We start from the raw sequence: 57,671 nt of genomic DNA on the forward strand, positions 1-57,671 counted from the left end.
GCCCGTTGGTCAAGCGGTTAAGACACCGCCCTTTCACGGCGGTAACACGGGTTCGAATCCCGTACGGGTCATCAAAAGAGCAGTTTGCATATGCAAACTGCTCTTTTATTTATGGTAGATAATTAACTGATTTTAATGGAATAAGGTATGGAGTTTTAATAGGAAAACTTTGAAATAATTGCAGATAATTTTTCTAATGTTGAACTTACTAACACTAGTAATCTAAAAATGAAACTAACATCCCGTGCTATAATAGATAAAAACTAAATACTAGGGGCAATGAATGATGGAAGAATTAAAACAAGGAGACCAAGATGCAGGTAAACTGTATGAGAAAGGGTTTAAGTGGATGCGTTTTGTAAGCTTTTTTATGGTTGTGAACCTCATTTTCACCGTAGCTTTAGTAGCAGTTGCCTTAGTAGCCCCTCAAATTCAAGAAACTTTTCGATGGGTAGCATTTGGTGTATATGGGCTTACAGTACTTTATCTTATCTTTATGCGTGAGGTAGCCTTCAGAAAGACATATGGATCTTTGGTAGTTTGGATGCGAACTGTATGGAATTTTAGCTTTATTGCTAGCGCGTTTGGGGCAGTCACTATGTTCGTAGTTAATACTCACTGGACTCTATTTTAAAGGGATAACTGTTTATGTTGAAAGTAAAAATAAAGGAGGAATACATATGAACCCATACGAACAATTTCAATTAAATAAAGAGGTAGAAGAGATGGCTAAACAACGAATTGAAATCCATAAAAAGAGAATACAACTATCTGAAGAGCTGGAAAACAGCTTGGGTAACGAAGAACTCCAAGATAGAATCATCGAATTGGAAGAAGAAAGCCAAAAACTCAAGAAGAAAATTGAAGCTTTACAGGCTAACTTTTGAGCATTGGTATGTTCCCAATATAGTGGACCAGTAAAAGAAAGAAACCTATTCCCACACAAAGGAATAGGTTCAATGAAGTAAGATGATATAGGTGTATATAACTATTTAACATCAAATGCATTTCTATTATAATCTATATTGGAAAATAAAGCACTTACATTTTATAAAGAGCGTAAAAAAAATCCGTAACCACGAAGGGTAACGGACTCGTTGGAAGTTGATTTTAAGAACCAATATGCATCTATTAGTTTACCATATTATTCATCTGAATGAAAGCGATTTCAAAGACTGATACACAATACAAAAAGGCATATAAAAGACACAGACTTATCTGCATAAGATTTTCAAAGGTACATTAATACCCAAAATTGCATCACATTAAAAAATATCATTGTCTTTTAGTAGATAGTTTAAGTGTGATAAAGCTGAATATTTAAAATAAAAGGCTACATCATTTTAAAATGATGTAGCCTTTTATTTTGAATATTAGATGAAATTTGTAAAAAAATAATCAGTTCCTCTACAAGTATATCACATTCATATGAATGATAAATGAATTTTTTGGGGGATGTGTGTATGTACAAACGTACCGTTTTTTATGCATTACGTATCTTTTAGATAAAGCTCATTTTTTAGTTATGCTTCGAAAAGAGTCTGCATCCTTTTTGGTGCAAACTCTTTTTATACTCATGATATAAAGTAAGGTACATAAGGCAATAGATTTGAATATCTTAGGGAATACAAGTTCCACTTAATTTGCATAATTGTTGATATATGTAATGTTTTGTAGATAATTATGTTGCTCCCACATCTTGAATATTTATCCTATATCAAGTACAATAAGTTGAATATAAGTTCAACTTAAAAAATGAGGTGTTTATAGATGAAAATTTCACGCTTTAATAAAGACTGCGGTAACTCTGTCGATATGAACATTATGGATGGATATCTATTTGATTTCCCAACGAATGTAGTCGAACTGCAAAAAGATGCTGCTGATTCGTTCTTTACAGATGCGGTGACAGCTCCAGAAGAATTTAAGAAGCGCATTTTACTTTCTACAACCATTGAGGGAGAAGAGAAAGAGCGTTATTTCTTAGTAGGTGACATTGCAGCTAGTCAATTGCTTGCCAACAATCACATTAATAAATTACATAATAAAATTACAAGTCATATTCCATACATCACTTTTTTAGCTGCGATTGCGTATTACCATGCGTTACATGCCAAAGATAAAAAAGACAATACAATTGAAATTGACTATTTTTCTACCATGTTACCAATCTGGCTCCTTAAGAAAGAAAGCACATTTGGCGCGGCTCAAAAAGCCATGGCCAATCGTTTCTTAGGCGATCATACGTTTACCGTGCATACGCCTGGTTTTGAGAAGACTTTAAAGGTAGTAGTAGAAGAAAGTGCATGCTTAAAAGAGGGAGAAAGTGCACGTTTTGCGTTAAAAAAAGACTTAACGCTTCAAGATCGTGAAGATGCGAATGAGTATGTAGAATGTGAAACAGTCATGGTGGACATAGGCGGTGGTTCCATTGATGTGGTTATTCTACCAGAAGGGTTGAAAGCTGCCAATAGTCGTGAATCGTTCCAAAGCATTGAAGGTATTCCTTATTTAGCTCATATTGATAAATTGCGTAAAGAGAAATTTCTAGAATTATTTACAGACTTACGTGCCTTTGATCAATTTATTCTCGATAACTACAGCAAGCAAAAGTTTGTATTAAAAAACGAGAATACAGGTGAATCTATTGATTTAACAAGTACAATCAAATCTTCACTACGAGAATATGTGGAGATTTTATTAGCTAAACTAAATGACGTCGCACCACCACCAGCGAATAAACTACGTAAGTATGTATATTGCGGCGGAGTAGCTCCCACTTTAGAAGTAGCTATCATGAATAGTATGCGTGAGAAAATTGGAGAAGAACGTACGGAGAAGTATCATAAGGTTCCCCAAGATAGCCGCCACTTAAATTTATTTGGCTTGGAGATTCGTAGTATTGGTTATGTTCAAAAGAAGCAAGCAGCAGAGAAGAAAACCGTTAAATCCTAATAACGTAGGTGATAGGGATGTCAGAGCGTCAAAACGCCTTTACGATTAAGACAAATCGATTGAGTGATGAAGTTTATAATAAACTAGCTAAACATGCTAAATCGCGTAAGTTAGGGGACTATATTTCATCTTTAATTCTACGTGATCTAGATGATTCATCTAATGGAAGAAAAGCAATAGAAGACAAAAAAACCTACGAAATGCTTGAACATATCAAGAATGAGTTAGCTGATTTAAAAACATTAGCAAAAACGACAAGTTTTGTAGGAAACGATTCCTTCCAAAAAGAAGAGCCTTCGAAGGTTCCACAACTGAAAGAAGGAAAGGTTGCAGATTTAGAAAATATATCTGGCTCATTAGACGATGACGACTTAGAAGAATATAACGATTTTTAAACAGTAAAACCACTAGAATCCATCCTAGTGGTTTTTTCTGTTTTACATATCACTACTTATAAGGTGGTGATTCATTCATCTTAGGTAGGTTGCTCAATTAAGATATAAACCATTTATATAAATATTTCTCTAGCTATGAAACATTTATATAGCAAAAGCAGGCTTAAACCTGCTACTACTTTGGCGAGTTCCTTTATTTATCATAGGATGTAGTATTTTCGTGTGATAAAGAGAATAAATTCTTTAAGTCAATGTTTTCTATGTCAGTCACATAAGCTACAATCAAAAAAATAAAAATAATCCAGTATATGATTTTTTTCAATCCCCCCAACTCCTTCACTAAAAACAGTATTATGAGAAACACTCAGAATTGCAATAAATAGACATTTAACCGCGATATAAAGGATATTTTTTCTGGTAGCTTTTTAGTAACAACATTTCAACACTTCTGCACCAGAATCCCCTAAACTGTGTATAGTTAATTTATGATTGAGGTTGTTCAATATAGATAGTTCGAAAAGGTACATCTATTTAGATGGTTGGAGGCAATAAAATTTTACGTGGCAAGCGAAGAATAGAGATACAATGATAAGGCTATTACAAGGAAGTAACGCCCTTATTCCTTTTCATTTTGTTGAACATGTTAGCAAAATAAGTGATATTTTTCGATTGAAATTGATTAACTACAGTTAATCAATTAAAGGTTAAAAGCCTTCTAAAAAAGCCACTCTTTTAGAGTGGCTTAACTGAATTTTTATAGAATGTGCAGAGGTACGGTTTCTTCAATGCAACGGGTATAATTTAATGTTATGTCATGGATATAACATCTCGTATTTTTGTTAGTTTTAAAAGATGGCGTACTGCATAGGCAAATCCATCTTCATCATTTGTTTTAGTTATTAAATCAGCTTTTTGTTGAATGTCTAGAGGAGCATTTCCCATAGCAACTGAAGTAGTTGCTACCTCGAATTGAGCAAGATCGTTGCCTCCATCTCCGAAAGCAAAAATTTCTTCAAAATTCAGATTCATCATCTGTTGGTAACGCAATATAGCCTTTCCTTTATGAGCTTCGTTTGAAGTGATTTCTACGTTATTAGGAAAAGAAGAAGCCATCGAAATATCAAATTGATCAGCTAATGCCCTTTTTACTTCTTCGACTTTTTCCAATTGCTCGTACTGTACCAAAGCAATTAGTTTATAGATTTTAAGGTTGTCTTTATTTAGAATTTCATCGTAATTGTATTCTTGAAAAAGAGTGGCGAGCTCTTCCTTGCTTTTATTATGTAATGGAGGCAAAGTTGAAGGAAAGCCACCATAATTAGTGTATACAAGAATCCCTACACCAATTTCATTTAGAATTGAAAATATTTTTTTATATGTAGAAACAGATATAGTTGCCTCATACAGCAATTCTCTTGTTTTTGAATATAAAACAGAACCATTAATACAAAAAATAGGAACTTCCATATTTTGTACCGCCTTTAGTTTAATTACGTCTGCATAGGCTCGGCCTGTATTCAAAATAATGCTATGTCCTTGTTCGTGCAATTCTTTTAAGGTTTTCACATTTTCTTCAGATATTTCATGTTGAGAGTTTAATAACGTACCATCTAAATCAATTGAAATACATTTCATTGTTTGATCTTAATTCCTTTCTTCTCTTTAGTCTTTTGTACGAACTAAAGTTACCTTATTTTTGTTATTACCTAGGATAGCTATATTAAATCATACCTTCTCTAATTATAAAAATTCGGTATGAAACGTTTAATCCCTGCTTCGGGATCTGCTACCAATGAATCAGAAAGAGTATTTCTATAATCTATCCCATAAAAAAAACCTATAATTAAGAAAAAGAATTCATTTGCAGAAAGCGTTTTACTTTATAATCGTGGTAATTTCAGATAGTATAAAAGAGGCTCGTCAGCTATCTTGAAGCCTGGGAAAGTATAGATTTCATACATATAACTCTATTGTAAAGAAAAAATACATTTTGACTTTCAAACTATTGGAGGAAAGAAATCATGAAATTTTTTATTGATACTGCAAACCTTGAAGACATTAAGAAAGCATACAAAGTGGGCGTTTTATCTGGCGTTACAACCAATCCATCTCTAGTAGCAAAAGAAGGCGTAAGATTTGAAGATCGTATTGAAGAAATCCTTCAGATGGTGCCAGAAGTTGAATCTGTTTCAGCAGAGGTAACACCTGATGCAATTACAGCCGAAGATATGATTGCTCAAGCTGAAGAATTAATTAAAATTAATGATGGCGATAAAAATATTACGATTAAACTTCCTATGACGTTAGCTGGATTAGAAGCTACTCGTTATCTTTCTAAAAAAGGTGTAAAAACAAATGTAACTCTTATTTTCACAGTGAATCAAGCTCTCTTAGCTGCTCGTGCTGGTGCAACCTACGTATCTCCTTTTTTAGGGCGGTTAGATGATATTTCAGAGGATGGAGTACACTTAGTATCTAGAATCGCAGAACTATTCCGTGTTCAAAACATCGATTCTCAAATCATTGCTGCATCTGTAAGACATCCAGATCATGTAACTCGTGTAGCAATGGCAGGCGCTCATATCGCAACAATTCCATACTCTGTTATCGAGCAATTGGTAAAGCATCCTTTAACAGAACAAGGAATTGAAAAATTTGCAACTGATTGGGAAAAAGCTGTTAAAAACTAAAACAATTTGAATTTTAACATCAAGTGTGAAAGCTGATTGAGTTTAATGTTGTAGATATATTTTATTTTTTGTCATATGGATGCCTGCGGGCATCCTTTTTTATTTCTCTTTTCTTTCCCAGAGTAGAACAATAATATAAATTTTTCGATACATCTAATTAGGAATCTCTTTAAAACAACTATAGTAAAAATAGTAATAATTGATATAAATTAATTAATAAATATTTTTTATAAAGTATGAAATTAACATTATCATTAACTCAATAGATAATAGATAAATTTATATCATGAATTAAAGTATTTAATAAATCATTTTTATTAAAATTCTTTTAACTATTACTCAACTTGTAGAAAAATAACTATTTTGTCGTCATTAAGAGTAAAAGTTAAAACTATAATTTTTATAAGGTAGTTTTAACTTTTACTTCTTTATATAAAATAAATTAATTTTGTATTTTTGGTTGAACTTATATCATTGAAAATATATTAAATTTAAATATTTATAGATTGCATGTTAAGTTACCATGGATATAACAATTTCTTAAAAGGGAAATGGAAGATAGATTGGTATATTATAAGAAGTAAAAGTCTCTATTTGTCGTCAGTAGGAGTAAATAATAAAACTATAATTTTTATAAATATGTTTTTTAATTTACTTCTTTATATGAAAGAAATTAATCTTTTATTTTTAAGTGAATTAACCTTATTAAAAGCAAATTCAGTCCCTAACCCTTTTATCCAATCAGAATATATAATGTGTCTTATTTTAATATCTTTAAGCTTTTATTTTCTTTCCCTTAGATTTAAAAAGTTAAAATTATCCAATTTTTTCATAATATCTTTAACTAACCTCATTTAGAGTCTTTATAGACAAATTTTTTCATTTAAATTATAGTTTGTATTAATAATTAATGAATAGATTTTCTGATTTCATAAAGAGGAGGGGCGGTTTATTGGATAAGTTTATCTCAGGAAAGATTGCGTTAAATGAATATATTCAACGTACAAGAAGTAATGGAGTGTCTTTTTATATTCACTACTGGGGAGTTATGCCACAGCATTATAATAATTTGCCTCATAAACATTCATTCTTTGAGGTGTGTTACGTACTCGAAGGACGGGGAACTTATATAGACCAAGGATGTACATATCAAATAGAAGAAAATACAATGTTTCTTTCAAGACCTGAAGTTTTACATCAAATAAAAAGCGACACCGGACTTTTTCTCTTATATGTCGGATTTGAACTAGATGAATCAGAATCAAGTGAAAAGTGGGTAACAATAATTGAAGAGGCGAAACAATGTTCGGAAGTAGTCATAGATGTAAAAGAAGATGAAGCTGCACCGTTAATGTGGAAGTCTCTTTTGATTCAAGCAGAAAAAAGTGAAAGCGCTCTCTTTGAGGAGATACTATCAAATTTAGCTCATTCCCTTATTCTTTTATTAATACAAAACTTTGTTGTGACTTCGAATTACCATAATCAGAAGTCTGTGCAAAAAAAGTCTTCTTTAATTCTGACCCTTGCGAAATTATATATTAAAGATAATCTATCAAATTCTATTAAACTTACGGATACAGCCACCCATTTACACCTATCTAGTCGACATCTGTCTCGTCTATTTAAATCAGAATTAGGTATCAGCTACTCAGAATATGTACAAAATGTACGGATTCAGAGAGCTGCTACATTGCTCAAAACAACCGATTTATCTATCAGAGACATTGCGCAAGAAACAGGATTTCCAGACGTTCACTACTTTACACGTGTTTTTACTGCTTCGATGCGTAGCTCACCAGGACGTTTTCGCGCTCTATATACAAAGTTAAAAACAGTTATATATAAAGATTAGTCAACTCTTCTCTACTTAATTTCATTTATGAAAAAGTAGAGGAGGGTTATTTTATTAAATAAAATTAGTAATGTTTCGATAAAATTGTCCTTAAAAGATAAAAAGTAGTCCTCTTAAAACAAAGACGTTTAAGATTTTATATCTTATACTAATCACTATAGCAAATAAAGCTTATTGAATAATCAATTAAATAAAAGCGTTTCCAATTACTTATTTTTCAACATATTAAGATTATCTTATAAAAATGTATAGGTTTAAAAGCAAAATATTTACCAACAGAGATATTGCTAAGTTATAAACAAAGGCTTTAAAGTAATGAAAGCTGTTGGATATATTTGTCCTATAAATATAATCTTGATGAGTGATTGTAAACAGATTTTAGGGGGAACAACCATGAAATTATCTTACGTGACGGACAGTTTAGGACATTTACCTTTTAAAGAAATGTTAGACGTAATAACAGAGATGGGAATCGATACGATCGAAATGACCACAGGAGGGTGGTCACCAGCACCTCACTTGAAACTAGATGAACTCTTAGAAAGCGATTACAAAAGAACTGAATTCTTAAATGAATTGGAAAAACGTAATATTAAACTTTGTGCATTAAATTGTTCTGGGAATCCATTAGACCCTGGGGAGTTGGGCAAAGAGCATCGAGAAGTGACAAATAAAACGTTTGAATTAGCCAAATTGTTAGGTGTAAAGAAAGTAGTCATGATGAGTGGATTACCAGCTGGAAGTCCTGAAGATAAAATTCCAAACTGGATCACCTATACGGTAAGCTGGCCTCCAGTGTTAAAAGATATTTTAGATTATCAATGGAATGAAGTAGCGATACCTTACTGGAAAGAACTGGTTAAGAAAGCTGAATCCTGCGGTATTGAAAAAATCGCCCTTGAAAATTTCAGTTCTCAATTAGTTTATAATCCTGAAACATTATTTAAATTACGTAACGCCGTCGGACCTATCGTAGGATTAAATTTAGATCCAAGCCACTTAATCTGGATGGGAGCAGATCCGATTTTGTCAGCTAGGGAATTAGGAGCAGCCATTCACCATGTTCATGGGAAAGACGTCCGCCTTGAGCGACATCTATCAGGAGTTAACGGCGTAATGGAAACAAAAGAAGTGACGGATGTAGCAAATAGAGCTTGGAATTACGTAGCAGTAGGCTGTGGCCAAGATTTACAGTGGTGGAAAGAATTTTTCTCCGTTGTTAAGATGATGGGCTATGATGAAGAAGTTTCTTTAGAAATGGAAGATTTAACAATGTCAGTAGAAGCAGGAGTTCGAACTTCCATTGATGCATTAAAACAAACGCTTAGCTTTTAATTTAAATACTGAATTACTTCAGATATCTTAGAATTTAATATTACTGAATATTCAAAAAACATAAAAGAGAGGAAGTCTACTATGTTAAATGGAGAGAAAAAAATTGCAAGACCGTTACGATGGGGTATGGTTGGTGGAGGAAGACTAGGGCAAGTTGGTTATAAGCATCGAATTGGGGCACTTAGAGATAACACAGCTTTTCAACTGGTAGCTGGAGCATTCGATATTGATCCTGCTAGAGGAAAAGATTTTGGTGTCAACATTGGGGTTTCTGAAGATCGTTGTTATCCAAATTATGAAACGATGTTTGCAGAGGAAGCAAAACGAAAAGATGGACTTGAAGTTGTATCAATTGCTACGCCTAATGGTACTCATTATGAAATTTGTAAGGCGGCGTTACATGCAGGTCTGCATGTAATTTGCGAAAAGCCTTTGTTTTTTACGAGTGATGAGGTACTAGAGATCAAAGCACTAGCTGAAGAAAAAGGGAAAATCGTTGGGGTAACGTATGGATTCTCTGGTAACCAGTTGCTGCTTCATATGAGAGCAATGGTTGAAAAGGGAGAAATCGGTGATGTACGAGTAGTCGAATTACAGTACACGCATGGGTTTAATGCCACTGATGATGGAGACAAAGTGAATGCTGCGCAAAAGTGGCGCGTGGATCCTAAGATTGCAGGACCAAGCTATGTGTTGGGCGATCTTTCTACACACACTTACTATATGTCACAGCTAATCATGCCAAAAATGAAAATTAAAAAGTTATTATGTGATCGCCAGAGCTTTATCGGCAGTCGTGCTCCCCTAGAAGACAATGCTTACGTTTTAATGCACTATGAAAATGGAGCTGTAGGCAGACTATGGACATCCTCTATTGACGCGGGTTGTATGGACGGTCATCGAATTCGCATTGTTGGTTCTAAGGCAAGCTTGGAATGGTGGGACAGTAAGCCAAATGAACTACGATATGAAGTGCAGGGACAGCCAATCCAAACGTTAATTCGATCAATGCCTTACTTAGATGAAAGCTGTAATGCGGATGAGCGTTTAGGCGCTTTACACCAGGAAGGACTTTCAGAGTCATGGTCAAATATTTACCTGAAGTTTGCGATTGCAATTGATGCAAAAATGCGCGGTGATCAAGAAACGTTAGATACACTTGTTTACCCAGACATTAATGCAGGACTGGAAGGCGTTCGCTGGATCGAAAATTGTGTACGTTCAGCAGATCAAGGATCCGTATGGGTGGATTTTGAAAGTAACAAAGAAGCTGCATTGGTAGGAGAAACTCTTTAAATCTAGGTAGGATCGATAACGATTAAAAGTACCGAAATATTGAGCAAAAGCCGTGGGGTTGGTTGTGAAAGCTAATGTCACGGCTTTTAAATAAAAGAATATATTAATGAATCATGTAGATTTTGATTATTAAATTATTGAAAAATAAAGGTCACCACTTTCATTAATTGTTTAGTGTTTTAAAGGAAATAGTGAATTAAAAAATTTAAAATAGTAGAAAGGAAAGAGTCCTGATGATTTTGAGGGAGGTACTAGATTTAAGTAAAAGTATAGCAAACTACCGTTTAGATAAGCATGAATTAGCAAAGAATAAAGGTTTCTCAGATCCAGATGTGCTAAAAATCAACCAACAGTTGGATTTTAAAATTCAGAATATTAAAAATATAGCAAAAGATATCCGTTCCTTCTAAATATGCCTACTCAATTATGAGAATAAAAAACATGATTTAACTTTGCAGGCGTTAATTAAGGTAACTTAACCAAATATCTTTAATAAGGATAAACAGAAATAAAATTATATACTATCTTCTATATTGAAATTTAATCCAAAACTATGTTGTTCCGATCTTTTATCCAGAATTTCACTATCTTTAAAGGGATAGTGGAAGGCATAGTCAAAAGGGGATAAATGAAAGCGCTTTTAAATTGGTAACTCGACGCATAAATTTTTATTTACAATAAGCCTCAATTGATAACCTTTATGCAGATGTGAGGACTTAGGTTACCTATCTTCATTAAAAGGGGGGAGTTTCCTCTGCAATCATACTTAGCAAAAAGCTTGATGGATAAGTATTACGTTAAAACAAATACGATCAATAAAAGGGGAATTTAACGTGGAAAATCTCAAGTTACCTAATGATTACTCAGCTCAAACGGAACAGGCCAAGGAAAAGGACTCAAAAAAGTTTTTAAAATTGGTCACCGTTGTATCAACGTTTGGAGGACTATTATTTGGATATGATACAGGGGTTATTAATGGCGCGCTTCCATTTATGGCCCGTCCTGATCAATTAAACTTAAATCCTTTTACGGAAGGTTTAGTAGCAAGTTCTTTAGTATTAGGTGCTGCGTTTGGTTCTATATTTGGAGGACGCTTATCTGATAACAAAGGACGAAGGAAGGTTATCTTATATCTTGCGATATTATTTTTCTTTTCTGCAGCTGGTTGTGTTATAGCACCAAATACAACTATAATGGTTGCTTTTCGTTTTCTATTGGGACTTGCTGTGGGTGGATCTTCTGTAGTCATTCCATCATATCTTGCTGAAATAGCACCTGCAGACAGGCGTGGTATGTTGGTTACGCAAAATGAATTGATGATCGTTACGGGTCAGTTTCTTGCCTATATATTTAATGCAGTTATTGGGAATGTCTTTGGAGATGCAGGACACGCTTGGCGTTATATGTTGGTGATTGCGACATTGCCGGCCCTGGCGCTTTGGATTGGAGTACTTATTTTACCTGAAAGTCCTCGATGGTTAGCTTCAAAAGGAAAAATGGCTGACGCATTAAAAATACTTCAAAAGATTCGTAGTGAAAGTATTGCCCAACAAGAATTGAAGGATATAAAAGCACATATTTCAGAAAAGCAAAAAATAGAAAAAATAAGTTTTAAAGATTTAAGGAAACCGTGGATTCGCCGTATTGTGGTTCTTGGTATTTCTATTGGCTCTATATCCCAATTAGTAGGTATCAATTCTATTATGTACTATGGAACACAAATTCTTGAAAATTCTGGATTTGGTACAAAAACAGCATTAATTGCAAACGTAGCAAACGGATTAATTGCTGTTGTTGCGGTTATTGTTGGCATGTCGCTACTCAATAAAGTGAACAGAAGGCCCATGTTGCTTACGGGTTTAACAGGGGTAACTATTGCACTTATTACGATTGGTATTTCTGCTTTCATGCTTACGGGGTCTCCAATGTTGCCATATGTAGTATTATCAATGACAGTCGTATACTTAGCTTTTTTCCAAGGAGCTATTGGCCCGATGTCATGGCTCATACTCGCTGAAATCTTCCCTGTTCGTTTACGTGGTATTGGTATGGGATTGGCTGTATTATGTTTATGGCTTTGTAACTTCTTAGTAGGCTTATTCTTCCCTATCCTTATGGATACAGTTGGACTTTCAGGAACATTTTTTCTATTCGCTTTATTTGGTATTGTGGGAATAATATATGTGGCGAAATTCTTACCAGAGACGAGAGGGCTTTCATTAGAACAAATAGAGGCTAACTTTAAGAGAAAAAGCTGATGAAAGAGATCAAATAACGTTACATATATACCAATTCATTTTGAGAAAACTTCACCTTGCCGTGGAGTTTTGCTTTTTAGACTGTATAGAATATACAAAGTTAGTTAACATAATGTGCTTTCTGGGTAGAAATAAAAGAAGCCTTTTATCTAGGCTTCTTTTGTCTGAATATAAATATGTAGTATAGATTTCTTGAATTAATCAAAGAAGTGGAAATAATATTTATCTAGGAAAAATAAAATTGCACCTGGTACGACATAAAATAAAAATTCAAATTTATGCTCTTTTTTCTCTTCTTTCATAATTACTTAACCCTTTCCCTACCATGTTTTCTTATATAAGAAATGTATTTAACAAATAAACACAGTGATTATACATTTAAAGGTAATTATATCATTAATTTCAAGTTAACATAACAGCTCTTCTCGGTAGTTAAGGTATCTGTAAGCCTCTATACTTTATATGCCTGGTGTATTATTCATAAAAAATATATATGTGTGCGTCAACTACAACTTCTAGTGAGAGCCTAAAAAAATTATGACATCTTTGTTAACAACAAGGTCTTTCTCTTCTTTATCTCGAAATAACCTAATTGTAGAAAAAAATGGTAAAGGAGACAAAGTCTTATGCAAAAAATAAAATCATCTCTTACAGGTCGCCTACATGGTTATACGAAGGAAATGATGAAAGATCTAAATGTGCCAGGGGCAGCAGTGGCAATCATAAAAGATGGAGAAATTATTCTTTCTGAAGGATTTGGGTATCGCGACATTGAAAATAAAAAACCTGTTACACCAAATACACTGTTTGCAATTGGTTCATCTACAAAAGCATTTGGTACACTTTCTCTAAGTTTACTTGCCCAGCAACAAAAGTTTAATTGGGATAAATCTATTCAGACTTATATTCCTGCTTTTTCACTCCATGATCCTCTAGTAAGCTCACAAACTACAGCTCGTGATTTAGCCTCTCATCGTTCTGGTGTTAGTCGTCATGAACTGCTATGGTATGGATCTTCATTAACACGAAAAGACATTGCGGAAAAAATTCAATATTTGGAGCTAGATGCACCATTTCGTACAAGTTTTTTATATAATAATTTAATGTATGCAACCATTAGCTATATGGTAGAAGAAATTACAAATCAGACATGGGAACAGTATGTAGCCGAACATATTCTGCAACCTCTTCATATGGAAGATACAAATTTCTCGGTTACTACTTCACAAGAAAAAGATGATCACGCACTTCCATACATTGAAAAAAACGAAGATATAGTCAAAGTCCCATTTCGTAACATCGATACAGTTGGCGCTGCAGGATGCATAAACTCAAATATAGAAGATATGTCTAAATGGATCCTATTCCATTTAAATCAAGGAAAAGTGGGAGAACATGAACTTATTACACCGGATATGTTACAACAGATGTATCAACCGCATATCCCAATTCCAGATGAACCACTTTTATCCACATCAGAAACAACACTAAATTGCTATGGACTTGGCTGGTTTATTAGTGCATATCGCGGTTATAAAGTAATCCATCACGGTGGGAATATTGATGGATTTTCAGCGCTCGTATCCTTTATACCAGAAGAAAATATCGGACTTGTTATATTAACAAACACTGGAACAACGTTATTACCATCTTACCTTGCGAATCAAATTTATGATGAACTTCTAGGATTAGATGCAATTGATTGGCATAAAAGAGCTGTCGAAGATACAGCTAAATTTAAAGAAATGATGAAAGAATTAGATAAACCTCTTCCAAAAGTAAAAGACACAACTCTTACACATGAATTAGAAGAATATACAGGAATATTTGAGCATCCTGCATATGGAAAAATCGAAGTGTATAAACAAAATGATACGTTATATTTAAAGTGGGAATCAGTTGATATAGAGATGAAACACCATCATTACGACATATACACAACAAAGTGGAATCTTTCCCACACAGAAATGAATATATTAATTGCCTATGAGATGGACGTAGAAGGAAAATTATCTCAGTTAAAATTAAATTTACCACCCATGTTGAGTACAAAACCAATTGTATTTAGTAAAATCACAGATAGGATTTCATAAAATTAAATATAAAGCTCATGATTTAAAAGTTTTAATAATAAAGAAAGTATTAGCCGAAAAGCATCTTCTCGTTTAATACTTTCTTTTTACTTTTTCATATGAATATAGTGATAGGTGACGGTGTCCAACATAACCCTTAACCATTTTTTCTTGAAATAAAGGTGAACTATTTGTGTTTAATTTACATAAAATGGGTTATGATTATATTTTTTTTCAAGAAGCTGATTCATATTCCAAAGAGTAATCCCCGCAATCTTATAGGATAACTTCGATAATGCAGCTGAAGCTAGAATCTAATGTCAGCTTATTTAGATATAGCTTATAATAGCCCTTAAATGAGATCTAACTTTGAGAGTAGTATTTAGAAACATTAATTAATTCAAATCTAGGAGAGAACAATGTTAGTTAAATTAAACGACTACTTAAAAGATTTAATGGTGTATATACCTGAAGGAGAAGTTTGTCTACGAGATTTTCGTGACGAGCAAAAATGGATTAGTTCAAACTATAAATTTGGAATGCCAGGTGTTAGAAAAAATCTAAAAGAAGTTATTTGGAACGTTGAGATCAAGCCGTTTTACCTTGCAAAATATACCGTAACAGAAGAACTTTATACAACTATTACAGGGAAAAAATTTTCAACAACGACTGAGGCTAGAAAACCGATTATTAATGTTTCGTGGCTAGATGCAGTGAATTTTTGCAATTTACTGTCTGTTGCGCTGGGTTATGACCAATTTTATGATTTTGATAACGGAAGTAAATCAGTTATATGCAATTATAATACGAATGGTTTTCGTTTACCGACAGATGCTGAATGGCAATATGCATGTAAAGCAAACTCAAAAGGGTATCGGTATGGTGGAATAGATGAAATTGCTTGGTATAAAGGTAACTCTAACGAACGATTGCATGAGGTTGGTGAGAAAAAGCCTAATGAATGGGGATTGTATGATATGATCGGGAATACTTGGGAGTGGTGTTGGGACTTATACGATGAAGAGGTATTTAGTAATTATAGAATAATTCAGGGAGGAAGTTGGGCGGAAGAAGAACGTGGATGTGGAGCCACTTGTCGTCGCAAAAGTATGCCGGATTTTTATATAGATGATATCGGATTTAGAATTGCCAGATCAATCGTTCAATAAATCATAAAATTTGAATTGGTATCCATTATTCGCATTAAGGAATCCATTTTCATGGTTCATTAGTTAACATAAAACGGCTTATCGGCACCTTTTGATTTTTATAGATTCTGTTGATACTTGCTTAAAAGGTAATTAACACATTTTGTAGTATATAGAATGTTATATACGTCGAAAGGGTTGAAAAAATGAGACAGATTATAGCAATGGGTGGTGGAGGTTTCTCAATGGAACCAGAAAACTTTCTACTGGACCAATATATATTATCTCAGGCTAAGAAAGAATATCCAAAAGTATGTTTTGTTCCTACTGCAAGTGGAGACCAAGATAATTATGTTGAGAGGTTTTATAAAGCATTTAATACAGTGAAATGTAAACCATCTCATTTATCATTATTTGAGCCAAACTTTATAGATTTAGAGGAATATATACTTGAACAAGATATAATATACATTGGTGGTGGTAATACAAGAAATATGCTTCTTTTATGGAAAGAATGGGGCTTAGATAAAGTTTTAAGAAGAGCATATGAAAGTGGGATAATTCTGTCTGGACTAAGTGCTGGTTCAATTTGCTGGTTTGAACAAGGTCTAACTGATCCCTTAAATGCACCACTACTAAAATTAGATTGTTTGGGCTTTTTAAAGGGAAGTAATTGCCCTCATTATGATGGTGAGAATAAAAGAAGACCCTCATATCATAACTTAATCTCTACTGGAGAAATGCTAGAAGGTTATGCAGTAGATGATGGGGTTGCTCTACATTTTATAAATGATTCTTTATTTAAAACAGTTAGTTCTAGACCTAAAGCAAAGGCCTACTTTGTTAATAATAAAGAGAGTGAAATTATCGAAACTGATATAAAAACAATTTACTTAGGCGATTTATAGAATGTTTTCTCAAAAATCAATATGTATACCACATACAACCTTAGTTAACATAATCACGATTATCGGAAACAACATGGTGAAAGGCTTTATTTCTTCTATGATAAGGAGCTTTTTATTTGTGAATCTATACTTTTACAAATAGGGAAAAGTATACGTAATTTTGAACGGTACATTTCTAATCTATAACTAATTACATTTAAGTTCAAAGGCATTTCAAGCAGAGAAAAAAAGGAAAAATCATTTAATAATTTTTAAAAAATAGGACTATGAGAAATCATCTTTTTTTACTATAATCTATCTGTATGATCTTACGATGCAAATTTCACACTTGATCCATGTAATACAAATCAGTTTTTACTTTTTATTTTTATGACTATATCTAAGTCAAATTAAATATAGACTGAAGGAGCGTAAACAACCCTTGGTATTCGCAATTATTTATGAATTTTTATCCTCATTACTAATAAAGCCTGAACCAAAAATTAAAAAACACGTTAGTTAGGTTCACAATTTATATAGGAAAGATAAAGCCCATCCACTTAGGTCGATGGGCTTTTTTATCTATTTCATACTATGTTATCTCCATCATCCTCTTCTTCTCTTTCTTCTAGTATGGCATAGAAACGCTTTTGTTTACTTTTACATAAAAATTCGATTAGTGGTTAAAATATCCAAAAATGAGAAAGTGCTGAAACTATGTCTTTATCCTTTGAAAATCAAACAATAATAAAGAACTGTCACCATGATACTACAAATCAATGTACGGATTATACATTAGAACGTATACAGGATTCATCATGAACGAATCTACATATCATTAAACAGTTCAGACTTCGCCGTTCGTCAAGTGAAAGTGCGGAGAAGTTCCAGTGTTAAAGGATTCATTATGCGTTCAAACAAAGATCGTGAAGAAGGTGACAATAATGAAGCGTAAAGGATTTTTTCTTTTGTTGATGATGACGATAACCATCTTGCTCACCAGTTGTTGGAGTAAAAAAGAGTTAACTGACCTTGCCATCGTGGCAGCTATGGGCGTCGATAAAACAAAAGATGGAGGGTATCACTTAACACTCCAAATTATAAATCCAGGGAACGTGGCAGGAGGTATGCAAGGAGGAGGAGGAGGTACCCAGAGCCCTCCTATTACCATCTATTCGGCTTCAGGAGATAATCTAGTCGAAGCAAGTAGACGGGCTTCGGGGAGAATTTCTCGACGATTGTATTATGCTCATGCAAACTTGATTGTAGTTGGAGAAAAGTTGGCTAAAGAAGAAGGGCTTGATACATTAATTGATGCTTTAGATCGTGATCCAGAATTTCGAAATACTTCAACCATTGTGATTGCAAACCATTCGACCGCAGCCGATCTTGTTAAAACGTTAACTCCAGTTGATAAGATTCCAGCGAATAAGGTACTAAAAACCTTAGAGTTTACGGAAAGAAAATGGGGAGAGAATGTAAAAACATCGCTCCAAGAGGTGATGAAAAGTCTTGAATCACCTGGTAGAGGAACCGTCGTATCAGGATTTCGCCTAGTTGGGAGTCCCCAGCAAGCACAAAAGCTGGATAACCTTCAAGAGAGTGCACCTGGAGCAACGCTTCAAGCTTCTGGAATTGCTGTTTTAAAACAAGGAAAGTTAGTGGATTGGCTGTATGGAAAACCAGCAAGAGGAACGGTATGGATTCTCGATAAAATCCAAGGAACGGATATTAATATTGATTGGAAAGGAAGGAAAGAAGCAATTGCTTATCAAACTGTACGACAAAAAACAAGTGTGTCTGCTCAAGTGAAGAATGGTCAACCTCATATTTCTGTTCATACACGTGTTGAAGGAGATATCGGTGACATGGAGGTACCTGTTGATATCACGAATCCAAAGGTCATTACAAAAATCGAACAATCCCTTAGGAAAGAAATTAAAAAAGAGCTAAAGGCAGCTATTGAACGTGCGCAAAAAAATAAAACGGATATCTTAGGATTTGGCGAAGTGGTTCACCGTACTAGACCGAATCAATTTAAAAAATTAAAGACGGAATGGAATGATGTGTACTTTCCGAAGTTAAATGTAGATATAAAAGTGGAAGCCTATGTGCGTCGAGCTGGCTTACGAAATAAATCGTATCTTTCAGGGATAAAAGAGAATCAAAAGTGATAAAGATGATGTAATGTGGGTTATTCTAAATGTCATCTGTTTTTCTCAACACAAGATGAATGATCGAATTAAACCCCTTTTCATACATGTGAAAAGGGGTTTGCTTTTTTATTTTTTAAATTTATAAGGCAATGTAGTTACAATGACATTTTTCCGATAAAGAAGGTGTGCTCTTAGTAATAAGCTTGATTGGTTATGCAATGCGTTATGCCAGCTTTTTCTTGTGATAAATTGCGGAATTAAAACGGTGACAGCCATATGACTATCATCAGCTCGCTCTTCTACACGATCAATAAAGCGTAAAAGAGGCCCAACTAGACTTCGATATTGTGAGTAGAAGGTAACTAAGCGTATATCAGGATATCGTTCGTTCCATATCTCTTCCATTCTCTTTTCACTTTCACGGTCAAATGCCACATGGACCGCAATCACTGTGTCTCCAATAATTTTTGCATAGTTAATGGAATTCTCGACAGCCCTTGTTAAGCCTGCAACCGGTATAATGACTACATTTCCTTCTAGTGCTAATGCTTCTTTGTCTCCTGGCTTCATGCGAAGTTGCTTTCCTACCTCTACGTAATGGTTCTTAATACGGTGAAACAGATAGACAATAAGAGGTAAGAAGATTAAAACAGCCCATACTTGTGAAAATTTTGTTGTAAAGAAAATAATCAGTACCGTGAAGCTAATAAAAGCTCCTATAAAATTGGTCACTAATTTCCCTTGCCAGCCAGCTGGCTTTTCTCTTAGCCATTTTACAATCATGCCCGTTTGAGATAGCGTAAATGGAATAAATACTCCAACCGCATATAAAGGGATTAACCGTTCTGTATTACCTTGAAACGCTATAATGAGCGCAATAGAGGCAATTCCAAGTGTGACAATTCCATTTGAATAGCCCAAACGATCACCACGTATCGTAAACATACGCGGAATATACTTATCTACAGCTAAATTAACAGCCAGTAAAGGAAAGGCTGAAAAGCCTGTATTGGCAGCTAACACTAAAATTAAAGCCGTCGTACCTTGAACAAAATAATAGAAACCATTTCGTCCAAATACTTGGGAAGCAAGCTGGGAAACAACCGTCTCCTCAGCTTTAGGTACAATTCCAAACCAATAAGCCAAGAACATGACACCTGAAAACAGAATAGCTAAAATAATACCCATCGCAACAAGTGTACGAACTGCATTTCGTGCAGCTGGTTCTTTGAAGTTCGTTACAGCATTAGAAATAGCTTCAACACCTGTAAGGGCTGAACACCCCGATGAGAAAGCTCGTAGTAGTAAGAATAAGCTAATCCCTGGAACTACAGTTCCCAAGGCTGGATGAACGTCAGGAGAAACCTGACCAGTCGCTACTTTCCATATGCCTACACCTATTAATAGAAGTAGTGCAAGAACAAACAAATAAACAGGATAGGCTAAGGCTGACGCAGATTCTGTTACCCCTCTTAGGTTCAAAACCATAATAAAAATAACCAATAAGCAAGCGATGATGACTCTATAGTCATGAAGAACAGGAAAAGCAGACGTTAATGCATCAGTTCCAGATGAAATACTTACAGACACCGTTAAAATATAGTCTACTAATAAAGATCCTCCGGCAATAAGACCTGCATTTTCTCCGAGATTATATTTCGATACAACATACGCCCCTCCCCCTTCTGGGTACGCATAAATAATTTGGCGATACGAAAGAATAAGTGCCGTTAAAAGAATAAGTACCCCAATACCAATTGGGATGGAGTACCAAAATGCGATCATTCCAATGGTAGCAAGCACAATTAAGACTTGTTCTGGGCCGTACGCCACGGATGAAAGTGCATCAGATGAAAGAATAGCTAATGCCTTGACCTTATTTAGCTTTTGTTCACCTAACTCTTTTGATTTAAGTGGCCTCCCAATTAATAAACGTTTTAGGGATGAATAACTCATCTAAACTCCTCCTGAAACCTTTGCCATTTACCTATATTAGTTTACTCTCATCATTCCCTATCTCAGAAAAAAAACACAAAAAAGAACACTAAGGTTCTGCTTAGTGTTCTTTCCAGGACAAATAAAAGCAAACCTTCTCTCCAAACGCTGATGAGGTTAGCTGTCGGGTTCGGGCCTTTAGAGTAGTCCTACCTTCTTTTCGAAGGATTCACCCCAAGTGCAAGTGCACACAAAAATGGGTCCCCCATTCCTTAGTGGATTAAGCGATAAAAGGTATGAAAATAGCAAGATCATATATGTATGGTAGGTACTATACGCCTGAATTTTACATTTGTAAAGAGCCGTTTCAATTAAAACTAATTTTCATATAATTTGTTTTTCTCTTTTATGTAGATAAATAAATTTTGATATCTTGAGCAAACTACTCAAGACGCCGTGAGGCTTCAGTCCTTTGGTTAAATAATGTAGCAGAAAAACCTACCCTATCACACACCAGGGTAGGTTTTTCTGTTTTTCAGCTGCATATCATATACACCTCTAGTTTATATAATCAGCATTATCGGAAATTATAACTTACAAAAAAGTAGTTAGAATAATAACCAACTACTTTTTGTAGGATGTTTTAATTTTCTATGTTATTTACTTTAAAATTTCTTGATTATCCCAATTTTTCAAAGCCCATACTACCTCATCATTTTCATTGAGCGTGACTTCATCTAAACCTAACTCTATAAAATTCCTGTTTACAAAAACAGCCCAATGTATATTTTTCTTTGGAATTGAATGGATACCATTTATAGATATAATATTCCCTTGGGATTCTTCTATGTTAAAGGCCCTTTTTGTTACTTCGTATAATGTCTCACCTTCTTGAAATGAAACTTCTTTTGAAGCAATCGTCTCGTTTTTATCATTTACAATTCTGAAAGTACTCGTCATCTCTAATGCGTGCGTAGGGGAATAAATAACAAAAAGGAATATTGGTAAAAATATCAGTATCTTTTTAATAAGCATTTTTGTATCTCCTTTTGACGTATTTACCATATTATGAGCACTTTAGTGAAAATTATAATTTTTAAATATAGTTCAGTGTTTAATACGCAACAGAAAAATTTCCTGGTGTTAGGGAGTTTTTTCTGCTTTTTTAATAAATATCATATATGAACTTAGTTACCATAATGGATTTTCTAGGAACCTAATATCTAAAAACACTTTTTATCTCATGAAGGATTTTTAGGTATTTTAAACGTGTAAAACAGAATAAATATATCAAAGTATGTTAATTATGGATTAAAGATGTAAAAAACGTTTTTTTCACTCCCCTAATAATTCCATAGGAGAACATACATGAAAAACTATACAAACGATAACACAGCAAGACGCTATATAGCTCACGTTAGTATATTTGGAACCACTCAGATTCACTTAAGAAATCCCTACATTATAGCCTGGTGGTCAGCAGCCTTTCCTGGCTTCGGACATTTACTTTTATCTAAATATCTTCGAGGATTTGTTTTATTTATTTGGGAAGTTGTTATTAATCTCCAGTCAAATATAAACGTGGCTATGATTCATTCCTTTCAAGGGGACATAGACATGGCGAAAGAGTCACTAAACACTAGGTGGCTTCTCATTTATATTCCTGTTTATATCTTTGCCATATGGGATAGTTATCGAACGACGGTTGATTTAAATAAAATATATCTCTTAGCTGAAAGAGAAAATCACACCTTTAATTCCTTTAGTATGGGAGCTATGGAGATTAACTACTTGGATAAAAGAAACCCTATTATGTCTATCCTATGGTCCTTATTTATGCCAGGTTTAGGTCAGCTTTATATTCATCGAATAATCGTTGCTTTTTTTATTGTTACTTGGACCGTCGTTTTCTTTTACTATTCTCATCTTCTTGAAGCTATTTCTCTTCTCTTTTTAGGCGAAATCCAGAAAGCTACCAACATATTAAATCCAGAATGGTTACTGTTTTTCCCTTCTCTTTATGGGTTCGCCACTTATGATGCTCATATCAATACAGTTGAAAATAATAAGCTTGCTGAAAAAGAACAAAAGAACTTTCTAGAGAAAACCTATCAAAACCCAGAATTTTATATCGAAAAGGGAAAAAAGTGACAAGGTGACATGCAGATTTTTGCTACATTTATATGAATTAAAACATCGTAACCAGAGCAAACTACCCAAGATGCAAGCAATGGCATCAAAAGGACATTCTGTTAATAAAAAGAGAAAAACTCCTGTTCAGACACAGCAGGAGTTTTTCTCTTTTTAATCTGTATATTCTATACAAACGTAGTTAACATAATACCTCTTTCCGGAAGTGAGCCAGCAAAAGAACCTTTACAGGTGAATTGCGCACTTTTATTGAATAGGAATTTTCTTCGAATATTTTTACTTCAGTAATGTATATTTCAGTAAAGGCTTTTTATAAAATGTCACTTACTTATTTGTTACCAAGTTGTTCTGCCAAACCGATTAGAAGTCCTTCGATTCCACGAATGTAGCAGAGCCGATACGAGTCCTCGTACTGAACCACTTCGCCAACGAGCTGAGCACCATACTTAGTGAGTCTCGATACCATTTCGTCAATGTCTTCAACGGTAAACATGACGCGTAGATAACCGAGGGCGTTTACAGGAGCAGTCCGGTGATCTGATATAGTAGGTGGGGTGAGAAATCGCGAGAGTTCAAGTCGGCTGTGGCCATCTGGGGTAACCATCATAGCAATCTCTACGCACTGAGAACCCAATCCGGTTACGCGACCAGCCCATTCACCTTCGACAGTGGCTCGCCCTTCGAGGTTCAAGCCAATCTCCTCAAAGAAAAAAATTGCGTCATCAAGGGATTCTACAACGATGCTGACATTGTCCATTCTTAGTAAGTTGTTTTTTGCCATAGTTTTATCTCCTTATGTGTAAAAATTTATTATCTGACCATCTTCATAATTATTCTATTAAAAAGTTTCAAATCCCTTTCAAACAAGAAACACCTTGTCACAATATAGGGAAATGTGAAACTGGGTTTTCGGATATGTCATATAATATCTTGTTAACGAACAACATTTCATAAACCTCTTAAACCTTCTACTATTGGAATATTTGCCAACCTTATTTCGTGAATGCCATCATGTTTAAATAGTTTCAAAAATTCGATACCGTAGTTGCTATTCGGTAAAACAACTTCGACTTCCCCACAAAATATTTCTACCTGTCACTAGGCCATATTTGTTGTATATTGTAGAAAAAGACGCTATTTGTCGTCATCTAGAGTAAATAGTTAAACCAATTATTTTTATGAAATACTTAACGATTTACTTAACATCAGGAACCTATAAACTAAAAGGGAAGCTCACAAATGTGAGCTTCCCTTTTTCTGTATTAGATATATTCAATACGTGGCATTAAGGATATGTGATTTCTCATTGTCCTTCTTCAACTCAAGTCCCATTAATTCAAGAAATAATTCATATCTATTAATAAATTAGTAAATAATACGCAAGAGGTGAGAAAATGAAAAATGATAATTTAAAACTTACATCTTCCGAAATAGGAACACTTTGGGGGGAGTATGTAAACGGAACAATGACTGATATAGTAAATAGGTATATGTTTTCTATTATTGAAGACGAATCAATAAAAAACCTTTTTTTAATTGCCCTTGAGACCTTCGAAAAGCAAAAGAAGCAGGTTGTTTCCTTCCTTGAGAAAGATGGATTTCCCGTTCCAATTGGATTTACTGAGTCCGACCTTAATAAAAGTGCAGAGAGATTGTTTTCTGACACATTCTGCTTAAATTATTTGCATCTTATGACTGTGCATGGTTTGTTGGGACATACAACTTCTTTAAGTGTTTCTGTTAGAAAGGACTTACGGGAATTTTACAATTCATGTGATAATGATGCAAAAAATATGTACGATTTAACCATTGAGTTATTGCTTGAAAAAGGAAAATTCCAAAGAGACCCCTATTTCTATCCTAACGAGAGCCCTGAATTTATATCTACCAAAGATTTTTCTGATGGATTCTTCGGAAAAGGTAGAGTTTTATCTGCTACAGAAATGATCAGTAGTTCTCTTAACATTAAAAAGAGCATTATGGCTAAAGCTCTTTCAATCGGATTCAGTCAAGTCACTGAATCGAAAGAGGTAAGAGAGTTCTTGGAGCATTCTGAAAAAACGGCTGATGAAAACATACAAGCCTTAACAAAAATTATGCACAAGGATAATTTGCCAGTTCCAATGTCGTGGGAATCAGAAGTTACAACGTCAAAAGACTCTCCTTTTTCGGATAAATTAATGTTGTATCATATTGGTTTCTTGACTCAAACTGCACAAATATATCACGGGACAGGTCTAGCATCAGCCATGAGAACAGACCTTGGTGTAGCTTATGAAAAAGCCATTCTAAAAAATCTAGTAATCACCAAAAACTGGTTTGATATTATGGTGAAAAACAAGTGGCTAGAACAGCCACCACTTGCTCCTAATAGAAAAGAAATTGCAAAAGAAAAACAATAAATAATAACTCTAATATCTTGAGCAAACTATTCGAGATGCAATGAAGCATCAGCACGATTCCATTTGCGCTATAGAAAAACTACCTCTTTCCGGTTGGTAGTTTTTTTTATTTCTTTAAGCTGTATACCATACTCAAAGCTAGTTACCATAATGTTGTTTATCGGAAATCATGTGTTAGAAGAACGTGTTGAAGGGGTACATATAAAAGATAGGGATAGCATCAGGAGGAGAAAATATGCTCGATAACTATGAACATTTCCTATTCTATAGGGAGGTTAAATGTCTACTTGCAGATTATGATAACTGTAGACATTTACCTACTAAGAACGAGTTGCATAATCAGATAGTACTTCTAACAAAAGTTCTTAAAAATGAATAAGTTATTATTATTCGAGCAAACTACCCAAGACGCCGTGAGGCATCTACCACTTTTCTTATTTGAATTCTCAACAGAAAAAACTCCTGGCCAACGACAGGAGTTTTTTCTCTTTTTATGCTGTATATGGTATACATCTTTAGTTAACATAATCAACGTTCTAGGTACAAAAATAAGTAATGCCTATTAATTAAGGCATTACTTATTTAATGAATATTGTTAATGAGTAATTGGCAAAGAAATCTTTACCGGTGATGGGTACTATCCTTTTTATTACTATATCGGAGAGATTTAATCGAAAATGTGTTTGCCCAGGATAAGTAGGTGTACGCTAGGGCAGAGATGATTATTGTACATAGTATGAAATACTGTATAACGATTTCCTTTGGAAGGAGATCTAACATGATAGAAACAATCATCACACTTAAAACACTGCCCATTTGACGTGCAAGATTTACTAAAGAGGATATTTCATTATGGTACATTTCATCAGTTGCCAAGAAGGCTGCATTCATTAATACAGGAGCAATTGCTCCAGAAAAACCTAGAAGGATAAAGCTGGCTGGAATAAGAGGAGGTACTTTTGTTATCGAAAAGTAAACGAATAAAATTATACTTCCACTTATAATTGCAAATAAACAAAGTTGTTGTGTTAAAGTTTTCCCGAACTTATTAACTAATATGGGTGATAAAAACGATGATAACAACATCGCAGATAATGTTAATGGCAGAAATTTAATACCGGTTTCAAGGGATGATAGATGCAAATTTTCTTGGTAGTAAATGGAGATGAAATATATAATTCCATATATTGAAAAGTTATAAGTGAAACCATTTATCAAACTTGAAATATTTAATCTTGAAAACATTTGTCGTTGTACAACGTGAGTAAGATTCTGTTTAAACTTTTTACCATAGTTCCACCCCAAAAACAGTAGCGTTAGGAATCCTGTCATAAACAGAAATGGAAATTGGATCATCATTTTATATTCATGAGTTATATATACAAATGTAAAAATAAGTAGTACTACTGTCATTTGCTCCTTTATAAACATTGAAATATCTTCTTTTTTAATATCTTTAATAGCTGTAAATGCTGTTACAATAACAATCAAAGTAAAAGGTATATTGATAAAAAAAATGCTTCTCCACCCCCATAATTCATTGAAAAATCCTCCAATCATAGGGGAAAATGCAAAACCTATGCCTGATGTACCTGACCAAATACCGAATGCAAGGGCACGTTTTTGTGGTTCTATTACAGTTGAAGATAGCAGTGTGGTAGCAACAGGAGCAAACAAAGCTGCCCCAATTCCTTGGAGAATTCGAGAAATAAGTAAATTATTATAAGTTACTGATAAACCACAAAATAATGAACCTATCATAAAAATGCTAATTCCTACAATAAATGCATTTTTTGCTCCAATTCGTTTACTCAATCTAGCAAAGAATAGTATTAGTGAAGCGAACGTCAAGACATAACTATTCACAATCCATGACGTTTGTGAAATGGTTAAATCGAGTTGTTGTCGTAAGGGTGGAATGATGATGTTTACGATATTTGTATCTAAAATAATTAAAAAACTACCGATACAAATGCTTACTAGGCTAATAATTTCTTGTCGTGTGAATCTCATACAGAAAATCCCCTCATTTCAAATAAATTTGAATTATTATCATTATGATTCAAATTTATTTGAAATGTCAATAACCTAACGATTATAATAAATTTATGATAAAAAATAGTCATGTAACCGATACATTTAGAGTACTTCAAGATCCAATACGTATAAGAATTATTGAGATGCTACAATTTGATCGTGAAAGGAGAGAATTTTTACCTGATACATTTGAGGCAAAGGATGGATTTTGTCCAATGGATATTTTAACGATTTTAAATGAAGAAGGTATCAATATTTCAAATACTAAATTGTCTTACCATCTCAAAGAATTAAAGAAAAATCATCTTATTAATTTGGTGAAAGAAGGCAAACGTTATTTTTATCTGTTTAACAAAGATGGTTTAGAAGTGATTTTAAGCTGGATTAAAAATGTAATGGAAGAATAACAAACAGTAAATTGAGCAAACTACTCAAGACGCTGTGAGGCATCCAGCAATCCAACACGAATCTCTTCTCCAAGAGCAGGAAACCAACTTTTAGGACTCAGAGGTTGGTTTTCTGTTTTTTAAGATGACTATGATATGCATTTTTAGTTCACATAAAACGTGTTATCGGTCGTGAAAAATAAGCAGTCCTCTTATTAAGGACTGCTTATTTTTCTTATAGGTCTTTGTATAGTTCTCCTGATTTAGAAGGAACAAAAACAATCGGATAGTCTATACCTAATTGTTTTTTTACTTGTCCAAAGAGCTGTAGACCTTTTTGGTTATATTCAGTTTCCATTTCTATTCCATTTTCCCTTAAAGAATCGGTATCAAAATCAATCCAGTTTCCATAATCATCAATCCACTCTTCAAGCTCACCTTTAAGATTTTCAGACAAAGGAAATTCTTCAAGATCAAGGTTTTCTCCACAATCATTACACCAGATGGGATCTGCGGAGAAATCAGCTTCTAATTTATATGTATTATGTTTGCATTTTTCCTTATTAAATAAGTTTGTAAAGAACATAATTTGATTCATCAATGTCTAATATTCTTCCCTGATTTTTTCTAACTAAATTGAAGCATATATCTTTAAAATGTTTCTCATCTATTTCATTCGGTTTATTATCTATTGAACTATGAAAACCGGTTACTCCATTAGGAAGGTTCATTAAATAACTCCTTTAAGGACGCTTAGTTACGTATATTTTATATGTATAAAGTATTTAATTCTCCCTCTTAAAACTCACGATTCATACTCCTTTCCTTCATCAATCCATCTATCTTCAGTCAATAGCCCACACTTAGGGCATTTATATTTCGGATCTATTTGAGTTGTTATTTCCTCAACATTACAAGGTTCACATAAATGAATTAAAAACAAATATCATCACACTCCCAATAAATAGCAACCACATCATTATTATTATGGGTTTCATAAGTGATAATAACATCTTTTTCATACTTTAGAAGGTTACGTAAGATCAAATTAGCTTCTCCTTTTAAAAAAGAGAGCATTAAACGCGCCCTTTAATAGAATAACTGTTTTTTAATAATTTTAGGTAAACCATCTTTATTGTTTGACAAAGGCTAAATTTTCCATTATCATCAACTCAAACTTATTTACGGGGAGAGCTAAAGATGAAAATTTATGTTGATGCAGATGCTTGTCCGGTAAAAGATATCATTATCTCTGAAGGTACGAATGCCGAAATTCCTGTTATCCTTGTTACTAGCTTTTCTCATTTTTCTAATGTGGAACAACCATCAGGAGTGGAAACCATTTATGTTGATTCTGGAGCAGATGCTGCGGATTACCGGATTATGAAGTTAGCAGGGAAAGGAGATATAATCGTTACGCAAGATTATGGTCTTGCTTCGCTAGGTTTAGCAAAAGGGTGCGCGGTACTTCACCATAATGGGTCTAGCTATACAAATGAAAACATTGACCAATTATTACAAACACGTTATTTGAGTGCAATGGCTCGAAAAAGCGGAAAGCGTACAAAGGGGCCAAAACCATTTACATCTGAAGATAGGGAGAAATTTAAGGGGCTTTTTAAAAGAGCCATTTCACGTTAAAAAAGAACCATCCATTTTTAAGAAAAACCTAAAAAAATAAATTGTCCCAATATTAAACTAACCTGCCCCGTTAGCTTAAGTACATTTCTTCACAATCTTCTCTATTTATTTTAACAAAATTTACCTAATTCTCTCATTAAGTATTATTCCACAAAAGGGCCCTTAACAAAAAAAGAGCAAAATTCTCGTTAAGATAACCACCGTTATAAGAACCTGTAAAAAAAGAGAAGATCATATTCCTAATCTTCTCTTTTTCTATATTTAAACTGTTCCTCTTTATAAATAAAATTCATTATTAAACAAAATCCTGCTAGAAGCCAACCAATAATAGGGGAATAAATAAAAACATTTGTTAATAATAATCCTCCACAAATAAAGATTACCGAAAACATTAATAAAAAAACGTTAGTGCCTTTATTTCTATTCATATAAAACACCTCTCTAATTAATCAACTAAGTGAAAAAATAAAAACTTTCGAAAGAATTCCATAAAATTTCCTAAGCAAAAAAGGACATTTCTTTTATGCCCTGTTCCCTCGTATCAGCCCCACCTACGCTAAATACTATGACAGCCACTCATGCCATCCAACCTACACTTAGTATAAATGAAAGCGATTACAAAGTAAAGTAATTAATAAAATATTCTGTCTATTTTTATTATATTAAACTTGCCTATTTCGAATAATATTAAATACAATGAGCAAACTACCCAAGACACTATAAGGTGTCAAATACATCTATTTAGACATTCACCAGAAGAACTATCTTACTCGCATAAGGTAGTTTTTTCTGTTTTTAAGGTGTATAAGATATACAATTATAGTTTACATAATCACCATTCTAGGAAATAAAACGGAAAAAGGCTTCAAATAAGTATGAAACCTTTATATTTATAAAGAAAAGCTTAATTCTTTAGAATATGATGCTTTACTAAACTTCGATAATAGCCATAAATAATAAAATACGCTATTAAATAACTGATAAAGGTTCCTATAATATTCCATCCATTAAAATATTCTACTTTTCCTAAGACTAAACCGATGCCTTCAAAACCTGTAGTAAAGAGAGTAAAACAAAGTAAAAGGATAATCGTATTAATCTTCTTTTTTATCTTAAAATAAATTAAAAAAGAAGATAAGACAGGATAGAAACCAATATTTAAAGGGAGTGCTGATAAACTTAGATCTCTAAAAGTCGGTTTGAATTGCCAAAAGTAATTACTTCCCCAATCATTTAGTATAAAAGCTACTGTCATTCCTATTGGTGCAATTAAAAGAACGATTATAGGTTCTTTCTTGTATAATATGAAACCAAAAACCCAAGGTACAAAAAATCCCATAATAATATTTACTAATATTTTCTCTCTTCTCCTCTCACTAAGATTACCTTTTAACAGGATTGTCCAAAACTTAAGAAAATAGTATGGACTAGTATTATATAACTTGCCCAACATGAATATTTTCTTATATAGTGAGCAAACTACACAAGACGCCGTGAGGCATCTACGGACTTTCTTATTCGAATTTTACACAGAAAACTTCCTTAACGCATTGGGGGAGTTTTTCTGTTTTTACGCTGTATATGATATACAAAGCTAGTTTACATAAGGTCTCTTTCCGGAACACACCACAAAAAAGAACCCATGCAGGAAAAGGGTTCGGAGTAGGATGACTTTTATCGGATATGCAGCTTTTTATACATCTTTGACATACCAACGCTTTAGTAGGAGACGAACGAGAAAAAAACGTATAAAAAGCGCATGTTTTATACATATGCAATAGAATAAAAATACTTTACTTTATTATCCAAATTATTTATAATTTACAAGTCGATTAGTAAGTTAATCACCACTTACTGAAAAAGCTATCTCATGGAATGAGATAGCTTTTTACTTTTATTTTTCACAGCATGCTTTCGATGACTTCAAAGGCAAGGAGTGAAATTATATCAAGCCCACATCTATTATTGAATCTAATAAGCCACAAACCAGCTAATTATAGCTGGCTTATATTATTAATCAGATAATTCCTTGAGGATATCTCTTTTCGATAAGTACATTGCTGGAATTAAGGTTGCAACTATCCCCATTATAGGAGTAGTAATCAAACAAATTAATATCATTTTCAAAGGGAGAGTAATACTATTATGATCAAGTGACAACAATAGTTGGTTTAATAATACAGATCCGAAAAGAACTCCTAGGATTCCACCACCTAATGTAACCATGGCACCTTCTACTAATGTCAAACGAACTATACTTTTGGTCTTACTTCCTAAAGCGCGAATTGTAGCAAACTCTCTTGAGCGTTCTTGAAGGCTACTTGCCATACTGTTCATTAGGCCTATCATTGCTAACAAACAAATCAACAACACACATGATAATAAAATAACAACCCTTTGATTAAATTGGTTATATAACGTCTGTAATTCAGTTTGACGGTTATATAATATAACTTTAGACGAAGGCTGATTTCCTATTAGGGTTTCAACCCTACTTTCTATGTCACTTTGGGATTTTTTATCGAGTATTTTATAATAGACTTCATTTATACTATCTATATTGAAATGTTTTTTCATAAATTCAGGTGAAGTATAGATGCCTATATCAGGACCTTCTTGCATAGGATAATCTTCTATAATACCAACTACTTTTAGACTGAGTACTTGCTCTTTAGATTTTCCATCTTTATATTCAAGTTTATCTTCTTTAAAGTTTAATTCCGTATCATGGATAACTTTAATGTAGTCTCCTAATTTATAGCCTAACACTTTAGAACCACAATCTGTTATGACCACTCCACCTTGGTTTAATTGGTTTGTGTTTATGCTTCCTTTAGTCACTTTTAAGGGTAAACTGCTCTTCATCTTATTAAAGTCTACACCTTGTAGACCTGTCATGACTTCCCTTTTTTTATTTATATTGTACAACATAAGTTTTGAATTCTTTTTGATATTAGATTCGTCAAAGTTTTGAGTAAATACCGTAATATCTTTATAAACTGGGACTGATTTCACCCCGGGAATGCTGTCTACTTGATTATAAAAAGTTAACGGTAATCCAGGTCTGTCATACTCTGAATTAGAGTCAATTACATGACTTAGAGGGTATTTCGTTAATATTGATTTCTCCGTTGTATCTCTCACTGTAGTTAATACACTTATTCCAACAATACTTATGATAACACCTAGCATTATTACACCTGCTATTTGTACGCTTCTTCGTAACTGCCTAATCGTATTACGACTTGCTAATAAACTATATTGTTTTAAAAAAGGTTTGATTATAAAAGATAATATTTTAACAGTACATCTTAACAAGAAAGAAATACCAACAAATATAGATAAAATTAATATGGCAGCTGACAGTATATAGATCTTAGGATCGTGGATTTTTATATAATTAAAAAAGCTTAGAACAATAGATAAGAAAACTAAACAAACGCTAATAAAAGGTAAAGCAACCCTTGCTTTATGTTCCGTGTCAATGGATTGTCTATATGCTTGCATAGGAGATAATTTGCTGGCTAAAGTTGCAGGGATTGTACTTGCTGCTATTGTTATAAAAATACCTAATAACACGCTATACATAATTGAGGGCCATTCAATATAAGTATTTTCTACTGATATACCACTCACTTTTGTTATTACATCCTTTAGAATAAAAGAGATTCCTATGCCAAAAATGACACCTAGTAAAGCAGATAAAATTGCAATAATTACTGACTCAGAAATCACTAACCAGGCTATTTGTATCTTCTTTGCCCCTAATAACCTTAGAGTAGCTAATTCCTTTTTCTTTTCTTGAATCGACATTTGCAACGTGCTAATTAACAAAAGAGCACTTCCAATCAATACAGCTATATTTAACCCTTGAACGACAGGTTTTAGTCCTCCTAATTGCTCTCGCTCTTTATCCATTTTAATTTGTCCATCAATAAAAAATTTAGGGTCAATCTCTTTTAATTGGTTTATTACTTGTCCTTTTGCATGCCAGTCATTTAATTTGATCATTAATGTTGTAACATGATTGTCTTGAGAAGTAGCTTTAGATAACCAATCATATTGAAATAAAACAACTGAGTGAAGGTATTCACTTTTCTTCATAATTCCTGAGACACGTACAGTTCTCTGTTCATTTGGTGGAAATGGAAAAGTTAATTTAGAGCCAAGTTTTAAATTCTTTGCTTTAGCCCAGCTATATGGAATAACTACTTCAGATTTTCCAGGTAGATGACCTGAAGATAGCTTTGTGAATTCATGCTCTTTTGATAAAGAATCACTTTTCAATCCCACATACGTTGGCTGAATTTCCATCTCTTTTTTATAAGGGTTATCTTTACCGATATATGGATAAAGAAATGGGCTGGTTTGTTGAACATTTTCAAGCTTATTAATTTTATCTACATCGCTATTATTTAAAAATAAACTAGATTTTTGATAACCCACTAATAAGTCATAATTACCGTATTTCTCCTCAACTATGTTTTCATTTGATTTTTCTAAAGTACTCATTAGTATATTAGAAGAAATAAGTAACATGAAGCCAATTGAAATCCCTATAATGGATAAGATAGTTCTGCTTTTTCGTGATTTAAGAAAACTTTTTGCTAAAGAAAAAATTAAACTCATAATGAAATACCTTCCACTCTTTCAGTTATTTTAGTAACTTTTTCTTTAGCAGATAAATTTTCATTCTTTAATATTAGTTCGTCTTGAATTACTCCATCCTGTAAAAAAATCACTCTATGTGCGTATGATGCTACATTCGCATCATGGGTAACCATTACGAGGGAATGATTTAAGTTATCACAAAAATGTCTCAGTATATTTAAAATTTCTTTTCCTGTTTTAGAATCTAAACTTCCAGTTGGTTCATCAGCCAATATAATTTTAGGTTCTGTCACTAATGCCCGTGCTATTGCAACACGTTGTTGCTGGCCACCAGACATTTGAGAAGGGTATGAATCTTTTAATTGACTAATTCCTAAAAGTTTTAAAATTTCTTTTCCTTTTGTTTCTGCTTTTCTTTTTCCTGCTAGATCAATGGGTAAAGTAACATTTTCTATAGCTGTAAGAACGGGTATTAAATTGAAAAATTGAAAAATAAACCCTATATTATCTCTTCTTATAGTTGTTAAAGCAGAATCTTTTAAATGATTTATTTTTTGACCATCCAAAGTTACTTCCCCTTTAGTGGGTTTATCTAGACCAGACATCATATTTAACAGAGTAGATTTTCCAGAACCACTAGTCCCCATAATCGCTAAAAATTCGCCTTTTTTTACTGTCACACTTACATCTCTTAATGCGTAAAACTCATTAGAGTCTTCGCCGTATATTTTAGTAATATTTTCAACACTTAATATAGTTTTCATATTTAATAACCCCCTTATAGGGTTTATGTTAAGGAAAAAATCTAAAAATATTATTCAATAAATATCAAAAAAGTATCAAATTTAACAAAAATAAACATCAAAAGAATTTATTGTTATAATTAATTGTATTTTAATTAATGAGGAGAATCTATTATGGATAAAAACGTTTTAATTGTAGATGATGAGGAAGAAATAGCTGAATTATTGGAAGATTTTCTAAGCATTGAAGGCTATAAAGTCTATAAGGCTGCAAATGGAAAAAGGGCAAAGGAAATTCTTTCTAAAGTAGATATTAATTTTATATTGTTGGATATCATGATGCCAGAAGATTCGGGTTTTGCTCTCTGTAAAAGCTTAAGGCAATTGTATAGTATGCCAATCATTTTCCTCAGTGCTTTACAAAACGATACGGATAAAATTAGAGGATTAAACATTGGAGCAGATGATTATATTGTAAAAGACGCTACTCCAGGGGAAATCGTAGCAAGAATTAAGGCAATTGAAAGAAGACTAAATAATTTTAATAATCAATTGAAAAATAAAACAAACGAAGTTATACGGTTTAAAAGTTTAGAATTGAATACACTGACACGATCTTTATTTATACGGGATGAAGAAGTTCCCCTAACAGCGAAAGAATTCGATCTTATCAAGCTTTTTTTGACTAATCCTAATCAAGTTTTTACATATGACCAAATTATTGAGAAAATCTGGGGCTATAACCAAGGAGATTTTCATAGTGTGAGAGTCTATATTGGTAAATTAAGAGATAAAATTGAGGAAAAAACAAATGATTTTAAAATATCTACAGTGTGGGGAGTAGGTTATAAAGCAGAAGGAGTTTCAGGTGACTAATTTTCAATTATCTATAAAGAAATGGGCCTTAATCTTTTTAATTTTATTTTTAGTCATTCCTTTGTTTATTACAAGATTAACCGTTCATCTGTATGAAGATTTTTATTCTCCTTATAAGAATGTAGAATTGGATAACTTAGATACATGGATGAAGAAGCATGTTTTAGATGATGTGAAACAATGGAATAATTTATCATGGCAAAGGTCAATTAATGAAAAAACTAGTACATTAGGAATTAAAATAAGACTAATAGATCGGAAACAACAGCAAATATTTTCCAACATTAACAATTCTAATAAGTATGAATTAAACTCAGATATTTCAAAAACTAAGATGGAATTGTCAAGTTTCTTGGAAGAATATAAGGTTTATTCGAATGGCGAGCTACTAGGCGTAGCCTATGTACAAGATAATCGTACTTTTGAGATGAAACATACCCCTAATAGATGGATATCTTATGTAATCAATGAATGGGGAGGAGCGTTCATTTGGTTATCTATCTTTGTTTTAATTTTAGTTATTAGTGTAAGGTTTATTAAAAGAAAAATACTTTTTCCATTAAAGGAATTCAGGAAAGCTACTGACTCAGTAAGTAAACAAAATTTTAATTTTAATGTACCCCATACTCCAGTAAAGGAAATAAATCAACTTTCTGAAGCTATAATAATTATGCAGGAAACATTAAAAGAGTCTCTAGATAAGCAGAATGAAATGGAAAAGGAAAGAAAAATTTTTATATCCTCTATCATACATGATTTACGGACTCCTCTTTTTTCTATTCGCGGGTGCTTGGAAGGAATAAAAAAAGGAGTAGCTAATACGCCAGAAAAAATTGATAAATATGTCGATATTAGTTATAAAAAAGCGAATATCTTAAATGAACTGATTAACGATTTACATACTTTTACTACTGTTAATTATATTGAACCTACACCTAAATTTACAGAAATTAATATAATTAATACAGTTGATATTACGGTTAAAGGATTCTATCCAGCAGCTTTAACAAAAGAGATAAGCTTACAATCTAATTATAATAATGGAGAGGTTATAATTATAAATGGAGATCAGTATCTCCTATCTAGAGCTTTAGAAAACATAATAGGAAATGCTATAAGGTATACTCCTAATAAAGGAGAAGTATGTGTCACGGTTACAACATTAAACAGAGAATATTGCAAAATAATTATAAAAGATAACGGTATGGGAATTTCACCTAGCGAGATTCCTCATATATTTACGCCATTATATCGTGGAGAAAAATCCCGGAATAGAAAAACAGGAGGAAATGGATTAGGGTTGTCTATAGCTAAACAAATTATAGATCAACATAGAGGTGTTATTAAAGCTTATAGCAATAATGGGGGAGGAACTATTTTTGAAATTGTCCTACCTATTGAGACTACATCTTAGCAATGTAGTCTTTTTATTTTTACTAATAATTAATTTTATATGGTGTTTTCTTTCCGAAAATGAATTTTGGTTAATGAAATGTAACGATAGCAAGAAATCAAAAGTTTCTAAAACACTGAATTTTGCATCGGATGATCTGTTATATGTAAAATCAAACTTAATTTCCTCAGAGAGCATTTCTCTGCACATTAAATGCAGGTGTTTGATGTTTTTCTCCCTTTATCTAATACCTTTAAAGAGAAAACTTCATTAATGATTACCCACACATCTATGCAACTATCTTTTGATAAAGCCATTTTTAAATAAATCGTACCATTCTTCTAGTTCTTTCCCTTTTAGAACCTCTAATTTATTTAAAATGTCTCTCGAAAATTCTAGTGCACCACTTCCATTAGCTGTAATTAGACAACCATCACTAACAGATTGTTCATCTATATATTTTTCATCCCCTCGATAATTAGGTGCTCCTTCTTTTAAATAAGGTAATGAATTGCCTGTATGTTTATGGTGATCAAGAAACCCATAATTCCCTAAAAAGGTAGTTGTATCACAAATTGCTGCAACTGGAATGTTATTTTCAAGACAAAAATTCACAAGCTTCTTTACCTGATGATTTTTCTCTTCTCTCCATCCAGTGCCACCAGGAATAATTAACATGGCAAATTCCAACTTAAAAGAAAAGTCTTGTAAGCTGTAATCCGGAAGAACAGTCAATCCTCCCATTGAAACTTTAGGATTTTTATCAATTGCAATTGTCTGAACTTGAAATTCTGTTTCCGGTTTATTTAATTCTGCAGTCACATAACTAGCTTCCCAATCAGCAAAACCATCTGTAATAAAAACTAACACTTTTTTCATTTATATGTCCCTCCTATTTCTTTATCAGAAATATAATCAATTACATTATTAATCTTCTAACTTAATTTACCACATTATATACATTCCATAAAATAGAAAATAATGTAGTTCGTAAAAGTATACGTTTACGGACTTTTCTTTTACATGAGAAATCTATATTTTTACCGTTCGTTTAAGTTTGAAGTGAAATTGTGAACGTCTATCGAAAATCATACACTTTTACGAACGTTTTTGATAAAGTAAGAGCAAGGGAAACATAAAAGGAGTTTAAACATAGTAATCAGGAAAAACTCTATACTTATCTACATTAAAATAATAATAAAAAAGAACGCTTACCGAAAGATAAACGCTGTCATGAATTGATCTATGAAATTTAAACTATTTGTAGTAAAGATAAACCACCATATAGCTTTACCAACTAAAGGTATTTCTGACCATTTTTCTTTAACGACTACTTCTTTAATGTATATTTGAAAGCATACTCCGACTAGACTAACAGCACCGAAGCTTAGTAGCATATAATCCAAGTACGCAGGATTTTTCTCAGATATGCATAGGAATACCACAGTTGTTATTACACCAATTGCTAATAAAATACCGAAAACTATTAATGCTTTACTTGTTCTTGCTTTACTCATAATATCCTCCTATAAAAAAGGTAGGGCATCGAACCTTATCTTTGTTATTATACAGTATTAATTAAAAAAGAAATCTGTAATTTTACGATAAATACATATCAATCTTGATTAGTCATATAAAAAAGACAGCTATTATAATAACAGCCATCTCCATTCGACTATCTATACAGTTTTTTCTTATACTAGGTATTTCTTTCTCCATCATTTGCATTTAAAAAATATCTGATTCTGTTATACCTAGCTTCCTCATTTCGCCTTGCAAATACGAAAAGAGCAACCATCAATACTGGCTGCTCTCTCCTAGCAAAAATGCACTCACAAAAATGTGTATGTGAACGTATTAGTATCATACTACCTCAGTAATAAAAAAAGAAATAATTTCTATTTACCTTTATACATAATTAATCGTTCTTTTGCTAAATTAATTAATTCCTTTAACTCTCCAACGGATTTCTTGTTATTACAATCACTTAATAAATCTATTGTGTCTTGCAAAAATTGTTCTCTTCTTTTTACCCTTTTATATTCAGCCCTATATTCTTCTGCCATCCTTGCTATTCGAGTAGAACCCTCACGAGGAGTCGCAACTCTTTCAAAATTTGAGGTACGAGGCTTTATTCCTTTTTCATCAAACGTAGCGTTGTCTGGATTCCTATTCCTCAATCCTGATTGACCCAAAATACTCCTTGCCGCCCGTTCTCTTCCAGTGGCCATTATCATTTCCCCTCTCTGCAATTGAGATTTGAAATAAACCGTCCTGTATAGATTCAATAACAGTAAAATAAATCCTTCTTTAAATATTTAGTTGCAGTTAAATAAAATCTTTGTTATTTTTTGAGTGGATAGGCAAGCTTACTGCAGTAGCTACATAGTATCTAAAGAATTGCGACTTCGTTACCTAATAGTAGCTAATTCAGTAACGTTACCGCGTTAATACAAGCTTTATATGCGTAATGACGCCCTTCATGTTGCTTTCTTTATTGGACCCTTCACTAGTTATAGATAATAACCTCACTTTTCCTTTATAGAAAAAGCAGGGCCGTCTAAAATGTTAGGTATTTTTTTCAAACGTTACAACATGTATTTCATTATCTATTAATTGAAAATATGACTTTGGATATGATCCAATATAAATAGGTAATCTTCCTTTTTCGTTCTCCGTATAAACGTTATAACCCAACTCATCGACAGTCTCAAATCCGTAATACTCCTGCCCTTTTATAATATTCAAGCCTTCAGTCAAACCATCTAAGACACATATAATTTTTATAAATTCAATTTCTTTATTTTTTTCACTCATACTTCCACTCTCCCACTCAAAATATTTCTGTATATTCAGAATTATATCGTTTTAAAAAGTGTTACTCCATACGCCAATCGGCCCTATTAAATTAAATATCGATGTTTTTATGCAAAAACTGCAATCTCTAAAACTTGGATATGTACAAGAGGCCCATAAAAAAGGCAGCTTTTGTTCAATTGTTCGAAGTTGAGACAAAAACTATTGTAGAATGGTTTGTGGATTGTTGGAATAAGGCAGATGGAAAGAGCATTACGTCACCTGTCAATTTTAGTTTTCATGATTATGATCCATGCTATGATTTACATAAAGACAAATGGATTACTGATGGGGATAAATGGGATGATTTAATTATGTTTTTATTCTTTTTTTAAATAAAAAACACTTACCAAAAAGGCTGTTATTTAAAAGAAATAACAGCCTTTCTTTCATTGGAAGTCATTAAGTCTTCAAATCGACTTAGTACTTCTATACCTAACTCTGTAATCTCTGTACCTTGTTTTCTAACTCCAACTTTAATACAGTTAACCTTATTTAACATAGATAATCGATGTTTCAATTGTGAGTCAGACAGGAAATAAGGAAGCATTTCTTGTATAATACCTCTTCCTACACTTGTTTCTTGCTTTTTATAAATTGTTAGTATTTTTAATATGGCTTTATAATCTTCTGCGAAACTGCCTCTTTTTAAAAAGATAATAGCCTCTTCGATCTCAGACAATGAATCATTTGTTAAATTAGAAGTCTCTCGAGATAACAAAATCTGATCTGGCATATGATCTTTAAGTACTTTATTTCCTTCCACAATAACCATTAAATAATGAATGAAATTTTCAAGTTCACGTATATTTCCTGGCCAATTATAATTTATTAAAAGATTTTTTACATATGAGTCAAATACTAAATTTTTCTTATTTAACTTAAAAAAGAAGTCTATTAGTGTAAATAAATCTTCTTTTCTTTCTCGAAGTGGTGGAATGTTTAGTGGTAAGACGTTGAGACGGTAATATAAATCTTCTCTAAACGTACCTTCCTTAATCATTTCCTGTAAGTTTTTATTGGTTGCAGCAATTACCCGTACATTAATCGGTATAACTTTATGACCGCCTACACGCATTACCTGGCGTTCCTGAAGAACCCGTAAAAGAGATGCTTGAATGCTTAAGGAGGCATCTCCTATTTCATCCATAAAAATAGTTCCATTATGAGCAAGTTCAAATAACCCCATTTTCCCTTCCTTTTTAGCACCTGTAAACGCTCCACCCTCATAACCAAATAGTTCACTTTCTATTAATGTTTCAGTTAAACCTGCAAAGTTTACTGCTACAAATGGGCCTTCCTTCCTTTCAGAGCTATTATGTATTGCTTGAGCAAACACTTCTTTTCCTGTCCCATTTTCTCCAGTGATCAAAACTGTATAATCACTTTTGGCTAGACGACTTGCTTTTTGTTTGGCAGATACAATCAAAGGGCTGTTTCCAATAATATTGTCAAATGAGTATTTCGTTGTTAAACCTAACTCTGTACTTTTCCGTCTAATTTCTTGCTCCATTCTTTGAACCCTTGTTACATCTTGAAACGTAATTACAAGGCCTATAAGTTTTTGATTAAAGGTTAAGGGAACTTTTGACACCAGCAATGACCGGTTATTTATTTGAAATATGCTATCTAGTTGTTCTTTTTGTTCATTTAAATTCTCACTAATCTGAAAATTAGGTATAACCTCATTGTAATGCTTTCCAATACAATTTATAGAAGAAAGTTGTAAAATTCGATGAGCATCCTCATTAATTGAGGTAATGAGTCCTTTTTCGTCTAGCCCTATAATTCCTTCGTGCACTGCATTTAAAACAGATTCTAATTTCTGTGTTAGTTCTTTCTCATTCTGAATAGATAATGATAAATTCCTTCCCATTTTCACAAAATCTCTAAAGAATTCTGCTGTATAAAAATGAGCTTTTTCTAAAGATAAATTTAAAAGACGAGCAATATCAAGCAAAGTGGTTAAATCAATAGGTCGGTTCTCTAAATCAATAACCTTCTTTATATGCTTAGGTACCAACTCAACTTGTCCAAGCGTAATAGCAAACTCGAAATTTTCAGCCTCTTGGGCATTTGTAACCTCAGGAACGTAAGGAACTAATGTTAAATGCCCAAAGCCAAACGAATGCAGAAGATGAATAGAATCTCTAACATTTTTTATATCATTAGTAACCAATAGGATTTTTGTTTTAGGAGCCAAATCTAAGAGTGGCTCGAGCTTTGCAATTCGAATAGAACGTCTAGCAACCATAACAGGAATATTAGGTTTCAGTGCTTTAATAGAATCTTCTAGCACTGGGCTTGATAATATAACTAAATCAGCTTTATTAATCATCTCTTTATTTAATTGTAGAGACTCATAGCATGTTTCAATAGAGATTTTTGAACCAAAAAACATCCTTAAATTTTCTTCAAATGTTTTGCATACTTTTTTACTGATAGTGACAAGAAGTATAGTGGGTTTTTTCATTCTTTTCTCCTTACTACACAGTTGCATTTTGCTCTTATTCTATCAGATTTTAAATCAAACTAGAAAGGGCCCCATTTAATTAATACACCAATGGTTAAAAAGATAGCAGCTAGGATAGACCAGATAATAGTTAAAGGAATCATAAATTTAAGCCATTTACCATATGAAATACCACTGGTAGCCAATATAGCCATTAATACGCCCGATGTTGGGTTAATACAGTTTACTACTCCCTCACCAAATAAAACGGATTGTACTGCTACTTGACGGGTAATGTGCAACAAATCTGCCAGTGGTACCAATATTGGCATTAACATAGTTGACTCCCCAGAGCCAGATGAAATTAAAAAGTGAATAGCTGCACTACCTATGAACATTCCTAACGTTCCAGTAATCGGAGAAAGTGGCGCTAAAAGAGTAGAAAGACCATGAACAATTGTATCTAAGAGTTGTCCTTGTTCAAGTAAAATAATGACTGCACGTGCCATCCCCACAATTAGAGCTCCATATACAAGCTTTTGACATCCATCCATGAATGTTTTAGCGATATCATTAACCTTCATACGAGAAATAAGTCCCGCACCTATAGCGATAAAAATAAATAAACCCGCCATTTCGTTTTCAGTCCATTTAAAAATAAGTGTACAAATAATAAATGCTAATAGGGAACCTCCCGAAAATAATAAAACGATTTTATGTTGCAGTGTTAGTTTCTGTGTTTTTATCTCGTTCTCGTTTGTACCTAAAGAATTAGGAAAGCGTTCTAAACCCAGGATACTTTGGCTAATGTCTTTTTTAATTTTACGTGCATACCAATAGATATAACAGATAGTACATACTAAGAAAGTCAAATAAATCACAATACGAAAGCTCATTCCAGACAATAGAGGGAGCTCGGCAATTCGTTGAGATAATCCTAAGGTTTGTGGGCTTATCAATGAGACATTCCATCCTGCATAAGTACCGAGATAGATAAGAGATACACCAAAAATCGCATCCAATTTTAATTTACGCGCAATCATTACTCCTATTGGAATAAAAGCAATAACAGAATTAACAATGATACCTGTAGTGCCAAGTATAGAAAACATTAAACAAATAGGAATGATAAGAAGAAGAACTCGTCCTTTACATAGATTTATAACATTACGAATAAACGTATCAATGGCTCCAGTCTTATCAATAACAGCTAATGCGCCACCTGTAAATAAAATAAGAAAAATTAGTGGAGCACCTGCAACCATTCCGGCTTGAATTGCTGTAAAGATCTCTAGAAAATTAACCGGGGTAGATTTTACCAAGTGATAACTTCCAGGAACAGTCATCGTAATGTCTCCTTTTTTCACTCGATCAAATACTCCTGATGGAACAAGATAAGTAGCTATCGTGCAGATGATTAAAATATAAAATAAAAGGACATAAGCGTCAGGTTTAAATAGTTTTCGTTTAATAGGTTTATGAATTGTTTTTTCAGCTGTAGATTGCATAAATATAATTCCTCCTCCAAAGTAAAATGTACAATATTAAGAAAAACCATTATCCCTCCTTTAACCATATTGTGATTATTCAGAAATCTTTCTCCTAAAAACAATTAATACTATACACTTAAACACAATGCAAAAATCGTGCCAGTTTCTCAGATCAATAAAATAACCCTTTAAAATAGTTTACATCAAAAAAACATATTTATAGGTTTATTTATAAGTTGTTAACGACCTATAAATAAACCTATAAAACAATAAAAATGCAAAGAAAGGTGATTTAGTAAGAAAACAAAGTTGGCAAGGTTCTTGCAATAGTATTAAGTGAGACCATACACACTCAGCACATATATATTGCAGAATTCAGAGGAGGAATTATATTGAGTCAGTTGTTAACGAAACAAACCATTTATAGTTATTTACAAGACCACGAACGGGATATGCTAGATGATTTAATCGAATTTGTAAAAAAAGAATCGCCCTCTTGTAATAAAGAGTTAGTAGACGAATGTGGTACATATTTAACACACCTTTTTCAACGCCGATTAGATATAGAACACTACGAAGTAATAAAAGAAACTAAAGTCGGAAATCACATGAAGTTTACAATTGGGAAAGGAGAACAACAAATTTTAATAATTGGGCATTTTGATACGGTTTGGGAGAAAGGTAGGCTTAAACTTAAAAAAGAAGGAAATAAACTATTTGGTCCTGGCATATTAGATATGAAAGGTGGAATTATTCAATCTCTATGGGCAATTAAAGCAATTCAAGACCTGGAGCTTCCTCTCAACAAAAAAATCGTCTTCCTTTGCAATTCAGACGAAGAAATTGGTTCAATTGCCTCTAAAGAATATATTGAGGAAGAAGCGAAAAAAAGTGAGGCTGTACTCGTAGCTGAGCCTGCTGTAGCTGGTTCAGGCGCCTTAAAGACTTCTCGTAAAGGTGCAGGAATTTTCAAGTTAAAAATATGGGGACGCGCAGCTCATGCGGGTAATCATCATGAAGACGGTGTAAATGCGATTGAAGAATTAGCTAAGCAAGTAATTTTACTACAAAAATTAACTAACTATCCAAAAGGTACAACTGTTAATGTTGGCACGATTACTGGAGGAAGTGGCACAAACGTGGTTCCAGAATACGCTGAAGCCGATATTGATTTACGTGTTTCAACAGAGGAAGAGGCAGAAAGAGTAACGGACATTATTTTAAATTTAAAACCACTATCAAAAGGAATAAAGCTTGAAGTAACCGGTGGTATGAACCGACCTCCAATGGTTAAAACTGAACAAACACAGGAATTATTTGAATGTGCTCAAGCTATTGCTAGTGAACTAGATATAGACTTAGAAGAAGCAGCTGTTGGAGGAGGAAGCGATGGAAACTTCACAGCAGCTATAGGTATTCCTACTCTCGACGGTTTAGGCGCTTGTGGTAAGGGCATTCATGCAGCGCATGAACATATACAAATCGATAAACTGGCTGAACGCTCATCTTTATTCGCTAATTTATTATTAAAATTGTAATAACAAGAAAAAGGTGGTGTTTTTTCACCTGAATGTCGATATGGAAAAAAGAGAAGGGTTTACGCTTCTCTTTTTTTATTTGTCTCTCGTTACTTCTTTTTAAAATCTGGAACGTACAAGTTGTCCTGCTGCCCATGATCCCCATTAATTTCTAATTTATATGTTAGGGAATTTTTGATTCCTCGTCCATTTTATGAAAAATATAATATTTCAGGTACTGCACAAGGTTGTAAAACTTTAAAAGTACGTAGAATAAATCCCTAACTTTCTTCCTTACCACCTCGACGAAACGATAGCCGGTGAAAGGTATTGATATACACAAACAGTTCTTCCCCAGTTGTCTTTCTTGAATCAGCAATGAGGGGAAGGTACATGGCACGATAGGTTTCCGGCACCCAGACGTAGTGATGAACATATTCTGTGAGAAGGAAGCCACATGATTGCCAAAAGCTGATACGCCTTCTATTATCTAGTGTTTCCTTTGATTCCACCTCAATAATTAATTTCGGATATCCCTCAGCAGCAGCTTTCTGTCGCAGGTAATCAACAAAATGTTTGCCAAGTCCGTGTCCTCGCTCTTTTTCGGATACGGCCAAATAGTCAATGATCAACACCTGATCGGATACAAGCTTCCCCGTGAGAGACATAACAACGGGTATTGACTTGTTATATCCTACATGAAGCTCGGCAATTCCTTGTGCAAACATACTTTTGATAATCTTAACCGATTTAGCCCCCTTATCACCGAATGCTTCCAAATAAAGAGGACTCGCGTTCTTCCAAAGTTCATCGTCCCATGTGCAAATTGTTCTAATTTCCACAATAATTTCTCCTATCTAACTTGTTGTTCTAATTTTAAACCAGATAAATTACACCTGACCCTTATACCTTCTATTATGCCAATGAAGTATCTTTTTATCTCTGGTCCAATTTATGAAAAAGGTAAACAACTGGACAAGCCCCAGCATATAAAAACCCAGCACTTCTTACATCACCATCTACCGACCACCTACTGCAGTAAGGATTCTTTTTTATTTTTGGAATGGACAGGCAAGCTTACTGCAGTAGCTACATAGTATCTAAAGAATCATGCCTCCATTACCTAATCAGTATCTAGTTCAGTATCGTTACCGCGTTAATACAAGCTCTACATGCGTAATGACGCCCTTCAAGTACCTTCTTTTTTATATAGCTATGTTTGTTTTTAAAAATCTGGAATTTAGAATGCCTGACTAACAAAAGAAAGCGTTGACATTTTCTTATTTCATAAACTATAATAAGCGAAAGAAACCGGTTCCAAGTTGACTTCTTATTTAACGAAATTGGCTCCTATGAAAGGAAACATTTAATTATGTATATGTTGTTTTTTTAGCTTTTTTGGAACCGGTTCCTATTCGTTCGGGCTATATCTTTTATAAATAGCAAGAAATATAGTCACAGTCGAATCAGAAATATTAGTTTTTTTCTTATCACAGTTTCATTATACTATCATCACCAAAGGGGTGTTATCATCAAGTGGAAAAGGGTTACAAAGACATAGCTAGCAAAGTAGTTGAGGCAATAGGTGGAAGAGAAAACATTTCGTCATTTGCTCACTGTGCAACAAGATTGCGTATTATGATACATGATCAAACAAAAGTAAATCAAGAAGCAGTCGAAAATATAGAGAAAGTAAAGGGTGCATTTTATAATTCAGGACAATACCAAATTATCTTTGGCACAGGAACTGTTAATAAAGTATATGAAGCAGTGAATGAGTTGGGTATTAAAGGCACGTCTACATCTGAAGTAAAAGCAGAATCTAAGAAACAAGGCAACGCTTTTCAACGAGCTATCCGAACCTTTGGTGACGTTTTCGTTCCAATTATTCCAGTTCTTGTTGCAACCGGATTGTTTATGGGTTTACGTGGGGTATTAACGCAAGAAGCAGTGTTAAATTGGTTCGGTTATACACCAAATGATATCCCTGAAAACTTTATAATGTTTACACAAGTTGTCACAGATACAGCTTTTGCATTCTTACCAGCATTAATTGCATGGTCAGCATTTAAAGTATTTGGTGGAAGTCCTGTTCTAGGAATTGTCTTGGGATTAATGTTAGTAAATCCAGCACTTCCAAACGCATATGCAGTAGGTTCAGGAGACGCACATCCTATTCACTTCTTTGGATTTATTCCAGTTGTAGGGTATCAGGGTTCTGTTTTACCGGCTTTCTTTGTAGGTCTTATAGGGGCAAAATTAGAGCGTTGGATTCGTAAAAAAGTGCCCGATTCAATTGATTTAATACTCACGCCATTTCTAACATTATTGATCATGATTACATTAGGTCTCTTCGCTATCGGACCAGTCTTTCATTCATTAGAAAATATAATTCTAACAGGTACAAAAGCAATTTTAGATTTACCATTTGGTTTAGCTGGTATTATTATTGGTGGCCTACAACAAGTTGTTGTAATTACTGGCGTTCATCATATATTTAATTTACTTGAAATTCAATTATTAGCTGATACAAAATTTAATCCATTCAATCCATTAATTACTAGCGCAATCGTAGCTCAAGGGGCTGCAACGCTAGCAGTTGGATTGAAATCTAAAAATAAAAAATTGAAAGCATTAGCATTACCATCAGCATTTTCAGCCTTTTTAGGGATTACAGAACCGGCTATATTTGGAGTAAACCTAAGGTTCTTTAAACCCTTTATAATGGGCCTTATAGGAGGAGCAGTAGGGGGATTCTTAGCCTCGATTTTTCATCTAAAAGCAACAGGAATGTCTGTTACAGCTATTCCAGGATTATTATTATACTTGAATAACCAGTTTTTTATCTATATTTTCGTTAATTTGATTGCCTTTGCTGTATCATTTATTCTGACATGGCTGTTTGGTTATAACGATAAGATGCTTAAGAATCGATAATTATATATAAATTATAAATTGTAATTAATAAACTATAATGAATGACATTAGAAAAGGCTTAATCATTGATGTTGTAGGAAAAGAGAAGATTAAAGACCTTCTCTTTTTTATATAATTTTATTTACTTATTTTTAAAATCTGAAATATGCGATTCTTCACGCTGCCACTGCTGCTCATTATGTTCTACTTTAGACGGTGTGACATCTTCCGACCTCTCGTCCATTTTATAAAAAGAGAAGCCACTAGACCAATCCCCAGCATATAAAAAACCCTTACTTCTTACATAATCAGCTACCCCTTACCTACTGAGGTAAGGGGTCTTTTTTATTTTTCGATTGGACACGCAACCTTGCTGCTGTAGCTACATAGTATCTAAGGAGTTACTACTTCACTCATTAATCAGTATCTATTTATTTAATGTTACTGCATTAATACAAGCTTTATACGTTTAGTAAAGCTCTTCATGGAATCTGTAAGGGAGCTGAGCCGAGGAGGCGAAGGGGGCGACCGGATGTGTTGAGCTGAAATAATTGAGACATGAAAGGCGAAAAAATAAAAAGAATGAAAGTGGGTACCAACATGAGAAAAACACAATGGTTTAACTTTCGAAACTTCTTTCATAAACCTTCTTTAACCTCCTCAATAACACCTCGTCCTTTTAACGCTTATTCGTTTGTTCCTTTTAGTCCATTTGCCATGCTTGATCCTACCATTCTAACCATAGGAGGTATTGTCTTAGGAATTGCCTTCATTGAACAGATATTAAATCGATGGGGTGTAATAGATCTTGCCGATCAGTTTGAAAAAGTGATGCGGTTTATCTTACCTGTCACCTTTTATGGAGCCTTACTTTACTTCTTTGCGACATTTATGTTTTGAGGAGGGGTTTAGATGTTTGAGAAACTAAAATTGCGTGGAAAGCTTATTAAAGCGTTTCGTACAGCAGAGATTTATCGGGTCATAAAGCGTGGGGATCGCACCTCCTATCAATTTCCGAAGATCCATCGGATCGATCATCAGCACACCTACACTCGGTATGCTTTTTCCTTACTGAATGGCATTGATCCTGAACTTTTAAATAAAAAAAGATGGGCCTTACGCCAAGTATTAGGCAGCAATATTGAAGTGAATGGCAGCTTAAAGAACTTTAGTATTACCGTTCATCACAAAAGCCTACCTAAGATGCTCAATTATAGGTATGAAGTCATTCATCCTCATATTGAGAAAATGGAGCTGCCGGTATGCATTGGTCAAGATATCTATGGAAACCCCGTTTCATGGGATTTTGCCGACTTAGAAACCTTATTGATATCTGGCGAAATTGGAGCCGGAAAAAGCAGTCTCATGCGTGTGATCCTCACCACATGGGTGAAGTATACCTCTCCTGAAGACTTGCGCTTAGTCTTAGTGGATTTGAAACGAGCTGATTTAGGGCTATTTCATGGGATTGAGCATGTGGAAGCGCTTTGTTTTGAGGCAAAGGATATGAGAAAACCTTTTGCTTTATTACGAGCTGAAATGTATCGAAGAGGCGATTTATTGTTAGAGCATGGGGTCACGCATATTAGGAGGCTACCTTTTAAGCTGCCTCGTATTGTTGTGGTAATTGATGAAATGTCCATAGTGAAGAGAGAAACGGATCTTGTAGAGATGATTCAACAGTTTGCCAGCCAAGGTCGTGCGCTAGGTGTTCATACGATTATTGCGATGCAGCGTCCAGATGCCGATTTGTTGAATTCAGCACTAAAAGCAAACTTACGGGTTCGGATCTCTGGAAGGCAGGCCGATGCGATAAATGCGAAAGTAGCCGGAGTAATCGGCGCAGAAGAAATTGATGCCGCAGCCAGGGGGCGCATGAAAATTAAAATAGATGAGGTGAAAGAGTTTCAAGCCTTTTTCTTAGATGAAGAAGCTTGTAAGGAAATACTTTCGCCTTATAAAACGCTCGTGAAAGATCCTAAACCAGAACTAGAAGTAGTATCACAGTCCATCTTTGGATTATTAGAGAAGGAGGAGCAGCGATGAGTTTCCGTTTATCTCAACGTGATAAAGACATCATAGCGTTTATTAATCAATTTAGAGCCGTGGATCGAGACTCATTGGTTGACCTATTTTTTAAACAACTGAAATCGCCCGTAAATGCATGTAATAGTGTCATGGTACGTTTATATCGATTAGGGCTCATTGAACGTACACAACAGTATTCTCCGACGGTCTACTTGCCTGTAGATGCCAAAATCAAAAAGAACTCTCAAAAAATACTTCATTTCCTTTCAATTCTAGATGTCTATAAGCAAATGTGTACGTATAGTGTACCTAAACACGTCATTGTAGAAGATAAGCCCACAGGAAGAAAAGGAGGCATTGAACCAGATCTCTTTTGTGTTTTTAAAGGATCTCCCTTTTGGATTGAAATTCAGAGAAATCAGTATTCCGAACAGAAAATGCAAGCGAAGATTAACTTATACGAAGAGTTTTTCTTTTCGGATGAATGGAAAGCATTGCATTGGCAGCCAGAAGATCGATCAGCCATCTTCCCTTCCGTTATTCTGGTTACGCCTGTTCGTTATGCTGTTACTTCTGAGCACATTAGGATTATACAGGTATCAAGTATTCATGAATTAATGGAAAAATATAAGGGTCCTGTCAAACAACAAAAAGAATCGAGAATAAAAAATAATTCTTCTAATGGAATCAAGATAAATTTAACATAAACTATTTTAGGTTAATCAAAATTTCTAATTTAGTTATCATTAGGAATATAGTAAAGTTTGTTTAAAAGGTACTATTTTACGGAGGATACTTATTTTGTTAATCATAATTAGAAATTCTTTAATAATAGCTGTTTGTCTTTATTTAGCAAGTGTTTTTCTCCCTGAAGTAATGAATGTAAATGAGACCGTTGCAAAATATTTATTTGTAATACCAGTTGGCGTTTGGGGTATTAAATCAAAGAATAAATGGTGGATTAATCTTATTTCTTTTCTTTTAGCTCTTATTATTTTAATTTTTTCTTTGGATTTATTACCCGAAAGTATGATGTAAAAGATAAAAGGAAAAAGCTATCTCATAGAATGAGATAGCTTTTTATTAGGACTGCTAATTATAAAGTACCAAAATATAACCGCAAGTAAACAATAGCACATTTTTGCCATAATGGCTATTTTTGGATGAATCGACATATGTATAAAAGGTAGTCTTTTTATACGCCTTTTCTTCACACACACCTGGAGAAATCACCGTCATATCAAAGGTGTATAAAAAGCTGCATATCCGATTAAAGGCACCCACAAAAGAACCCTTTTCCTGTAAGGGTTCTTTTGCTTCCTTGAAGAGTGATTATGTTAACTAAAGTTGTATACTTTATACAGCCTAAAAACAGAAAAACTCCCCCAATGCGTTAAGGGAGTTTTTCTGTTTTTAGGAGTTAGCTAAGTGATGATTCATCCATCTTGAGTAGTTTGCTCAAGATGTTATTTATTATTCATTTTTATAATTATTAAATAAAAAGAAACAGACTTGTTAGGAAGTCTGCAACTGCAACAAGAAATAAAGCTATTTATATACAACAGGTATTGTATATGATCCAACGAACTTTAGCAGTCTGCCCTGTTGAAGAGATTCTATACTTTATTGATCTTATGTTAACTAAACATGTCTACCATATACAGCGTAAAAACAGAAAAACTACTGACCATGCTCCAGTAGTTTTCTCTATGAATAGTGAGTAATTAGAAGTTGTTTTTGAAATCATATATTGACCTCTGGATTAGTTTGTTCAAGTTAGTAAGAACTTATGTATAGAGAAGAGAAAAACCTACTGTCTATGGGGTCAGTCCCATGTTCAGTAGGTTTTTCTCTTAGCTTATTCATAGCACACAATGAAGGATTGAAAATGAACATCTCTCCATCTTTTCAATAGTGTGCTCAATTAGGATATAAATCATTCACATAAATATTTCACCAGCTATGAAACATTTATGTATAGAAAATGATACATCTTGTATTATTTTTGATACGAGATGTATCAAAAGCAGGCTTAAGCCTGCTCCTATAGCCTTAAAGGCTAATATATAGTTAAGAAAGACATATTAGTTTTTGTGAGGGTTCTTGATGTAGATTTTGAAACTATTTAACAGCTTCTGTCATAGACTGCGTGTTCAACTTTTTCAAGATACTCCTTCTTTGATTCTTAATTGTGCACTCTTCTTTATGGAGAATATCTTGTATTTCTGAGATAGAATGACCATCAATAGAAAGAGCAAAGACTTCTTGTTCTGCTTGAGTTATTTGATTCATAAATACTTTCTATTCCAGGGTTTTACATTCTTTTTCTGCACTCTTTAGCCCAGCAACTTCATCAACTAAATCAGACGCCACACTCAAGATATTTTCAATACCCATTAATAGTTTTTCAATAGTTTTTCGCTTTTATCCATGATAAGGCCCTCCTACTTTTTGAGGGCAACCTATGTTATAATAAAAGTCCGTTACGTACTAAGTTTTGACATGGGGGTGCTTTCCTAGCCGGGAAAGTGCCCTTTTTCATGTTATTTTGTTTGGACTTGGATTGTCTATAATAATGTTTGATCAAGAATCTTGTATATAACAGGATTTTTTTGTTTGATAGTAAACCCATTTCATTGACTAAGAAATAGCTGAGAAATACAATCGTTGGATTTAATTTATCTAACGAATGCTGTTTCGTTGTTGCTATACTAGGATTCGATGAGTTTTTAACGACTTAAATGTTCATCATGAAGAAGGAGAGAATTGAATGGTTACAACAAAACCCCCAAAAAAGGTTGCAGCAAAAGATCTAGAAACTGATACAACAACTCTTGAACAGCTAGCGTATTATCGGATATTAGCCCCACTAAAAGTTAGATCACTCTTATCTCATCTTAATTCAAGTGAAAAGAAATCTATTTCCTTTGATTTCAAAAAAATGAAAAATGAAGATTTAGATCCTTTACGTCACACATTTATAGAAGAGGTAGACAAACAGCAAATACGCTCTACTGAAACATCCGAAAACAAAGAATCTACGCATTACAAAGTAGATCTTATTAACATGCAAAAGAAAGCTTTTAATTTATATGAAGGGATGATTCACGTATATGGTATCCCAGACGACGGTATTAAGTTACCAGTGGAGGAAGTTAAATTAGATGAGTTGAAAATTGGAAAAAACGAAGTCGTTTATATGAACAGTGAATCCACCCTTGTTACTTACCAAATCATTGAAACAGAGAAGGGATTCAAGGTCGTTATAGAAGATACTTTAACGTTGGATTTTGATAGGAGAAAGAAATCTGGTCTATTCCATCTAGAAAGAGTAAAAAGTCTCGGTTCCTATATGAAATGTTTACGATTACTAAACTATTACATACAGCGCAATAAGTTTCCCTTTCAATCTTTACAGTTATCTGGTGGAACATTAAATTTAAAGGGGCATCTCCAACAAATTGAGGAAGAGATTGAATCCTACAAAGAACTGAGAGATATTTGTACTCAAATTGGAATAAGTGAAAATTATATATTTGATGATAAGGAAGATTTCCCTTCCCTATTCAATGCTATAATCAATATCTTTAAAAATAAACAATATAGCTTACTAAATATTCATCAAGAAAAACTAGAAAAAACGGAGATAATCAATATTGAACTTTCCAAATATGTGAAACTAGCATTAGTGTATGCAGATGGATGTTTCCTTAACCTTTATAGTGAAGAAGCGTTAAAAATAACGAGTAGATATTCGTCTATAACAGATGTAGCTAGTAATCACGGGCAGGATACTGTTAAACCTGTTATGTTATCTGATAATCGGGAAAATCATGACCAAAAAGTAAGCATTTTCGCTTCTCGAAAAATTGAAGAAATGGTGAAAGATACAAACTTTGATTTTGACATAGTAAAATTATCTTTTGCCGATGAACATCATGATATACAAGCTGACTTAATAATTACTAGTTCTTTAGAGTATATAGACTTTTACGATAAATCCCATGATGAAAGCTATTTAGAATTTGCTCTTGATCTAAACCAACGATACTTAGCTAAGTATCCAGAAGATGATATTGCAAAGGTTAATATTTATATCATTAAACTCAAGCAAGGCCATGCATTATCAGAAGAGGAAAAAAATGACCTTTACAACATAACAGAAAGAGCAGAAATGAATAACGAGCAAACAATATGTTTTGCATGTGAAGTTTTGTTGAAAAATAAAGTAAAAGCGAAGAGAATATTTGCTACTCTTACTGGGAAGGAAAAAGAAGAAATCATGGAATTTCCAATTTACCGTTTTTATCAAAATTTGGAGTAGTATGCTCATTTTCTTCTGTATATAGCTTGCTAGTAAACTTTTATGAAAGCTCCTTTTTATAAAGTTCTTTGTCTTTAGTACAATAAATAAGCCCTACTTACCCACAATAGGGCTTATAAATTAAAAAAGTCCTCTACTTTCAGTTTTGGGTCAATTTTTTTTAAGACATTCATAATTTTCTTAATCGTGGTACCTGATGGGATGTAATTTGAATCATTGTAAATCTTGCTAACTGTTTTTCTATCCATCTTAGTTACTTTAACTATTTCCGTTTGATTATAGCCTTTGTTCATTAAGTATTTTCCTAATTTACTCTTTTGGGTTATCTTAGGCATAAGAGCACACTCCTTTTTATAAAGGATTGACACTTTCAAAAAAAATATTCATTTTAGGGAAAAAATTCCGCAATAAAATTTATTTATCACATATAATAAACTATAAAATAAACAATATATAAATATTACTTATGCAGAGTTAGAATAATGTCGATATTTTTGTCATAATCATATAGCATGAATACAGTTAAGACCGCCTTATACACTGATAAGTAATGGGCGGTCTTTGTTATCGATATTCTTTGAAATTGGACTTCACAAAAAAAAACCTTTACCTAGAGGGAAAAGGTTTTTTTTGTGAATATTAGATAACGAGATACCACCATTCTAGCAAATCATTTTTCAAAAAAGGTTTTTAACCACTTATAAAAACTCTTCTTTTGTTGTTGTGCTTTTTTTAACGCTCGAATTTCACGAGCCATTGAGATTAATTGACGTTCGCGTTCCTCGAATTTTGCATCGATATAGCTTTGTATCTCTTTTATTTGTACTTCAAGTGGTTCTAAGATAAGGGTTTGTTTTTCAGTTGAAATGTTAGGTGGAGTGTCTAGTATTTGTACTAAGTTGAATTTTTTTGCAACGGTTATAACGGCTTTTTCTAGGGTCATTTCGGAATTGGCATACATTTTTTTTAGTTCATGAAAGATGGTAACATCGTCATTTGTATAAGCTAATCTACCTTGTTTTTTTGTAAACTGCACACCAATTTTAGAAAAATGGAAGTTGTATTTTCGTATAGTCGATATGGGCAAACCAAGTATATCAGCTAATTCTTCGGTGGTATATGCTGCTTCTGCGGTTATGACTCTCAACATATGATCACCTCCTCTTATCAAGAGAACTATTCTAGGTATATACGTTAAAACCTTCAATTAATAAGAGAACGAGATATTATACCTTGTAATGCTATTGTTACTATAGTAATCGGTATTCTCAATTGAGGGTATATTATCATGTTTAGCTATTTACTAACGTCATAGATTAAATATTTGCCCTCTCCCCTCATCGTGATGGTTTTTCCTGATTCAGCGATGCATTTAGCTATATAAACATAAACTATCTAAAGAGATTAATCTAATAAATCATTAAATAGTGCTATCTTAATTTTAAAGTGTAATATCTACTGGATTTGAGTCAATAATTTAGATATAACAAAGTTGTCATGGTGCCAGATGAGCTAAATGTGGCATTGATAAATGTTAGAGTTTTATTTTTAGAGGATTAAATCTTTTGTGAAATAAAAATCTATTTTTGAATTCCTGTTTTATTTAGGGAATTACAGATCTATAAACTCGGAAATAAAACAATAATGATTCATTTCCGGTTTTATTAAATTTAAAACACTTTAGAGTTGTGTTTGTAAAAGAATAAATGAATTATCTTTTAAATTATTGATTTTTTGCACATTGATGTTTTCGATAATTTTACAGAATATTTGTTATAATTAAGCAATAAAATTCAGTTAAACATAAAATTAATCTTAAAATGATAATTAAAGCAATTATAAGTAAATTCCGATTTAGATATTTTTATGAAATTGATAAATAATTAAATAAAAATATTATTGTTTTCTATTATTTATTAGTTAACAAAATAAAAAACTAGGAATGATTTTTCCTAGTTTGAGAATAGCTTTTGCCATAATGTCTTCTTTTGATTTTGCTCTTTAATCAACTCTTTTTGAGTATGAGTAAATGCATTTAAAAGGTCTTCATCTCTTTGTTTTAATAACTCTTTTAGATTAGTATTTATCAGTTCTTCAAAATTCTGTTTATTTTGATTTAACTCCTGTTCAGCTGAATTATCTTTTAGCGTTTCTTGAGTTTTTCTAATGTTTTCAAGAAGAACTTTATCACGTTTTTTTAGGCTGTTTTCTATGTATGCTTCTAAGTCTTTATTTTCTGTTTTTACTTCAATCATTTGCTGCTTTGTTGCTGCAATTTCTTTATTTGCAATAGCTAATTCTTTTTGAGTAGAAATAAGTTCCTTTGTTAGAAGCTCCAATTTTTCTGAAAGAATCCTGTTAAATTCTATTTGTTGGTTCTGACCTTCAATTAGGTGATCTATCTTCTTTTCTAAAATAGACCGTTCTACGTGGTCATTAATAGTCATTTCTTCACCATTACGCCATTGTTTCACTTGATCCCAGGACCAACCTTGCTCATGAATTTTCTTCTTTATACTGTTAAGTGTCTCTAGATTCTCTTTTGTAAACCTTCTATGACCTTTTCCATAATCAGTGCCTGTCCACTCTGTAATAATATTGAATTCTTCGCACCATTTACGAAGCAAATCTCCAGAGATACCCAGTATATTTACCACTTCTTTTGGTAAGTACAATTTTTCAGACATAACTACACCTCCATATGTCAATTAATAATTAATATAATACAAGAATCATGCAATTGATTTTGAAGTGAAACGTACCATGGGATTATTAACGTAGATTCTAATAACATTGTTCTTATCTCATTATTGATTCTATATTAACTGCTAACTTCTTCTATGTAAATCTTAAAGCAATAATAATGTAA

Annotated in this window: 49 protein-coding genes, 1 tRNA gene and 1 riboswitch; of the genes, 29 read left to right on the forward strand and 21 right to left on the reverse strand. The window is 33.2% G+C overall.

Annotated features, from left to right (window positions below; genetic code table 11):
• The 5 genes from ACFX4N_RS27825 (at position 1) to ACFX4N_RS27845 (ending at position 3,350) form a co-directional block, all read left to right on the forward strand.
• Positions 1-71: transfer RNA gene (locus tag ACFX4N_RS27825), tRNA-Glu, on the forward strand.
• A 212-nt stretch (positions 72-283) separates the two neighbouring features.
• Positions 284-634 carry a hypothetical protein gene (locus tag ACFX4N_RS27830; RefSeq protein ID WP_141524710.1) on the forward strand — a complete coding sequence of 117 codons (351 nt, stop codon included), beginning with the start codon at positions 284-286 and terminating at the stop codon, positions 632-634.
• Between the two features lie 46 nt (positions 635-680).
• Positions 681-887: a hypothetical protein gene (locus ACFX4N_RS27835; RefSeq protein ID WP_049817094.1), complete on the forward strand. Its 207-nt coding sequence runs from the start codon at positions 681-683 to the stop codon at positions 885-887.
• A gap of 883 nt (positions 888-1,770) precedes the next feature.
• On the forward strand, positions 1,771-2,955 hold the full coding sequence (locus tag ACFX4N_RS27840) for a ParM/StbA family protein (protein ID WP_055992256.1): 1,185 nt from the start codon (positions 1,771-1,773) through the stop codon (positions 2,953-2,955).
• A gap of 17 nt (positions 2,956-2,972) precedes the next feature.
• A complete protein-coding gene (locus ACFX4N_RS27845; protein ID WP_301264807.1) occupies positions 2,973-3,350 on the forward strand; it encodes a hypothetical protein in 378 nt (125 codons plus the stop codon).
• A gap of 807 nt (positions 3,351-4,157) precedes the next feature.
• Here the strand turns inward: ACFX4N_RS27845 and ACFX4N_RS27850 are convergent.
• A complete protein-coding gene (locus ACFX4N_RS27850; protein WP_377263479.1) occupies positions 4,158-4,985 on the reverse strand; it encodes an HAD family hydrolase in 828 nt (275 codons plus the stop codon).
• A gap of 386 nt (positions 4,986-5,371) precedes the next feature.
• Here ACFX4N_RS27850 and fsa point away from each other — a divergent pair, with 386 nt between their 5' ends.
• From fsa to ACFX4N_RS27900, 10 genes are all read left to right on the forward strand, one after another.
• Positions 5,372-6,040, forward strand: a complete 669-nt coding sequence (gene fsa, locus ACFX4N_RS27855; protein ID WP_057274208.1) for a fructose-6-phosphate aldolase — start codon at positions 5,372-5,374, stop codon at positions 6,038-6,040.
• 910 nt (positions 6,041-6,950) lie between these two features.
• The gene (locus tag ACFX4N_RS27860) at positions 6,951-7,892 is read left to right on the forward strand and encodes an AraC family transcriptional regulator (RefSeq protein ID WP_371399844.1); all 942 of its coding nucleotides are present in this window, start codon (positions 6,951-6,953) and stop codon (positions 7,890-7,892) included.
• A 393-nt stretch (positions 7,893-8,285) separates the two neighbouring features.
• On the forward strand, positions 8,286-9,227 hold the full coding sequence (locus tag ACFX4N_RS27865) for a sugar phosphate isomerase/epimerase family protein (RefSeq protein ID WP_053488537.1): 942 nt from the start codon (positions 8,286-8,288) through the stop codon (positions 9,225-9,227).
• 81 nt (positions 9,228-9,308) lie between these two features.
• Entirely contained in the window at positions 9,309-10,523 is a 1,215-nt protein-coding gene (locus ACFX4N_RS27870) for a Gfo/Idh/MocA family protein (RefSeq protein ID WP_053488536.1), read from the forward strand.
• Between the two features lie 233 nt (positions 10,524-10,756).
• Positions 10,757-10,933, forward strand: coding sequence for a hypothetical protein (locus ACFX4N_RS27875; protein ID WP_176520316.1), 177 nt, complete (start codon positions 10,757-10,759; stop codon positions 10,931-10,933).
• Positions 10,934-11,356: 423 nt separating this feature from the next.
• Positions 11,357-12,781: a sugar porter family MFS transporter gene (locus ACFX4N_RS27880; RefSeq protein WP_098239587.1), complete on the forward strand. Its 1,425-nt coding sequence runs from the start codon at positions 11,357-11,359 to the stop codon at positions 12,779-12,781.
• 626 nt (positions 12,782-13,407) lie between these two features.
• Positions 13,408-14,874, forward strand: a complete 1,467-nt coding sequence (locus ACFX4N_RS27885) for a serine hydrolase (RefSeq protein ID WP_055991434.1) — start codon at positions 13,408-13,410, stop codon at positions 14,872-14,874.
• A 398-nt stretch (positions 14,875-15,272) separates the two neighbouring features.
• Positions 15,273-16,022, forward strand: a complete 750-nt coding sequence (locus ACFX4N_RS27890; RefSeq protein WP_335441124.1) for a formylglycine-generating enzyme family protein — start codon at positions 15,273-15,275, stop codon at positions 16,020-16,022.
• Positions 16,023-16,207: 185 nt separating this feature from the next.
• Complete coding sequence (locus tag ACFX4N_RS27895) at positions 16,208-16,909, forward strand: Type 1 glutamine amidotransferase-like domain-containing protein (RefSeq protein WP_053488532.1); 702 nt, start codon at positions 16,208-16,210, stop codon at positions 16,907-16,909.
• 923 nt (positions 16,910-17,832) lie between these two features.
• Positions 17,833-19,062 carry a Ger(x)C family spore germination protein gene (locus ACFX4N_RS27900; protein ID WP_192101363.1) on the forward strand — a complete coding sequence of 410 codons (1,230 nt, stop codon included), beginning with the start codon at positions 17,833-17,835 and terminating at the stop codon, positions 19,060-19,062.
• A gap of 108 nt (positions 19,063-19,170) precedes the next feature.
• Here ACFX4N_RS27900 and ACFX4N_RS27905 read toward each other — a convergent pair whose 3' ends face one another.
• Complete coding sequence (locus ACFX4N_RS27905) at positions 19,171-21,000, reverse strand: APC family permease (RefSeq protein ID WP_192101362.1); 1,830 nt, start codon at positions 20,998-21,000, stop codon at positions 19,171-19,173.
• A 131-nt stretch (positions 21,001-21,131) separates the two neighbouring features.
• Positions 21,132-21,276, reverse strand: a riboswitch (cyclic di-AMP (ydaO/yuaA leader).
• 363 nt (positions 21,277-21,639) lie between these two features.
• Entirely contained in the window at positions 21,640-22,014 is a 375-nt protein-coding gene (locus ACFX4N_RS27910; protein ID WP_271997941.1) for a DUF4430 domain-containing protein, read from the reverse strand.
• A gap of 333 nt (positions 22,015-22,347) precedes the next feature.
• On the opposite strand from ACFX4N_RS27910, the gene ACFX4N_RS27915 reads away from it, so the two are divergent.
• Positions 22,348-23,130, forward strand: coding sequence for a hypothetical protein (locus ACFX4N_RS27915; protein ID WP_335441420.1), 783 nt, complete (start codon positions 22,348-22,350; stop codon positions 23,128-23,130).
• Between the two features lie 328 nt (positions 23,131-23,458).
• Here the strand turns inward: ACFX4N_RS27915 and ACFX4N_RS27920 are convergent, their stop codons facing one another.
• Positions 23,459-23,911: a VOC family protein gene (locus tag ACFX4N_RS27920; RefSeq protein ID WP_029320891.1), complete on the reverse strand. Its 453-nt coding sequence runs from the start codon at positions 23,909-23,911 to the stop codon at positions 23,459-23,461.
• Between the two features lie 613 nt (positions 23,912-24,524).
• Here ACFX4N_RS27920 and ACFX4N_RS27925 point away from each other — a divergent pair.
• Positions 24,525-25,532, forward strand: a complete 1,008-nt coding sequence (locus ACFX4N_RS27925; RefSeq protein ID WP_192100821.1) for a DUF3231 family protein — start codon at positions 24,525-24,527, stop codon at positions 25,530-25,532.
• 621 nt (positions 25,533-26,153) lie between these two features.
• Here ACFX4N_RS27925 and ACFX4N_RS27930 read toward each other — a convergent pair.
• Positions 26,154-27,545, reverse strand: coding sequence for an MFS transporter (locus ACFX4N_RS27930; RefSeq protein WP_053488320.1), 1,392 nt, complete (start codon positions 27,543-27,545; stop codon positions 26,154-26,156).
• A gap of 167 nt (positions 27,546-27,712) precedes the next feature.
• Here ACFX4N_RS27930 and ACFX4N_RS27935 point away from each other — a divergent pair, with 167 nt between their 5' ends.
• A complete protein-coding gene (locus ACFX4N_RS27935) occupies positions 27,713-27,976 on the forward strand; it encodes an ArsR/SmtB family transcription factor (protein WP_053488319.1) in 264 nt (87 codons plus the stop codon).
• A gap of 214 nt (positions 27,977-28,190) precedes the next feature.
• Here the strand turns inward: ACFX4N_RS27935 and ACFX4N_RS27940 are convergent, their stop codons facing one another.
• On the reverse strand, positions 28,191-28,553 hold the full coding sequence (locus ACFX4N_RS27940) for a hypothetical protein (RefSeq protein WP_301264858.1): 363 nt from the start codon (positions 28,551-28,553) through the stop codon (positions 28,191-28,193).
• 602 nt (positions 28,554-29,155) lie between these two features.
• Between ACFX4N_RS27940 and ACFX4N_RS27945 the strand changes: the two genes are divergently transcribed.
• Positions 29,156-29,596 (forward strand): YaiI/YqxD family protein, encoded by a 441-nt coding sequence (locus ACFX4N_RS27945; RefSeq protein WP_011106179.1) that lies wholly within the window; start codon positions 29,156-29,158, stop codon positions 29,594-29,596.
• A gap of 239 nt (positions 29,597-29,835) precedes the next feature.
• Here the strand turns inward: ACFX4N_RS27945 and ACFX4N_RS27950 are convergent, their stop codons facing one another.
• The 4 genes from ACFX4N_RS27950 to ACFX4N_RS27965 all read right to left on the reverse strand — a co-directional run bounded on the left by ACFX4N_RS27950 (position 29,836) and on the right by ACFX4N_RS27965 (position 34,971).
• Positions 29,836-30,024 (reverse strand): hypothetical protein, encoded by a 189-nt coding sequence (locus tag ACFX4N_RS27950; RefSeq protein WP_011106177.1) that lies wholly within the window; start codon positions 30,022-30,024, stop codon positions 29,836-29,838.
• A 476-nt stretch (positions 30,025-30,500) separates the two neighbouring features.
• Positions 30,501-31,049, reverse strand: coding sequence for a hypothetical protein (locus tag ACFX4N_RS27955; protein WP_192100808.1), 549 nt, complete (start codon positions 31,047-31,049; stop codon positions 30,501-30,503).
• 560 nt (positions 31,050-31,609) lie between these two features.
• Positions 31,610-34,225, reverse strand: coding sequence for an ABC transporter permease (locus tag ACFX4N_RS27960; protein WP_377263487.1), 2,616 nt, complete (start codon positions 34,223-34,225; stop codon positions 31,610-31,612).
• Positions 34,222-34,971, reverse strand: coding sequence for an ABC transporter ATP-binding protein (locus tag ACFX4N_RS27965; protein WP_377263489.1), 750 nt, complete (start codon positions 34,969-34,971; stop codon positions 34,222-34,224). The genes ACFX4N_RS27960 and ACFX4N_RS27965 overlap by 4 nt, the downstream gene beginning before the upstream one ends.
• Positions 34,972-35,124: 153 nt before the next feature.
• Here ACFX4N_RS27965 and ACFX4N_RS27970 point away from each other — a divergent pair, with 153 nt between their 5' ends.
• Together ACFX4N_RS27970 and ACFX4N_RS27975 are read left to right on the forward strand one after the other, a co-directional pair.
• On the forward strand, positions 35,125-35,826 hold the full coding sequence (locus ACFX4N_RS27970) for a response regulator transcription factor (RefSeq protein WP_377263491.1): 702 nt from the start codon (positions 35,125-35,127) through the stop codon (positions 35,824-35,826).
• Positions 35,819-37,240 (forward strand): sensor histidine kinase, encoded by a 1,422-nt coding sequence (locus tag ACFX4N_RS27975; protein WP_377263493.1) that lies wholly within the window; start codon positions 35,819-35,821, stop codon positions 37,238-37,240. Before ACFX4N_RS27970 ends, ACFX4N_RS27975 begins: the two co-directional genes overlap by 8 nt.
• Before the next feature lie 276 nt (positions 37,241-37,516).
• On the opposite strand, the gene ACFX4N_RS27980 is transcribed toward ACFX4N_RS27975, so the two are convergent.
• The 6 genes from ACFX4N_RS27980 to ACFX4N_RS28005 all read right to left on the reverse strand — a co-directional run bounded on the left by ACFX4N_RS27980 (position 37,517) and on the right by ACFX4N_RS28005 (position 44,035).
• Entirely contained in the window at positions 37,517-38,098 is a 582-nt protein-coding gene (locus ACFX4N_RS27980; RefSeq protein WP_377263495.1) for a type 1 glutamine amidotransferase family protein, read from the reverse strand.
• A 332-nt stretch (positions 38,099-38,430) separates the two neighbouring features.
• Positions 38,431-38,736 (reverse strand): hypothetical protein, encoded by a 306-nt coding sequence (locus ACFX4N_RS27985; protein ID WP_377263497.1) that lies wholly within the window; start codon positions 38,734-38,736, stop codon positions 38,431-38,433.
• A gap of 381 nt (positions 38,737-39,117) precedes the next feature.
• Positions 39,118-39,450 (reverse strand): hypothetical protein, encoded by a 333-nt coding sequence (locus tag ACFX4N_RS27990; protein ID WP_377263499.1) that lies wholly within the window; start codon positions 39,448-39,450, stop codon positions 39,118-39,120.
• Positions 39,451-39,787: 337 nt separating this feature from the next.
• Positions 39,788-40,036, reverse strand: a complete 249-nt coding sequence (locus ACFX4N_RS27995; protein ID WP_053488669.1) for a hypothetical protein — start codon at positions 40,034-40,036, stop codon at positions 39,788-39,790.
• 400 nt (positions 40,037-40,436) lie between these two features.
• Positions 40,437-42,548: a sigma-54 interaction domain-containing protein gene (locus tag ACFX4N_RS28000; RefSeq protein ID WP_377263501.1), complete on the reverse strand. Its 2,112-nt coding sequence runs from the start codon at positions 42,546-42,548 to the stop codon at positions 40,437-40,439.
• A 59-nt stretch (positions 42,549-42,607) separates the two neighbouring features.
• Complete coding sequence (locus ACFX4N_RS28005) at positions 42,608-44,035, reverse strand: YfcC family protein (RefSeq protein ID WP_053488672.1); 1,428 nt, start codon at positions 44,033-44,035, stop codon at positions 42,608-42,610.
• A 374-nt stretch (positions 44,036-44,409) separates the two neighbouring features.
• On the opposite strand from ACFX4N_RS28005, the gene ACFX4N_RS28010 reads away from it, so the two are divergent.
• Positions 44,410-45,555, forward strand: coding sequence for a M20 family metallopeptidase (locus ACFX4N_RS28010; RefSeq protein WP_234015041.1), 1,146 nt, complete (start codon positions 44,410-44,412; stop codon positions 45,553-45,555).
• 260 nt (positions 45,556-45,815) lie between these two features.
• On the opposite strand, the gene ACFX4N_RS28015 is transcribed toward ACFX4N_RS28010, so the two are convergent.
• Positions 45,816-46,376 (reverse strand): GNAT family N-acetyltransferase, encoded by a 561-nt coding sequence (locus ACFX4N_RS28015; protein WP_377263503.1) that lies wholly within the window; start codon positions 46,374-46,376, stop codon positions 45,816-45,818.
• A 75-nt stretch (positions 46,377-46,451) separates the two neighbouring features.
• Here ACFX4N_RS28015 and ACFX4N_RS28020 point away from each other — a divergent pair, with 75 nt between their 5' ends.
• The 6 genes from ACFX4N_RS28020 (at position 46,452) to ACFX4N_RS28045 (ending at position 51,516) form a co-directional block, all read left to right on the forward strand.
• Entirely contained in the window at positions 46,452-46,631 is a 180-nt protein-coding gene (locus tag ACFX4N_RS28020) for a hypothetical protein (RefSeq protein ID WP_377263505.1), read from the forward strand.
• Positions 46,632-47,070: 439 nt separating this feature from the next.
• Positions 47,071-48,471 (forward strand): sucrose-specific PTS transporter subunit IIBC, encoded by a 1,401-nt coding sequence (locus ACFX4N_RS28025; protein ID WP_377263507.1) that lies wholly within the window; start codon positions 47,071-47,073, stop codon positions 48,469-48,471.
• Positions 48,472-49,050: 579 nt separating this feature from the next.
• A complete protein-coding gene (locus ACFX4N_RS28030) occupies positions 49,051-49,350 on the forward strand; it encodes a hypothetical protein (protein WP_192100799.1) in 300 nt (99 codons plus the stop codon).
• A 12-nt stretch (positions 49,351-49,362) separates the two neighbouring features.
• Entirely contained in the window at positions 49,363-50,496 is a 1,134-nt protein-coding gene (locus ACFX4N_RS28035; RefSeq protein WP_335440384.1) for an FtsK/SpoIIIE domain-containing protein, read from the forward strand.
• Positions 50,493-51,185, forward strand: a complete 693-nt coding sequence (locus ACFX4N_RS28040) for a hypothetical protein (protein ID WP_097813080.1) — start codon at positions 50,493-50,495, stop codon at positions 51,183-51,185. Before ACFX4N_RS28035 ends, ACFX4N_RS28040 begins: the two co-directional genes overlap by 4 nt.
• Positions 51,186-51,279: 94 nt before the next feature.
• On the forward strand, positions 51,280-51,516 hold the full coding sequence (locus ACFX4N_RS28045) for a hypothetical protein (RefSeq protein ID WP_053487938.1): 237 nt from the start codon (positions 51,280-51,282) through the stop codon (positions 51,514-51,516).
• 1,083 nt (positions 51,517-52,599) lie between these two features.
• Here ACFX4N_RS28045 and ACFX4N_RS28050 read toward each other — a convergent pair.
• Complete coding sequence (locus tag ACFX4N_RS28050; protein ID WP_081113383.1) at positions 52,600-52,770, reverse strand: helix-turn-helix transcriptional regulator; 171 nt, start codon at positions 52,768-52,770, stop codon at positions 52,600-52,602.
• 478 nt (positions 52,771-53,248) lie between these two features.
• Here ACFX4N_RS28050 and ACFX4N_RS28055 point away from each other — a divergent pair, with 478 nt between their 5' ends.
• A complete protein-coding gene (locus ACFX4N_RS28055; protein ID WP_377263510.1) occupies positions 53,249-54,802 on the forward strand; it encodes a DUF4365 domain-containing protein in 1,554 nt (517 codons plus the stop codon).
• A 113-nt stretch (positions 54,803-54,915) separates the two neighbouring features.
• Here ACFX4N_RS28055 and ACFX4N_RS28060 read toward each other — a convergent pair whose 3' ends face one another.
• The 3 genes from ACFX4N_RS28060 to ACFX4N_RS28070 form a co-directional block, all read right to left on the reverse strand.
• Positions 54,916-55,137: a helix-turn-helix domain-containing protein gene (locus tag ACFX4N_RS28060; protein WP_053487940.1), complete on the reverse strand. Its 222-nt coding sequence runs from the start codon at positions 55,135-55,137 to the stop codon at positions 54,916-54,918.
• Positions 55,138-55,472: 335 nt separating this feature from the next.
• Positions 55,473-55,952, reverse strand: coding sequence for a MerR family transcriptional regulator (locus ACFX4N_RS28065; protein WP_055991828.1), 480 nt, complete (start codon positions 55,950-55,952; stop codon positions 55,473-55,475).
• An 802-nt stretch (positions 55,953-56,754) separates the two neighbouring features.
• Positions 56,755-57,489, reverse strand: coding sequence for a MerR family transcriptional regulator (locus ACFX4N_RS28070; RefSeq protein ID WP_055991825.1), 735 nt, complete (start codon positions 57,487-57,489; stop codon positions 56,755-56,757).
• Between the last annotated feature and the right edge of the window lie 182 nt (positions 57,490-57,671).

Source organism: Priestia sp. YIM B13551, from assembly GCF_042787905.1.
In the GTDB taxonomy this organism is placed as follows: domain Bacteria; phylum Bacillota; class Bacilli; order Bacillales; family Bacillaceae_H; genus Priestia.

Bases quoted from the DNA above. Each gene is read 5' to 3' on its own strand.
- ACFX4N_RS27915 (WP_335441420.1), top strand. From the start codon at position 22,348: ATGAAAAACTATACAAACGATAACACAGCAAGACGCTATATAGCTCAC.
- ACFX4N_RS27980 (WP_377263495.1), bottom strand. From the start codon at position 38,098: ATGAAAAAAGTGTTAGTTTTTATTACAGATGGTTTTGCTGATTGGGAA.
- ACFX4N_RS27955 (WP_192100808.1), bottom strand. From the start codon at position 31,049: ATGTTGGGCAAGTTATATAATACTAGTCCATACTATTTTCTTAAGTTT.
- ACFX4N_RS27935 (WP_053488319.1), top strand. From the start codon at position 27,713: ATGCTACAATTTGATCGTGAAAGGAGAGAATTTTTACCTGATACATTT.
- ACFX4N_RS27965 (WP_377263489.1), bottom strand. From the start codon at position 34,971: ATGAAAACTATATTAAGTGTTGAAAATATTACTAAAATATACGGCGAA.
- ACFX4N_RS27990 (WP_377263499.1), bottom strand. From the start codon at position 39,450: ATGGCCACTGGAAGAGAACGGGCGGCAAGGAGTATTTTGGGTCAATCA.
- ACFX4N_RS27840 (WP_055992256.1), top strand. From the start codon at position 1,771: ATGAAAATTTCACGCTTTAATAAAGACTGCGGTAACTCTGTCGATATG.
- ACFX4N_RS27950 (WP_011106177.1), bottom strand. From the start codon at position 30,024: ATGAATAGAAATAAAGGCACTAACGTTTTTTTATTAATGTTTTCGGTA.
- ACFX4N_RS28020 (WP_377263505.1), top strand. From the start codon at position 46,452: ATGCCAATGAAGTATCTTTTTATCTCTGGTCCAATTTATGAAAAAGGT.
- ACFX4N_RS27970 (WP_377263491.1), top strand. From the start codon at position 35,125: ATGGATAAAAACGTTTTAATTGTAGATGATGAGGAAGAAATAGCTGAA.
- ACFX4N_RS27910 (WP_271997941.1), bottom strand. From the start codon at position 22,014: ATGCTTATTAAAAAGATACTGATATTTTTACCAATATTCCTTTTTGTT.
- ACFX4N_RS28005 (WP_053488672.1), bottom strand. From the start codon at position 44,035: ATGCAATCTACAGCTGAAAAAACAATTCATAAACCTATTAAACGAAAA.
- ACFX4N_RS27875 (WP_176520316.1), top strand. From the start codon at position 10,757: ATGATTTTGAGGGAGGTACTAGATTTAAGTAAAAGTATAGCAAACTAC.
- ACFX4N_RS27905 (WP_192101362.1), bottom strand. From the start codon at position 21,000: ATGAGTTATTCATCCCTAAAACGTTTATTAATTGGGAGGCCACTTAAA.
- ACFX4N_RS27960 (WP_377263487.1), bottom strand. From the start codon at position 34,225: ATGAGTTTAATTTTTTCTTTAGCAAAAAGTTTTCTTAAATCACGAAAA.
- ACFX4N_RS28060 (WP_053487940.1), bottom strand. From the start codon at position 55,137: ATGCCTAAGATAACCCAAAAGAGTAAATTAGGAAAATACTTAATGAAC.
- ACFX4N_RS27900 (WP_192101363.1), top strand. From the start codon at position 17,833: ATGAAGCGTAAAGGATTTTTTCTTTTGTTGATGATGACGATAACCATC.
- ACFX4N_RS28050 (WP_081113383.1), bottom strand. From the start codon at position 52,770: ATGAATCAAATAACTCAAGCAGAACAAGAAGTCTTTGCTCTTTCTATT.
- ACFX4N_RS27985 (WP_377263497.1), bottom strand. From the start codon at position 38,736: ATGAGTAAAGCAAGAACAAGTAAAGCATTAATAGTTTTCGGTATTTTA.
- ACFX4N_RS27930 (WP_053488320.1), bottom strand. From the start codon at position 27,545: ATGAGATTCACACGACAAGAAATTATTAGCCTAGTAAGCATTTGTATC.
- ACFX4N_RS28055 (WP_377263510.1), top strand. From the start codon at position 53,249: ATGGTTACAACAAAACCCCCAAAAAAGGTTGCAGCAAAAGATCTAGAA.
- ACFX4N_RS28035 (WP_335440384.1), top strand. From the start codon at position 49,363: ATGTTTGAGAAACTAAAATTGCGTGGAAAGCTTATTAAAGCGTTTCGT.
- ACFX4N_RS27885 (WP_055991434.1), top strand. From the start codon at position 13,408: ATGCAAAAAATAAAATCATCTCTTACAGGTCGCCTACATGGTTATACG.
- ACFX4N_RS27835 (WP_049817094.1), top strand. From the start codon at position 681: ATGAACCCATACGAACAATTTCAATTAAATAAAGAGGTAGAAGAGATG.
- ACFX4N_RS27940 (WP_301264858.1), bottom strand. From the start codon at position 28,553: ATGAATCAAATTATGTTCTTTACAAACTTATTTAATAAGGAAAAATGC.
- ACFX4N_RS27830 (WP_141524710.1), top strand. From the start codon at position 284: ATGATGGAAGAATTAAAACAAGGAGACCAAGATGCAGGTAAACTGTAT.
- ACFX4N_RS28030 (WP_192100799.1), top strand. From the start codon at position 49,051: ATGAGAAAAACACAATGGTTTAACTTTCGAAACTTCTTTCATAAACCT.
- ACFX4N_RS27850 (WP_377263479.1), bottom strand. From the start codon at position 4,985: ATGAAATGTATTTCAATTGATTTAGATGGTACGTTATTAAACTCTCAA.
- fsa (WP_057274208.1), top strand. From the start codon at position 5,372: ATGAAATTTTTTATTGATACTGCAAACCTTGAAGACATTAAGAAAGCA.
- ACFX4N_RS27920 (WP_029320891.1), bottom strand. From the start codon at position 23,911: ATGGCAAAAAACAACTTACTAAGAATGGACAATGTCAGCATCGTTGTA.
- ACFX4N_RS28070 (WP_055991825.1), bottom strand. From the start codon at position 57,489: ATGTCTGAAAAATTGTACTTACCAAAAGAAGTGGTAAATATACTGGGT.
- ACFX4N_RS28065 (WP_055991828.1), bottom strand. From the start codon at position 55,952: ATGTTGAGAGTCATAACCGCAGAAGCAGCATATACCACCGAAGAATTA.
- ACFX4N_RS27925 (WP_192100821.1), top strand. From the start codon at position 24,525: ATGAAAAATGATAATTTAAAACTTACATCTTCCGAAATAGGAACACTT.
- ACFX4N_RS28000 (WP_377263501.1), bottom strand. From the start codon at position 42,548: ATGAAAAAACCCACTATACTTCTTGTCACTATCAGTAAAAAAGTATGC.
- ACFX4N_RS27870 (WP_053488536.1), top strand. From the start codon at position 9,309: ATGTTAAATGGAGAGAAAAAAATTGCAAGACCGTTACGATGGGGTATG.
- ACFX4N_RS27995 (WP_053488669.1), bottom strand. From the start codon at position 40,036: ATGAGTGAAAAAAATAAAGAAATTGAATTTATAAAAATTATATGTGTC.
- ACFX4N_RS27860 (WP_371399844.1), top strand. From the start codon at position 6,951: ATGAATAGATTTTCTGATTTCATAAAGAGGAGGGGCGGTTTATTGGAT.
- ACFX4N_RS27945 (WP_011106179.1), top strand. From the start codon at position 29,156: ATGAAAATTTATGTTGATGCAGATGCTTGTCCGGTAAAAGATATCATT.
- ACFX4N_RS27845 (WP_301264807.1), top strand. From the start codon at position 2,973: ATGTCAGAGCGTCAAAACGCCTTTACGATTAAGACAAATCGATTGAGT.
- ACFX4N_RS27890 (WP_335441124.1), top strand. From the start codon at position 15,273: ATGTTAGTTAAATTAAACGACTACTTAAAAGATTTAATGGTGTATATA.
- ACFX4N_RS28040 (WP_097813080.1), top strand. From the start codon at position 50,493: ATGAGTTTCCGTTTATCTCAACGTGATAAAGACATCATAGCGTTTATT.
- ACFX4N_RS27895 (WP_053488532.1), top strand. From the start codon at position 16,208: ATGAGACAGATTATAGCAATGGGTGGTGGAGGTTTCTCAATGGAACCA.
- ACFX4N_RS27865 (WP_053488537.1), top strand. From the start codon at position 8,286: ATGAAATTATCTTACGTGACGGACAGTTTAGGACATTTACCTTTTAAA.